The 46,902-nt window shown below is 72.1% G+C and carries 48 protein-coding genes and 4 pseudogenes; 27 read left to right on the forward strand and 25 right to left on the reverse strand.

Translation table 11 applies throughout. From position 1 onward, the window contains the following. Together SSNG_RS43285 and SSNG_RS00325 are read left to right on the forward strand one after the other, a co-directional pair. Positions 1–788: pseudogene (locus SSNG_RS43285) on the forward strand (hypothetical protein); the annotation flags it as partial. Then, a complete protein-coding gene (locus SSNG_RS00325; RefSeq protein ID WP_241695190.1) occupies positions 718–1,623 on the forward strand; it encodes a sigma-70 family RNA polymerase sigma factor in 906 nt (301 codons plus the stop codon). The pseudogene SSNG_RS43285 and the gene SSNG_RS00325, both read left to right, overlap by 71 nt. Before the next feature lie 134 nt (positions 1,624–1,757). Here SSNG_RS00325 and SSNG_RS00330 read toward each other — a convergent pair whose 3' ends face one another. Next, positions 1,758–2,426: a DUF998 domain-containing protein gene (locus SSNG_RS00330; protein WP_042800321.1), complete on the reverse strand. Its 669-nt coding sequence runs from the start codon at positions 2,424–2,426 to the stop codon at positions 1,758–1,760. A 546-nt stretch (positions 2,427–2,972) separates the two neighbouring features. Continuing rightward, positions 2,973–3,710: an SDR family oxidoreductase gene (locus SSNG_RS00335; RefSeq protein ID WP_007261775.1), complete on the reverse strand. Its 738-nt coding sequence runs from the start codon at positions 3,708–3,710 to the stop codon at positions 2,973–2,975. 143 nt (positions 3,711–3,853) lie between these two features. Here SSNG_RS00335 and SSNG_RS00340 point away from each other — a divergent pair, with 143 nt between their 5' ends. After that, complete coding sequence (locus SSNG_RS00340; RefSeq protein ID WP_128636808.1) at positions 3,854–4,426, forward strand: TetR/AcrR family transcriptional regulator; 573 nt, start codon at positions 3,854–3,856, stop codon at positions 4,424–4,426. 551 nt (positions 4,427–4,977) lie between these two features. On the opposite strand, the pseudogene SSNG_RS43290 reads toward SSNG_RS00340, so the two are convergent. Together SSNG_RS43290 and SSNG_RS00350 are read right to left on the reverse strand one after the other, a co-directional pair. Next, a pseudogene (locus SSNG_RS43290) lies at positions 4,978–5,247 on the reverse strand (hypothetical protein); the annotation flags it as partial. Between the two features lie 93 nt (positions 5,248–5,340). Further along, positions 5,341–6,165, reverse strand: a complete 825-nt coding sequence (locus tag SSNG_RS00350; RefSeq protein WP_007261778.1) for a dienelactone hydrolase family protein — start codon at positions 6,163–6,165, stop codon at positions 5,341–5,343. Between the two features lie 118 nt (positions 6,166–6,283). Here SSNG_RS00350 and SSNG_RS00355 point away from each other — a divergent pair, with 118 nt between their 5' ends. From SSNG_RS00355 to SSNG_RS00360, 3 genes are all read left to right on the forward strand, one after another. Beyond that, a complete protein-coding gene (locus tag SSNG_RS00355) occupies positions 6,284–7,297 on the forward strand; it encodes a helix-turn-helix domain-containing protein (RefSeq protein WP_165364951.1) in 1,014 nt (337 codons plus the stop codon). 51 nt (positions 7,298–7,348) lie between these two features. After that, positions 7,349–7,522 carry a hypothetical protein gene (locus SSNG_RS41590; RefSeq protein ID WP_165364946.1) on the forward strand — a complete coding sequence of 58 codons (174 nt, stop codon included), beginning with the start codon at positions 7,349–7,351 and terminating at the stop codon, positions 7,520–7,522. A 266-nt stretch (positions 7,523–7,788) separates the two neighbouring features. Then, positions 7,789–7,977, forward strand: a complete 189-nt coding sequence (locus SSNG_RS00360; RefSeq protein ID WP_007261780.1) for a hypothetical protein — start codon at positions 7,789–7,791, stop codon at positions 7,975–7,977. Positions 7,978–8,197: 220 nt separating this feature from the next. Here SSNG_RS00360 and SSNG_RS00365 read toward each other — a convergent pair whose 3' ends face one another. After that, the gene (locus SSNG_RS00365; RefSeq protein ID WP_042800322.1) at positions 8,198–8,728 is read right to left on the reverse strand and encodes a GNAT family protein; all 531 of its coding nucleotides are present in this window, start codon (positions 8,726–8,728) and stop codon (positions 8,198–8,200) included. 491 nt (positions 8,729–9,219) lie between these two features. On the opposite strand from SSNG_RS00365, the gene SSNG_RS00375 reads away from it, so the two are divergent. The 9 genes from SSNG_RS00375 to SSNG_RS00415 all read left to right on the forward strand — a co-directional run bounded on the left by SSNG_RS00375 (position 9,220) and on the right by SSNG_RS00415 (position 16,130). Beyond that, complete coding sequence (locus SSNG_RS00375; protein WP_007261783.1) at positions 9,220–10,038, forward strand: hypothetical protein; 819 nt, start codon at positions 9,220–9,222, stop codon at positions 10,036–10,038. Between the two features lie 166 nt (positions 10,039–10,204). After that, positions 10,205–10,744 (forward strand): winged helix-turn-helix domain-containing protein, encoded by a 540-nt coding sequence (locus tag SSNG_RS00380; protein ID WP_007261784.1) that lies wholly within the window; start codon positions 10,205–10,207, stop codon positions 10,742–10,744. Next, entirely contained in the window at positions 10,741–12,042 is a 1,302-nt protein-coding gene (locus tag SSNG_RS00385) for an MFS transporter (RefSeq protein ID WP_007261785.1), read from the forward strand. Before SSNG_RS00380 ends, SSNG_RS00385 begins: the two co-directional genes overlap by 4 nt. A gap of 138 nt (positions 12,043–12,180) precedes the next feature. Then, positions 12,181–13,212, forward strand: coding sequence for a YihY/virulence factor BrkB family protein (locus tag SSNG_RS00390; RefSeq protein WP_007261786.1), 1,032 nt, complete (start codon positions 12,181–12,183; stop codon positions 13,210–13,212). 9 nt (positions 13,213–13,221) lie between these two features. Further along, on the forward strand, positions 13,222–13,881 hold the full coding sequence (locus SSNG_RS00395) for a phosphatase PAP2 family protein (RefSeq protein WP_241694952.1): 660 nt from the start codon (positions 13,222–13,224) through the stop codon (positions 13,879–13,881). Positions 13,882–13,888: 7 nt separating this feature from the next. Next, a complete protein-coding gene (locus SSNG_RS00400) occupies positions 13,889–14,308 on the forward strand; it encodes a phage holin family protein (protein ID WP_007261788.1) in 420 nt (139 codons plus the stop codon). After that, a complete protein-coding gene (locus SSNG_RS00405; RefSeq protein WP_007261789.1) occupies positions 14,305–14,769 on the forward strand; it encodes a DUF3618 domain-containing protein in 465 nt (154 codons plus the stop codon). Before SSNG_RS00400 ends, SSNG_RS00405 begins: the two co-directional genes overlap by 4 nt. After that, positions 14,766–15,032 (forward strand): DUF4235 domain-containing protein, encoded by a 267-nt coding sequence (locus SSNG_RS00410; RefSeq protein ID WP_007261790.1) that lies wholly within the window; start codon positions 14,766–14,768, stop codon positions 15,030–15,032. The genes SSNG_RS00405 and SSNG_RS00410 overlap by 4 nt, the downstream gene beginning before the upstream one ends. A 456-nt stretch (positions 15,033–15,488) precedes the next feature. Continuing rightward, complete coding sequence (locus SSNG_RS00415) at positions 15,489–16,130, forward strand: carbonic anhydrase (protein WP_007261791.1); 642 nt, start codon at positions 15,489–15,491, stop codon at positions 16,128–16,130. Positions 16,131–16,824: 694 nt separating this feature from the next. On the opposite strand, the gene SSNG_RS00420 is transcribed toward SSNG_RS00415, so the two are convergent. The 7 genes and pseudogenes from SSNG_RS00420 to SSNG_RS43300 form a co-directional block, all read right to left on the reverse strand. Continuing rightward, positions 16,825–17,271: a hypothetical protein gene (locus SSNG_RS00420; RefSeq protein WP_007261792.1), complete on the reverse strand. Its 447-nt coding sequence runs from the start codon at positions 17,269–17,271 to the stop codon at positions 16,825–16,827. A 95-nt stretch (positions 17,272–17,366) separates the two neighbouring features. Next, a complete protein-coding gene (locus SSNG_RS00425) occupies positions 17,367–18,353 on the reverse strand; it encodes a helix-turn-helix domain-containing protein (protein WP_007261793.1) in 987 nt (328 codons plus the stop codon). A 337-nt stretch (positions 18,354–18,690) separates the two neighbouring features. Continuing rightward, complete coding sequence (locus SSNG_RS00430; protein ID WP_007261794.1) at positions 18,691–19,149, reverse strand: hypothetical protein; 459 nt, start codon at positions 19,147–19,149, stop codon at positions 18,691–18,693. Between the two features lie 12 nt (positions 19,150–19,161). Further along, entirely contained in the window at positions 19,162–19,761 is a 600-nt protein-coding gene (locus SSNG_RS00435) for a DUF6882 domain-containing protein (RefSeq protein WP_007261795.1), read from the reverse strand. Between the two features lie 13 nt (positions 19,762–19,774). Further along, a complete protein-coding gene (locus SSNG_RS44680; RefSeq protein ID WP_277752171.1) occupies positions 19,775–19,909 on the reverse strand; it encodes a hypothetical protein in 135 nt (44 codons plus the stop codon). Positions 19,910–20,098: 189 nt separating this feature from the next. Then, a pseudogene (locus SSNG_RS43295) lies at positions 20,099–20,251 on the reverse strand (MFS transporter); the annotation flags it as partial. After that, positions 20,212–20,937: a VOC family protein gene (locus SSNG_RS43300; RefSeq protein ID WP_347232435.1), complete on the reverse strand. Its 726-nt coding sequence runs from the start codon at positions 20,935–20,937 to the stop codon at positions 20,212–20,214. The pseudogene SSNG_RS43295 and the gene SSNG_RS43300, both read right to left, overlap by 40 nt. A 29-nt stretch (positions 20,938–20,966) precedes the next feature. Between SSNG_RS43300 and SSNG_RS00445 the strand changes: the two genes are divergently transcribed. After that, a complete protein-coding gene (locus SSNG_RS00445) occupies positions 20,967–21,854 on the forward strand; it encodes a sigma-70 family RNA polymerase sigma factor (protein ID WP_007261798.1) in 888 nt (295 codons plus the stop codon). Positions 21,855–22,149: 295 nt separating this feature from the next. On the opposite strand, the gene SSNG_RS43305 is transcribed toward SSNG_RS00445, so the two are convergent. Continuing rightward, entirely contained in the window at positions 22,150–22,404 is a 255-nt protein-coding gene (locus SSNG_RS43305) for a TetR family transcriptional regulator C-terminal domain-containing protein (RefSeq protein WP_050779492.1), read from the reverse strand. A 284-nt stretch (positions 22,405–22,688) separates the two neighbouring features. On the opposite strand from SSNG_RS43305, the gene SSNG_RS45160 reads away from it, so the two are divergent. Next, positions 22,689–22,874, forward strand: coding sequence for a carboxylesterase family protein (locus tag SSNG_RS45160; RefSeq protein WP_128637311.1), 186 nt, complete (start codon positions 22,689–22,691; stop codon positions 22,872–22,874). Positions 22,875–23,207: 333 nt separating this feature from the next. Here the strand turns inward: SSNG_RS45160 and SSNG_RS00455 are convergent, their stop codons facing one another. Next, positions 23,208–24,449, reverse strand: coding sequence for an aminotransferase class I/II-fold pyridoxal phosphate-dependent enzyme (locus tag SSNG_RS00455; protein ID WP_007261800.1), 1,242 nt, complete (start codon positions 24,447–24,449; stop codon positions 23,208–23,210). A gap of 63 nt (positions 24,450–24,512) precedes the next feature. Here SSNG_RS00455 and SSNG_RS00460 point away from each other — a divergent pair, with 63 nt between their 5' ends. Both SSNG_RS00460 and SSNG_RS00465 read left to right on the forward strand, forming a co-directional pair. Then, complete coding sequence (locus SSNG_RS00460) at positions 24,513–25,967, forward strand: PLP-dependent aminotransferase family protein (protein ID WP_042800324.1); 1,455 nt, start codon at positions 24,513–24,515, stop codon at positions 25,965–25,967. Positions 25,968–26,117: 150 nt separating this feature from the next. Then, positions 26,118–26,717 carry a hypothetical protein gene (locus tag SSNG_RS00465; RefSeq protein WP_042800325.1) on the forward strand — a complete coding sequence of 200 codons (600 nt, stop codon included), beginning with the start codon at positions 26,118–26,120 and terminating at the stop codon, positions 26,715–26,717. A gap of 88 nt (positions 26,718–26,805) precedes the next feature. Here the strand turns inward: SSNG_RS00465 and SSNG_RS00470 are convergent, their stop codons facing one another. The 4 genes from SSNG_RS00470 to SSNG_RS00485 form a co-directional block, all read right to left on the reverse strand. Further along, positions 26,806–27,450 (reverse strand): OmpA family protein, encoded by a 645-nt coding sequence (locus SSNG_RS00470; RefSeq protein WP_007261803.1) that lies wholly within the window; start codon positions 27,448–27,450, stop codon positions 26,806–26,808. Next, complete coding sequence (locus SSNG_RS00475; RefSeq protein WP_050779494.1) at positions 27,447–27,833, reverse strand: hypothetical protein; 387 nt, start codon at positions 27,831–27,833, stop codon at positions 27,447–27,449. The genes SSNG_RS00470 and SSNG_RS00475 overlap by 4 nt, the downstream gene beginning before the upstream one ends. 336 nt (positions 27,834–28,169) lie before the next feature. Beyond that, positions 28,170–29,018 (reverse strand): alpha/beta hydrolase, encoded by an 849-nt coding sequence (locus SSNG_RS00480; RefSeq protein ID WP_007261805.1) that lies wholly within the window; start codon positions 29,016–29,018, stop codon positions 28,170–28,172. Then, entirely contained in the window at positions 29,015–29,470 is a 456-nt protein-coding gene (locus SSNG_RS00485; RefSeq protein ID WP_241694953.1) for a MarR family transcriptional regulator, read from the reverse strand. The genes SSNG_RS00480 and SSNG_RS00485 overlap by 4 nt, the downstream gene beginning before the upstream one ends. A gap of 253 nt (positions 29,471–29,723) precedes the next feature. Between SSNG_RS00485 and SSNG_RS00490 the strand changes: the two genes are divergently transcribed. After that, complete coding sequence (locus SSNG_RS00490) at positions 29,724–31,364, forward strand: ABC transporter substrate-binding protein (RefSeq protein WP_007261807.1); 1,641 nt, start codon at positions 29,724–29,726, stop codon at positions 31,362–31,364. A 248-nt stretch (positions 31,365–31,612) separates the two neighbouring features. Next, positions 31,613–32,359 carry a hypothetical protein gene (locus SSNG_RS00495; RefSeq protein ID WP_007261808.1) on the forward strand — a complete coding sequence of 249 codons (747 nt, stop codon included), beginning with the start codon at positions 31,613–31,615 and terminating at the stop codon, positions 32,357–32,359. A gap of 159 nt (positions 32,360–32,518) precedes the next feature. Here the strand turns inward: SSNG_RS00495 and SSNG_RS00500 are convergent, their stop codons facing one another. Continuing rightward, complete coding sequence (locus SSNG_RS00500; protein ID WP_007261809.1) at positions 32,519–33,598, reverse strand: acetylhydrolase; 1,080 nt, start codon at positions 33,596–33,598, stop codon at positions 32,519–32,521. A gap of 84 nt (positions 33,599–33,682) precedes the next feature. Here SSNG_RS00500 and SSNG_RS00505 point away from each other — a divergent pair, with 84 nt between their 5' ends. Then, positions 33,683–34,681, forward strand: a complete 999-nt coding sequence (locus SSNG_RS00505; RefSeq protein WP_042800328.1) for a winged helix-turn-helix domain-containing protein — start codon at positions 33,683–33,685, stop codon at positions 34,679–34,681. 81 nt (positions 34,682–34,762) lie between these two features. Here SSNG_RS00505 and SSNG_RS00510 read toward each other — a convergent pair whose 3' ends face one another. The 4 genes from SSNG_RS00510 to SSNG_RS00525 all read right to left on the reverse strand — a co-directional run bounded on the left by SSNG_RS00510 (position 34,763) and on the right by SSNG_RS00525 (position 39,392). Beyond that, positions 34,763–35,194 carry a hypothetical protein gene (locus SSNG_RS00510; protein ID WP_050779814.1) on the reverse strand — a complete coding sequence of 144 codons (432 nt, stop codon included), beginning with the start codon at positions 35,192–35,194 and terminating at the stop codon, positions 34,763–34,765. A gap of 177 nt (positions 35,195–35,371) precedes the next feature. Continuing rightward, complete coding sequence (locus SSNG_RS00515; protein WP_042800330.1) at positions 35,372–35,935, reverse strand: dihydrofolate reductase family protein; 564 nt, start codon at positions 35,933–35,935, stop codon at positions 35,372–35,374. Between the two features lie 61 nt (positions 35,936–35,996). Beyond that, positions 35,997–38,057, reverse strand: a complete 2,061-nt coding sequence (locus SSNG_RS00520) for an AAA family ATPase (RefSeq protein WP_007261813.1) — start codon at positions 38,055–38,057, stop codon at positions 35,997–35,999. A 183-nt stretch (positions 38,058–38,240) separates the two neighbouring features. Continuing rightward, the gene (locus SSNG_RS00525; protein ID WP_007261814.1) at positions 38,241–39,392 is read right to left on the reverse strand and encodes an SMI1/KNR4 family protein; all 1,152 of its coding nucleotides are present in this window, start codon (positions 39,390–39,392) and stop codon (positions 38,241–38,243) included. Between the two features lie 292 nt (positions 39,393–39,684). On the opposite strand from SSNG_RS00525, the gene SSNG_RS41020 reads away from it, so the two are divergent. Both SSNG_RS41020 and SSNG_RS00535 read left to right on the forward strand, forming a co-directional pair. Continuing rightward, on the forward strand, positions 39,685–40,215 hold the full coding sequence (locus SSNG_RS41020; protein WP_007261815.1) for an AMP-binding protein: 531 nt from the start codon (positions 39,685–39,687) through the stop codon (positions 40,213–40,215). Between the two features lie 74 nt (positions 40,216–40,289). Then, positions 40,290–40,946: an RlpA-like double-psi beta-barrel domain-containing protein gene (locus SSNG_RS00535; protein WP_042800333.1), complete on the forward strand. Its 657-nt coding sequence runs from the start codon at positions 40,290–40,292 to the stop codon at positions 40,944–40,946. 62 nt (positions 40,947–41,008) lie between these two features. Here the strand turns inward: SSNG_RS00535 and SSNG_RS00540 are convergent, their stop codons facing one another. Next, entirely contained in the window at positions 41,009–42,730 is a 1,722-nt protein-coding gene (locus tag SSNG_RS00540; RefSeq protein ID WP_042802630.1) for a PP2C family protein-serine/threonine phosphatase, read from the reverse strand. A gap of 367 nt (positions 42,731–43,097) precedes the next feature. Between SSNG_RS00540 and SSNG_RS00545 the strand changes: the two genes are divergently transcribed. Next, positions 43,098–44,168 carry a hypothetical protein gene (locus SSNG_RS00545; RefSeq protein ID WP_007261818.1) on the forward strand — a complete coding sequence of 357 codons (1,071 nt, stop codon included), beginning with the start codon at positions 43,098–43,100 and terminating at the stop codon, positions 44,166–44,168. Between the two features lie 187 nt (positions 44,169–44,355). Beyond that, positions 44,356–45,246, forward strand: a complete 891-nt coding sequence (locus SSNG_RS43310; protein ID WP_241694954.1) for a hypothetical protein — start codon at positions 44,356–44,358, stop codon at positions 45,244–45,246. A gap of 200 nt (positions 45,247–45,446) precedes the next feature. On the opposite strand, the gene SSNG_RS00560 is transcribed toward SSNG_RS43310, so the two are convergent. Beyond that, entirely contained in the window at positions 45,447–45,950 is a 504-nt protein-coding gene (locus tag SSNG_RS00560; protein ID WP_042800335.1) for a hypothetical protein, read from the reverse strand. Between the two features lie 118 nt (positions 45,951–46,068). Here SSNG_RS00560 and SSNG_RS41595 point away from each other — a divergent pair. Then, positions 46,069–46,902, forward strand: a pseudogene (locus SSNG_RS41595) (pyroglutamyl peptidase); the annotation flags it as partial.

Raw genomic sequence — 46,902 nt, forward strand, 5'->3', positions numbered from 1 at the left:
CCCGGGGGACGCAAGGAACTGCGGTTGCCCCGGCGACCGACCACCACAACGACACCGCCGGGCTGGTCCACCTGCTGCGGCTGTGGGGCCCTCGCGCCGTCGAGGCCCTGCCCGAACTCTGCGCCGTCCTGCCCCAGTTCCACTACGCCGCCACCGCGATCACCGCCGTCGCCGTCGCAGGCACAGGGCCGGAGCAGCGCGAGCGGGCCGCCGATGCCCTTCGGTCCGGCGCCGGGGAGCTGCTCGTGGCGCAGGCTCTGCACGAGCTGACCGGCGAGACCGAGCCGCTGTTCGCCGCCGCCGAGGCGGCGCTCGCCGCCGACGTGGGTGGCTGCGTCGAGGGCGCCAACGCCCTGGCCGATCTCGGCGCGGCGGCCGCCCGCCTCGTCCCGGCTCTGCGGGCGGCGCTCGGTCGCACGATCGACCGCGACACCACGGCGGAGATCGACGCCGACCTCGCCTTGGCGCTCGCCCTGTGGCGGATCACCGGTGAGGCGTCCGAGGTCGTCCCGGTGCTGGCCTCGGTCTTCGACCGGAGCGAGGGCCAGCGGCCCTTGACCAGCACCGCGATCTGCTGCCGGTCGACGGGGAACGTATCCTTCCCGGTGCGCTGGGGGCTGAGGATGGGGGTATGGCGTGAGGGGCACGGGGGCGGGTTCGAGGGTGGCGGATGGACTGGAGGCGTACCGGGGAGAGTTGATCCGCTACTGCTACCGGATGCTGGGGTCGTACGCGGAGGCCGAGGACGCCGTACAGGAGGCGCTGGTCCGGGCGTGGCGGGGCGGTGACGGGTTCGAGGGGAGGTCGTCGGTCCGTTCGTGGGTGTACCGCATCGCCACCAACGTATGCCTGGACGCGCTCGCCGCGGGGAAGCGGCGGGCGTTGCCGGTGGACCTGTCCGGGCCGGCGGACGGTGCCACGCCGCCGGGTGTGCCGGAGGACGACGTGATGTGGGTCGGTCCCCTGCCCGGGACGGACCCGGGGTACGCGGCGGAGGCCGCCGAGTCGGTGCGGCTGGCGTTCGTCGCCGCGCTGCAGCACCTGCCGCCCAGGCAGCGGGCGACGTTGATCCTTCGGGAGGTTGTGGGGTTTTCGGCCCGCGAGGTCGCGGACCTGCACGGCTCCACCGTCGCCTCCGTCAACAGCGTCCTCCAGCGGGCCCGTGCCACCCTCGCCGACCGCAGGGCGGAAGTCGGCGGCCCGGCCGGGCCGGCGCCCGAGGGCGTCCGGCGGATCCTGGCCGAGCGGTACGCGGCGGCGTTCTCCCGGTACGACATGGAGGAGCTGAACCTCCTGCTACACGTCGACGCCACCTTGTCCCTGCCGCCGTACGCGAAGTGGATGCGCGGAGTGGGCGACATCGGTGCATGGCTGACCGGCCCGGCCGTCGGCTGTCGCGGATCCCGGCTCGTCCCCACCGTGGCGAACGGCTCTCCTGCCTTCGGGCAGTACCGCCCCCGTGCCGACGGAAGCGGCTACGAGCCCTGGGCGCTTCAGGTCGTCGAGTTCTCCGGGGACCGGATCGCGAGCATCACGGCTTACCGTGACACTGCGCGGCTCTTCCCTCTGTTCGGCCTGCCGGATCGGCTGAGCGTCGAGTCGGACCTCGGCGTCCCGGCCTGATCACTTGCCGGTGTCCTCGGTGAGGGGTGGGCGAGGGCCCTTTCGTTCAGCGATCGGACCCGGCAGGACGTTTCGCGGCGTCGGCCATGTGCGTCTCCGTTTCGTGTCGTGTTGGCGGTCGGAGCGGTGGTCGGTCAGCGGCCGGACGGGGCACTGGCCAGGCGTGCCGTCACCGCGCTCAGCCACAGCAGACCGAGGCCGGCCCCGACGGTGAACGCGAGGACCGAGGCGGCCGAGGCCGCGAATCCGGCGAGAACGGCCACGGGGGCGACGCGGGACGCCATGGCCCAGCCCCGCAGACCCCGGGCCGCGAGCGGACGGGCCAGAACGAGGAACGCGGCGCACAGGGCGAGGTAGCCGACCATTCCGCCGAACATGTGGACGGCGCCGTGGCCGCTCATCACCGTCGCCTCGGGTGCCCCTGCCGGGAAACCCGCCCCGGGGTCGGCCGGGAAAGCGGCCGCGAGCCAGAAGGAGACGCCGAAGACCCCGACCAGGGCGGCTCCCCACGTGCCGCCGGGGCCGCCGCGAAGGGTCTGCCGCAGGCCGGCCGCGCCGGCGATCAGCAGTGCGCCGGTGAGCACGAAGTTCGCCGTCTGGATCCAGCCGGCCTCGCCGAGGGCGAGCTGGCTGATCGCGTTCCGCGTGAAGTCGAAGCCGGCCCGCGCGAGGCCCTGGGCCAGCCCGGCCGCCAGGAACAGCGGCCCCGCCACCACAGCGCCGGCTGCGGTCCGCCGCACCGCCGATCGCCTCCCGGGCGCAGCGGAGACGAGCCGGCGGGGAGCGGTGAGCATGTCGGTCATGGCGAAGCCTTCCTCGTTTCGGTGGTGTCGCTGCATATGACCGACGGGAGGTGGCGAACTCATCGCTCCCAGCGATGTGGCCTGGATCACATGCGGGCCGGTATGGGAGGCGGGGGGAGGCGCGGGAGGCCAGGTCTTGGCGACCACCTCGGGTACTGACTGCGGCGGCTCTGCGACGAGGTCCACGACCGCTTCGAGGGACAACTCCCGGAGCACGGGGTGACCGTCGCCCAGTGGGCGGTCCTGATCACCGTCTCCCGCGGGGACGCCAGTACCACCCGCGAGGTGGCCCGCAACGGCGGCGTCGACGCCGGCGCGGTCTCGCGCCTGGTCGACCGTTTGATCGCCAAGGGCCTGATGTCCCGCGAATGCGTCCCCGGATCCCGCCTGGGCCGTCGCCCACGTCAAGGCCATCGGACCCACCGACGACCCCGCCCGGTTGCTGATGCCCCCCCACGGTCCCGCCCGGCTCCGCATCCGCGCCAACGCCGGATCCGGGCTCCTCGACCACGACTACCTCGAGGAGCAGAGCGGGGACCTGCGCTGTCAGGCCTGCACGGTGGGGCGCACGACGATCTCGCTGACGTCGACGCCGTCGGGTTGTTCGATGGCGTAGCCGATGGCGGAGGCAATGGCCGAGGGCGGCATGGCGATCTCGTCCCGCTGCCGGGTCATCGCGGCCGCGGCTTCAGGGCTGGCTCCCTTGCCGATGCCCTCGGTATGGGTGAAGCCGGGTGAGACGAGTGTGACGCGCAGGTCGGGTCCCGACTCCTGGCGTAGGCCCTCGGTAAGCACCTTCACCGCCGTTTTGGTGGCCGCATAGACCGCCTGGGGGGATTTGACGACATAGGCCGCGGTGGAGCCGACGTTGACGAACTGGCCGAAGCGCTGCCGGCGGAAGATGGGCAGAGCCGCCCCGATGCCGTTGAGCAGGCCGGTGATGTGGGTGGACACCATGGCGTCCCAGTCATCTTGGCGCAGGTCGTCGAACGGTGACACGGCCATCGTGCCTGCGTTGGAGACGAGGACGTCGAGTCGACCGTACTGGTTGAGGGCCGTGTCCGTCAGCCGCTGGAGGTCTTCGCGGCGCGTGACGTCGACGATGACGCCGGTGGCGGTGCCGCCCTTCGCCGTGATGCCGTCCACGACGGCGTTCAGTCGCTCCTCACGCCGGGCTCCGAGCACGACGTGGGCGCCTTTTGCGGCGAGGTAGGCCGCGGTTGTCTCACCAATGCCGCTGCTGGCGCCTGTGATCGCGATGACTTTGCCCTGGATGCCCGACATGACCGGCTTCCTCTCTCGGGGGTGCGCGCAGTTCAGCGCGATGACCTACAGTGAAACCGGAGGCGCCCCCAGTTAGCCCACTCTAAGTGGGGGCTCCTCCGGTTAGCAAGCTCGCAGGCTCGAAGAGGGGATGGCAAGCACTGATGACCGAGGGAACGCACCGGCCGCTCCGGGCTGACGCACGACGGAACAGGGAGAAGATCCTCACGGCCGCTGTGCGCGTCTTCACGACGGAAGGGCTGGACGCGCACCTGGAACGCATCGCCAGGGAGGCAGGCGTGGGCAGTGCGACCCTCTACCGCAATTTCCCCACCCGGGAGGCCCTGATCGAGGCGGTCTACCGCAACGAGGTGGCCCACCTGTGCGAAGCCGCCCCCGCTCTCCTTGAGGAGAAGCCGCCGGCAGAGGCCCTGCGGGCGTGGACGCGCCTGTTCCTCGACTACGTCACTGCCAAGTACGGCATGATCGACGCCCTGCGCGCCATCGCCGCGACGGGAAGCAATCCTTACGGGCACAGCCGGGAAATGATCCAGGCCGCCATCACCACACTCATGGACGCTTGCACGGCCGCCGGAGCGATCCGCACCGACATCCGGCCCACCGACATCGGCGCCGCCCTGGAAGGCATCGCCCTCACCTCGGCGGGTGCGGAACACCGACAGCGAGCGGAGCGCCTACTCGACCTCACCCTGGACGGCCTCACGGTCCGCCCGTGACGGCGGACCTGCCGGGCGGCGGTGCGGAGTACGTGTCGGCCGGGTGATCGCGCGGAGCCGCCGGGGTGGCACTCGCAGCAGGCGAATTACGATGCCTGCTGGGGATCTGGAAGAGGGGGGCGCGTGGACCGGTCGAACAGCCCGCAACTGGAGCCAGTCTGGTTGGTGGCTGCGAACGTCGTGGCGTGGCGCCGGTGCGGGGTCGGAGGCCAGGAGCTGCGCCCCGGGACGAAGTGCTTCAAGGGCGGAGCGAAGGTGTACGTCGCCGACGCGTACTGGGGTCCGGGGGGTGATCGGATCACGTCCGTGGGACGCGAGCGACACACCGGGCGGTGGATCGTCATCGACATGGCGACGCGCCACCTCCACAGCTTCCGGCCGAAGCTCGTCCACACGCCGCGGGTCTTGGAGCGACTGCAAGGGGCCCGACGTGCACGTGGGTTCGTCTCAGCGGCTTACGCGGCGGACGTCTCCGCGACGCTGGAGCAGTACGCATGCCAGTACCGAGCCGAGACGGCGCCGTACGGCCCTCACCCGGACCGATGCCTGTGTCACGCCTGCCTCACCGGTGAGTGCGGGTAACGCGTGATTCGCTCCGGCTGCGTTCCGTCTCCGTGGTCAGCGGCGTGCCAGATGTGGATGCTCGCGAGATGTAGTGCGGCTTGGCAGGTGATGGCCGGCATGTTGGGCTACTTGTATGCCTCAGCATGAAAAGCGGGCGGGCGGCCGCCGGAGCGGCCGCGCCGCAGACGATGGCGGATCAGGTCGGACGGCTGAGGAATGGTCACGCGGATCTCGCGCCGACGGAGATGGCTCCGGATCATCGAAAGGCGACGTATCCCCGGCAACGCGTGCCCTGCGGTGCCCAGTGGCGCTTGGATTGCCACGCCGGTGGTCAGGACCTGCCGGGCCGGTCAGGTGGCGTGCCGGGACGTGGGCGGGTGGAGGCGTTCGGTGAGGAAGGTGAGGATCGCGTCGCGGGCCCGGACCGTGGGGTGGCCCGCCTCGTCGACGAGGTGGGCGGTGACGACGCTGTGCGGCGTGCCGACCAGGTCTGCGAAGAAGGGCGGCGGCGCCGGGTTGGCTGCGGTGTCCGGGAGGACCCGGCCGTCGAAGGCGTCGCCCAGCAGGGCCCGGTAGGCGGCGAAGCGTTGCCCTGTGCACCAGCGGTCGCCCTCGAAGCGGTAGGCGAGGACGGTGAGTCCGTCGCGGTCGAGGCGGTCGCGTACCGCTCGGGCGTCCGCCGGGTCGAGTTCGATTCCGCCGGGGTCGTCGAGCGGCAGGGACGGGTGGTTGACCACCGGGGCGATCACGGTGGGCTCCAGGGCCATGGTGAGGGCGAAGTTCCCCGTGAAGCACAGGCCGATCGCCCCCACCCCCGGTCCGCCGCACTCCGCGTGGGCCTGGCGCGCCAGGCCGCGCAGCCAGAGCGTCACCGGGCTGGTTCCGCCCCCGGCGAAGGCGCGGAACTCCGCGCTGACGCATGCGCGGCGGACGACCTCCCGGCCGCCGTCGACCGTCGGGAAGGCGCCGTCCGTCCCGAAGAGGGAGGGCACGTAAACGGTGAAGCCCGCGTCCCGCACCCACCGCGCGAGCCGCAGGACGTCGGGGCTGATGCCCGGCATCTCGGGCAGCACCACGACCGCGGGGCCGGTCCCGGCCGCGTACACGGTCTTCTCCACCCCCTCCACGGCCACGGTCCGGCGGATGAAGTCGGTGAGGGGATCGTCTTGGGTCATGGGGCCAGCCTGACGCGGAACCGGCTGCCGGGTGAGGGGCGGGATCGCCAGGGCCGGAGGCGATCTCGCCATATCCTGGGCGAGGGCGGTACGGGGTGCGGGGCGGCAGGGGGTACGGGTGAGGGCGGAGCACGGGCAGCCGGCGGCGGGCGGCGACGGGCCGGGGGAACTGCGGGTCGGCGTCCTGGCGTACCCGGGCTGCTTCGCGTCCGAAGTGTTCGGCGTGCCGGACCTGTTGACGATGGCCGGGCACGTGGCCGGGCCGGACGCGCCCGGCTGCCGGGTGACGGTCGTCTCGCCCCGCCGCCGGGTCACGGCTTCGGGCGGCGCGAGCCTGGAAGTGCGGCCCCTGGGCGAGGTCGACGTTCTCGTGGTCCCCGGCTTCGAGCTGCGTCCGGGCACGGATCTCGACGCCCTGCTCGGCGGGCTCACCCCGGAGACCGCGGCGATCCGGGCGCAGGCCGCCGCCGGCACCGCCGTGGTCTCCCTGTGCGTCGGGGCGTTCCTACTCGCCGAGGCGGGCCTCCTCGACCGGCGCCGGGCCACCACCTCGTGGCTGCACGCCGGGGAACTGGCCCGGCGCTGTCCCGAAGCGGAAGTGCAGCCCCAGCACCTGGTCGTCACCGACAGGGGGGTGACGACCACGGCCGCCTTCAGCGCGATGTACGACTTCACGCTGGACCTGATCCGCCGGCACCACGGCGCCCGGGTGGCCCGGGCCACCGCCCGTGTCGCGCTCCTCGACGACGCGCGGGCCTCCCAGACCCCGTACGTCGATCCCCGGCTGCTGCCGCAGCCCGGCCGGGAGTTCTCCCAGCGGGTCATGCGGTGGCTCGACCAGAGCCTCGCCGAGCGGTACGACCTCGCCGCCCTCGCGGACGTCTTCCAGGTCAGCGCCCGTACGCTGCTGCGCCGCTTCGCCGAGGAGACCGGGCACAGCCCGCTGTTCCATCTCCAGGCCGCCCGGGTCCGCCGGGCCCGCCATCTGCTGGAGTCCACCGACCGCACGATCGCCGCGGTCGCGGCGGCCGTCGGATACCAGGACCCCGGCACCTTCGCCGCGCTCTTCGCCCGCCACACCGGCCGGCGGCCGAGCGCCTACCGGGCGGCGTTCCGCCGGGGTCCTGACTGAAGTCGCGGAGTCCGCTGACCCGGCAGATCTGCCCGTCCGGCGACCCTTCCGATGAGCGCCACGACCGGGAAGGGCTGGGAGAGGGTCCAGGCGAGCGCGGTGCCGGTGGCGGAGACCCGGTGCGCTCGGCGAGCAGGCCTGCTCGGCTACGGGGACGTGATCCTGCCGCCGGGCCGGCTCGTCGACGCGCTGCGGGCCGAGCAGGACAAGCTGTTCGCGGCCTGACCCCGCCGCCGGCGGTGGCTCTCCAGCTTCGTCACGAGACCCCGTTCAACCGAGAGGCTGCGCGGGATCTCGGCGTTCGCGGGGTGTGTTCGCGGTGGTGTCCGATGGCCCGGCCTGTCGCGATCACTGAGGAGGCAGGCGGCGCAGGGCCGCGATGTCAACGCTCCCCCACAGCAACGGATATGACCCACCGTGTTTACCGCCCCCCATTCCGGTAACAATGAGTAGCGACAGATATCCGAGCCCGACGAAAGGCAGGCAGGAACATGACCCTCGTCACCGCCCTCATTCTCGTCGCGGTCGCCGCCCTCATCGGCCTGCTGGCCCTGGCCCCGACCGCCCCCGCACGCCGCAACCCCGTGCCCGGCCGGCGAAACCGGGCCGCCCACCGCCGCACCGCCCCGCGGCTGGGCGGCATCCCCAGCCAGCGGGGAATCCACCACCACGCCCGCTGACAGGCCGCAGCGTACGGGCGGCGGGCGCCCGGGCCGGGGCGGCCGCCGCTGGAGAACGGGATCGCTGTGAGTGAGCGGCATGACCGGATCGACACCCGGGCACAGCTGTGCAGCGTGATCCACCCGGGCGGCGCGCCTCACCTTCGTCGGTGATCTGACGCCGAACGGCCGTCCACCGCCGCGGCAACCGTCCGAGCCGGTGACCGCACCAGCCCGAGCGTCAGGACCGCAGCAGTCCGCCCACCCACCAGTCGTGCGGCTTGCCATCGTTGGCGATGCTGCGATTGCGCAGGGTCCCTTCCACGGTGAAGCCGAGTTTCTCGGCGACGGCACGCGAGCCGGTGTTCCCGGTCATGGCCCACCACTCGATGCGGTGCACGTCGATCGTGGCCCAGCCCCAGTCGCACAGGGCCCGAGCGGCCTCGACCGAGTACCCGCATCGGCGCTGCTCCTTGACAGCCCAGTAACCGAGCTCCCAGACGCCGCGGCTGATCAGGGTCAGGCAGTACGAACCGACCAGGGCTCCGGTGTCCTTGCGGAACGCGCCGAGGGTGTAGTCCTTGTCCTCGGCCCACTGGGCGGGCAGCTTCTCGCCGATGAGCTCCTCCGCGTCAGCACGGCGGTACGGCGCCGGCACGGGGGTGTAGTACTGGATGTCTTCGTCCTGGCAGGCTTCGTACACCGCATCCACGTCGGCCGACGTGAAGGCACGCAGCAGCAGACGGTCGGTCTCGAGAGTCACTGGATCCATCGCGGCAGTATGACCACCATCGGCAAGCGGCGCCCAGCGAATTTTCCCCACCGAGCGCCGCCCACCACAACTCCCCGGCTGGTCAGCAGTCGTCGCAACACCGGAGCGTGCCTACCGGTGGCGGGGGGCTGCTCGGCCGGCACGCTGGTGGCACGTTCCCGCAGGGCGCGGAGTGCGGCGTGCGTGCTCCTCGGGAGCGAAGGCCTCGGGCCATGGTCTGCCGGGTGACACCGCGGGCCCGGGCGAGCTGGGCGCCGGAGCATGATGCCGTCCCTGTGCGCGCCACTCGATCAGCTGCGCGTCGTCCAGGTCGAGGACTGGCCGCTCAACAGGTTCGGCGTCATCTTCGGCGGCGGCCGACTCACCGCGGAGCAGATCGCGGCGCCGGTCAGGTCATCCGGCGCGGGCGAAGCGGCCTGTCCGAAGGGGTGCGTACCAGGTCAGGCCCTCGTTGTCGTCCCGCTGACTCGTCAACGCAATAGCCTCAGCCCGTGACCCACAGCCACAACCACAGCGGCAGCCAGAACGAGCAGCCCCGCCCCGCCGCCCTCCCTCCCCTTCGAACGCTGCTGGACGGCACGGACTGGGCGTCCCTCGCGACAGCCTGCGGGACGGGCGAGGCCCTGCCGGCGGCGCTGGCACTCCTCACCGACCCCGACCCGGTCGTCAGGGAGTCCGCTCTGCACGATGCGCTGGGGCCGGTGACCCACCAGAACAGCGTCTACGAGGCCACCGTCCCGGTGGCCCTCTGTGTCGCGGCGGTCCTCGGCCATCCGGCCTTCGCAGTGGGGCCCGACAGCCCCGACGCCGGGCCACGGATCCGCACGACCCTGGTACAGCTGCTGGACTGGCTCGGCGACACCGCCGACGACGCCGACGACGAGTGCGTCGCCTCCGGCGAACGGTTCTTCGCCGAGGGCTTCCTCGAAGAGAACGAGGAGATGCGTGCGTTCCGGGACGCACGCCCGGCGCTCTTCACCGCGGTGCATCCCTTTCTCGGTCATGCCGACGCCGACGTCCGCCACGCCGCCCTGGTCGCCGCCATTCCCCTCGTCGAGCACCCCCTCCTCACCCGCCACCGGGCAGATCTGGCCGACCACGCTCGCCGCCTACTGGCCACCAGCACCGACCGACGGCACCGAGACCGCGTGTTGGAGGCGCTGAAGGCGTGGGGCCACGACACCGGCGGGCTGGAGAACGCGTCCGACGTCGCGGCCCACGAGCACTACGCCCGTCTCAGAGCCGCCCGCGCTTCCTGGGACGGCGAATGGGCGGGCGGCGGCCGCTACAGCGACGATCCCCCGTTCTGAGTCGAGGGCGCCACCTGCACACCGCCGGCTTCCGGGCAGGGGGCCGGCTGAGGGCGTCGTCAGGGCGCGCCAGTGGTCCTCCCCCATCTGGGCTGCCGGGAACCCACCGGGTTTGGCCGGGAAGAAGGGGCTTGCGCAATGGTCAAGAAACGTTGACCATTGAGCCATGCCTACCGATGATCTTCCCGAGACGCTTCATGTCACCACGGACGAACAGCTGCGTGCCGTTTCCAATCTGACGCGCCACCGGATCATGGCCGTGCTCCGCTTCGAGCCCGCGACGATCACGCAGATCGCCGAGCGGGTGGGCCTCGCGAAGGGGAGTTCCAGCTACCACGTACGCCTGCTGGAGCGGGCCGGGCTGGTCAAGGTGGTCCGGACCCGGAAGGTACGGGGGGTGACCGAGCGGTACTACGCGATGGCCGCGCGGTCGATCGTGCTGCCGGATCCGGGCGAGGGAGGGCCGGACGTGCTGATGCGGCATGCGGTGGCGGACCTGGAGGCGGCGCCGGCGGACGGCGAGCGGCACGTGCGGATGGCGCACCTGCGGCTCACCGACGAGCAGTTCGCGGAGCTGGGGGCGCGGCTGGAGGCGCTGGCGGACGAGTACCGCGCGCTGTCCGACCCGTCGCTGCCGGACACGTCGCTCGTCGTCGCCCTGTTCCATCCGGCGTCGCGCGCCCAGGCCGCCAGGGAGGGCGAATGACCTCGGACGTCCGGAAGACGCCGGCCGGGTTCGGACGGCTGTGGACCGCCCAGACGGTGTCCTCGCTCGGCGACGGGGTGTCGCACGCCGCGCTGCCGCTGCTCGCGCTGGCGTTGACGCGGGACCCGATGGCGCTCGCCGTCGTCTCGGCCGCCGGCACGCTGCCGTGGCTGCTCTTCGGGGTCCTCGGCGGTGCGCTGGTGGACCGGTGGGACCGCCGGCGCACGATGTGGGTCACGGACGCGGCGCGTGCGGTGCTCCTCGCGGTGACGGCGGCAGCGGCCGCGCTCGACGTGCTCGGCATTCCGCTGCTCGCGGCCGTCGCCTTCCTCCTCGGCCTCGGCGGGCTCTTCTTCGACACGGCCGCCACCGCCTATCTGCCGGACCTGCTCGGCCGGGACCCCGCGCTCCTGGAGCGCGCCAACTCCCGCCTGCGGGGCACCCAGACCGCCGCGTCCGGCTTCGCCGGGCCGCCCGCGGGCAGTGCCCTGCTCGCGCTCGGCCGGGCGGTTCCGCTGCTCGCCGACGCGGTCTCGTTCGCGGTCTGCGCAGTGCTCGTACGGTCGCTGCCGGCCACGCCCCGGCCCGTAACGCAGGCCCGGGAGTCGCTGCTGCGGCAGGCGCGGGCCGGCGCCACGTACGTGTTCCGGAGCAGGTTGCTGCTCGGGCTCGCGCTGCGTCCGGCGGTCGGGAACATCGCCTTCGTCGGGGTGGAGACCGTACTGGCCCTCTTCGCGCACGACCGTCTCGGCATCGGCTCCCTCGGCTTCGGGCTGCTCCTCACGGCGGAGGCCACCGGCGGTCTGCTCGGCGCGGGCATCGCCTCCTTCCTCGGCCGGCGCCTCGGCACCGGAACCGCGTTGACCTGTACGGCCGCGGTCGAGGGGCTCGCCGTCCTGGCTCTCGCCGCCGCCCCGAACGCGTACGTCGCCGGCCTCGCGCTCGCCGTCTGCGGCGCGGGCATGGGCGCCACGATGGTGCTCGGCCCTTCCCTGAGGCAGGCGATCGTCCCCTCCCACCTGATGGGCCGGGTCGCCTCCACCTCCCGCATGCTCTCCATGTGCGCCGCCCCGTTCGGCGCGTTCCTCGCGGGCTGGCTGGCCACCGCCTACGACGTGCGCACCGCGCTCTACGCCGCCGCGGGCCTCCTGCTCGCCATGACCGCCGTCACAGCGACCATGACCGGCAACCGCCGGGTCGAGGCGGCACTGGCCACCGCCACCCTCGAGTCCGAAGAGGTGCACCGGACGCCGGCGCGGGGTGAGGGGGCGGGAGCCGCCGCTGTTTCCTCGCCATGACGACCCTCCTGCCTCGCGTCGGCATGCCGACGGCGCGGGCTCCGAAGCACGGCGGTACGAGCGACGAGCGCCAGTCGCCCGCCGATCCTTCCGCGACGTGGGCGGCATGGGCAGGGCGGAAGTGGAAATGCGCCGACTATGAGACCCGAGAACACACCCAGGCCCGAGCATGAACGTCGGCCCGCCGGCGAGGCTGCGGGTCCGGACCGGCAGGTTGAGGAGCGGGCGCCGGACCGGCTCTCCGAGCTGCCCAAGCGCTCGTGGAAGGCGGTGCTGCGCGGCACGCTGAAGGAGTTCAAAGACGACGAGCTGGCCGACCGGGCGGCGGCGCTGACCTACTACGGGGTCCTGGCCCTCTTCCCGGCCCTGCTGGTCCTGGTGTCGCTGCTGGGCGTCGTGGGCGAGTCGACGACCAAGCAGGTCCTGGACAACCTGCAGAAGCTCACCCCCGGCGCCGCGCGGGACGTGATCAGCAACGCGGTGCAGCAGCTGCAGGGCAACGCCGGAGTCGGCTCGCTGCTGGCCATCGTGGGTCTTCTCGTCGCGATCTGGTCGGCCTCCGGTTACGTGGCCGCGTTCATCCGCGCTTCGAACGCCGTCTACGACATGCCCGAGGGCCGGCCGGTGTGGAAGGTTCTGCCGCTGCGTGTGGGACTGACCGTCGTGCTCATGGTCCTCGCCGTGGCCAGCGCACTGATCGTGGTCTTCACCGGCGGTCTGGCCCGGCAGGCGGGCTCGGCGCTGGGGGTGGGCGACACCGCGATGACGGTGTGGTCGATCGCGAAGTGGCCCGTCCTGCTGGTCCTGGTCACAGGCATGATCGCCCTGTTGTACTGGGCCGCGCCGAACGCCAAGGGCCGCGGCTTCAGATGGGTGACCCCGGGTAGCTTGCTGGCGTTGGTGATCTGGATGGTCGCCTCGGCCGGGTTCGCGTTCTACGTCGCGAACTTCGGCTCGTACAACAAGACGTACGGCACCCTCGCGGGCGTGATCATCTTCCTGGTGTGGTTGTGGATCACCAACCTGGCCGTCCTGCTGGGCTTGGAGTTCGATGCCGAGCTGGTCCGCCAGCGCGCGATCGCCGGCGGACAGCCCGCGGACGAGGAGCCCTACGTCGAGCCCCGCGACACCCGGGCGTGGAGTGAGGAAGAGCGGCGCCAGGTGGAGTGAGCGCCGGTCGTGGTCGAGAGGGGAGACGAGACGGAGATGAGGGTGCCGGCGGGGCTGCAAGGCCACGATCATCAGCTGACCCGGCGCGTGGCCGCCTGGGACTCGCCGGCGGCGCGCCGGCTGCTGCCCGCCGTGGAGGAGGCGGCCGAGCACACGAAGCTGTGGTGGGCCGCGGCTCTGGTGATGGCGGCCAAAGGGGGGTGGCGGGGCCGCAGGGCCGCTGCCGCCGGGGTCTTGGCCATGGCGGTCGCGGTACTGCTGTCGAACGGGGTGGCCAAGCAGCTCGTCGAGCGGCGCCGGCCGCCCGCCGAGTGGATTCCGCACGGTGATGTCGCGGACCGGCCGGAAAGCTCGTCGTTCCCCTCCGGGCACAGGGCCGCAGCCGTCGCCTTTACCGCCGCCGTGGCGCCGTCGTGGCCGTGGGCCGGGGCCGCGTGCGCCGTTCCGACGGTGCTGGTGGCCCTCCAGCGGGTCCACAGCGGAGCCCACTACCCCTCCGACGTGGCGGCCGGCGTCGTGATCGGCGGGGCGGCTGCGGCCCTGGTCCGCCTGCCGCCCCGGCTCCCGGCCCCTGGCCGGCTGCCGGCGCTGACGAGGCGTGCCCGAGGGGTGACGGGCGGGCGGCGGGGTATGCGCGCCTGGGGAACCCTGGTGAGCGGAGGAAGGTGAAGAGGCAATGAGCGCCATTGGCAGCCGTCCGAGCCACGGCACCGACGAGTCGTCGGTAGGTGAGCTCGTGACGCGGGCGTCGCAGCAGATCTCGGAGCTGGTCCGGGAGGAGATGAAGCTGGCCCGCGCGGAGATGACCCAGAAGGGCAAGAGGTACGGGGTGGGCGGCGGCCTGTTCGGCGGGGCCGGCCTCCTCGGCGTCCTGGCCGCCCAAGCCCTGGTCGCTGCCGCGATAGCGGCCCTGGCGCTGGTCCTGCCGGTGTGGGCATCAGCCCTGATCATCGGCGCCGCGCTGGCGGCCGTGACCGCCGTCCTGGCCGTGGCCGGGAAGAAGCAGGTCGCCCGGGCCGGCAGTCCCGCCCCTGAGAAGACCATCGACAGCATCAAGGCCGACGTGGCCGAGATCAGGGAGAAGGCACACCGATGAGCCACCAGTCCCATGGCGACGGGTCCGCACCGACGCCGGAAGAGCTGCGCGAGCAGGTCGAGCACACCCGCGACCAGCTCGGCCAGACCATCGAGGCGCTGGCCGGCAAGGCCGACGTCAAGGCCCAGGCCAAAGCGAAAGCAGCCGAGGTCAAGGAGCAGGCCGCGGAGCAGGCCGCGCTCCTGGCAGGGCAGGTTCGGGACAAGGCGTCCCAGGCCGCCGGTCTGATCAAGGACAAGACTCCTGACCCTGTCCTCGACAAAGCAGCCCACGCCGCGGCCCAGGTCCGTGACGGCGCGGCCCACGCCGGGCACCTGGTCGCCGGGAAGGCGCCGGAACCCGTGCTCGAGAAGGCGGCAACAGTCGTCAGCCTGGCCCGGGTCAATCGCACCCCGTTGCTGGCCGCCGCCGCAGCGCTGGCGGTATTCCTGCTCCTGCGCCGCAGCCGGAGGCACCAGTGAAAGCATCCAAGATCGCCTACAAGCCTGTCGGGCTCGCCCTCGGCGCCCTCAGCGGTATGGCCGCGGGCATGGCCTTCAAGCAGGCGTGGAAGATGATCGGCCACGAAGACGACGCGCCGGACGCCACCGACGAGGACCGCACGTGGAAGGAGGTCCTGCTCGCCGCCGCCCTGCAGGGCGCGATCTTCGCCGTCGTCAAGGCCGCCGTCGACCGGGCAGGTGCCGCTACCACGCGCCGTCTGACGGGAACCTGGCCCGGCTGAAGCGGCCCTCACGGCGCCGCCCGCCTCGGACAGGCGACATCCGGCTCACCTCGGCTTGACGGGAGGACGGGAGAACCTCGTGGCCCCGCATCCCGGGCTCCACGCCCTCGGCGCGGCTGCTGTCACCGCTGCGGTCCTGATCGCCCGCCGGGTGGCGGCCCGGCCACCGCGCGACCATCACGGTGCCAGCGCCGCCCGGCCTCCTTGGCGGAGAGCCGGCCCCTCGGGCCGGCTCTCACCTATCGGCGGCCCCCCGCCAAGGCGCTTCGATCACCGCATGGCCGCGCAGGCCCTGCCAGCCAAATGCCCCACGCCGCCACCCCCAGGCGGGTCACGCCGGGTCACCGCTGGTGCTGCGTACGCCGTGCTGCAGCGACAGCAGCGGAGGCGCTTGGCGGAAGGCGCGCAAGGGAGGCCCGGTCGAGCGATTGTACGAGCCCGCCGTAGTCTGCAGTCATGACCGAGATTCTTTCGCCGACGCCCCTCGACGCCTTCGAACTGCTCATGGCCGGCAACCAGCGCTTTGTCTCCGGCACCCCCGAGCACCCCAATCAGGACGCCACGCGCCGCACCGAGACCGCACCGTCCCAGCAGCCCTTCGCCGTGCTGTTCGGCTGCTCCGACTCCCGGCTGGCCGCCGAGATCATCTTCGACCGCGGCCTGGGCGACCTGTTCGTGGTCCGCACCGCCGGCCACGTCGCCGGGACGGAAGTACTGGGTTCCATCGAATTCGGGGCGGCTGTCCTCAACGCCCCGCTGGTCGTCGTCCTGGGCCACGACTCGTGTGGCGCCGTCGCCGCCGCCTGTTCCGCCCTGCAGGACGGGCAGACGCCGGGCGGCTTCGTCCGCGACGTGGTCGAACGGGTGACCCCCAGCGTGCTGGCGGCCCGCGCCGCCGGACGCGAGAGCGCCGAGGAGATCCTGGCCGAGCACATCGAGCACACCGTGGACCTGCTGCTGGACCGCTCCCGCATCCTGGCCGACCGGGTCGCCGACGGCCGCCTCGCCGTGGTGGGCCTCTCCTACCGCCTGGCCGACGGCAGCGCCCGGCTCGTCGCCGCACGGGGCCTTGAGTCGGCGGTTCCCTCCGCCGGCTGACGTCCCGCCCGGGCGGTGATCCGGGCCGGGGATGCCGCCCGGTCCCGCTGAGGCCTGGTTCGTTCGTTGCGGGGCCGCGTCGGCGGCGGGCCCGTACCCGGTGATCGCCGTGAGGCCCCCCGCGCTCGTGGCCGTGACGTGATGTGAGCAGGCCGGCAAGGTTGAGGGGGGACATGAGGGACGCGGATCACACGGGTATGCCCGAGGTGGTGGACAGCCCTGCCCTTCGGCCCCAGCCGTCGGGCGGGCTCGGGCGGTGGGTGCTGCGGCACCAGGTGCAGCCGGTGGGGCCGGCGGCCGTCGAGGGGACCTGCTGGGCCCGGCGCTGCTCGCCTGCCCGCTGCTGGTGCTCGGGCCTTCGAGACCGGTGTGACGACATCAGCACCATCTTGATCCCGTGGTTCGCCGGAGCCTCCGCGATGGCGGGACCGTCAACATCGTCCCCCGCTACCTGCCGGACTACGGCATGGCGCCCGCGTGGGGACGCGCCGTCCGGCCGGTCGGGATCGTCTACGCGCTCCGTCGGAGACGCCGTTGCGCCAGTCGGGCCGGCTACGCGTACCGTGCGGCAGTCCGCCCCGCGAGGAAGACCCTGTGGTCCGCCGAGAAGGCTGAGCCGAACCCTGCCTCCACCGCGTCGAGTTCCCGCGCACGCCGCGGGGTCCGGAGGGGGCCGGACCCCGCGGGGTGGGGGTTACCAGGCGGCCTTGCAGTTGAGGAGCCTGGTGGTGTTGACGGCGCGGTCGCAGGCGTACGCCTTCACGTTGGCCTTCTTGGCGAACGTCCAGGTCCGGGTCCCGTTGACGACCGCGACGACGTTGGTCTTGTGGCTCCAGACGCCGTTCTTGTACTCGTCGTACGCCAGCGCCAGCACCGCCTCGACTTCGTCGCCGCCGACCCGGTCCGTGGCCGAGGCGTTCGTGAACTTGCCGTCGTAGAGGCTCTTGCCGCCGCCCCGCGGGTTGTCCGTGTCGGCCTGGCCCGCGTACTTGTACTCGTAGTTCCCGCCGATCTCGCTCTTGCCGGACGTGGAGACCGCGTGGAAGCCGACGGCCGCGCTCGCCGTGCCGGCGATCCCGATGACGAGAGCAGAGGACAGGGCAGCAGCACCGAGGGCGATCCGCTTGCCGGAAACCCGCATGTCAGACTCCTTGAGGTCATTGGCCTGGCTTGACGGGAGCAGCCTCGCAGGGGCGGGTCCGTACGGATTGAGCTGCTGTGCACGGGCCTTGACGGTCAGTGCACGACCCGCTCCGGCAGGGCGTGGCGGCGGTATTCGCTGGGGGTGACCCCGTAGGCGGAGCGGAAGGCGCGGCTGAAGTGGGCCGGTTCCGGGAATCCCCAGCGGGCGGCGATCGCGCTGACGCAGCGTGCGCCCAGTCGCGGGTCGCTCAGATCGCGGCGGATGCGTTCCAGGCGGGTGTGCCGGATCAGGGCGGAGACGGTCATGCGGTCGTCCTGGTAGAGCTTGTGGAGGTAGCGCACGGAGATCCGGTGGGCGGCGGCGATCGACGCGGGCGTGAGGTCGGGCTCGGCCAGCCGCTGCTGGATGAAGTGACCGATGCGCGCCCGCAGGGCGGTGTGCCGCGCTTCGAGGGTGAGGCACCGCCCGTCGCGGGCCGTCCGGGCCAGCAGGACGGTGAGCAGGTCGAGGGTGGCCGAACCCAGTCTCGGGGCGTCGGCCTTGCCGTAGGACGGGGCGTGGGCCATGAGGTCGGTCAGGTACGTGCGTAAGAGCGTTCCGATTGCGGTGTTCCCCGGGATGCGGGTGATGGTCAGGGCGTCCAGGGTGTTGGGGTGGAGGGGCAGCAGGGCGCGCGGCACCTGCACGATGACTCCGGCGATGTCCTGGCCGTCGGGGGCCTTGGCGAAGCCGCGGCAGGGCCGCGAGGAGTCGTAGAGGACGAAGTCGCCTTCGCCGGCCATGACGTCGCGGCCGGACTGGCTGAGGCCGAGCAGACCCCGGCGGGTCAGCCAGAGGTGGACGACCTCGGGGTCGGCCTGCCGGATGAGGGCGGGGGGCCGGTTGGCTTCCAGGGGCGGCAGGCTCTGCGCGAACGTCTGGAGGTTCCCGAGGTCCAGGGCGCTGGATCTGGCGAGGAAGTCGTGCAGGTGGGGACCGGTGAACCGGGAGCGGAACAGGGACTGGGAGGCCATCGACTCCCAGCTCTCGTATCGCTGTGCCCCCTGGAGATGGGCGGTCGTGAACTGGGTCCACACCACGGGTTGGTTCCCCCTCTTGGCTGGTCGCTGACCCGGGGTTCCCGCCCGTCCCGTCCGTCGCTCCCGTCCGTCGAAAGATACGGAGCGTGAGATTCAGGGGACCGGAAGCCCCCGGCTACGGGGACCGCACCGCTGTCCCGGCGTCGGAACGCCGTGCGGCCGTGAGGCCGTGCCGAACGCACTCGTACAGGTGGAGCGGTCCGCCGGTGATCCTAGGGTGGCGTTCCGAGCGCCCGCCATAGGCACAAGCGCGGCCCTTGGGAAGGGGGCGCCCATCTCCACAGAAAACAACGGTGAGTGAGGGAAGCCGTTCCGCATCGAGGACCTCCGGGCGTGGTCAGGGCTCCTCCCCCAGGGCGTCCACGCTGGTGCCGTCGGGGTTGCGGCCGAAGGCCGCGTCCAGGACGGCGGGGAGGTCCGCTTCGGGGATTGCGGCGCGCATCTCGGCCAGGACGTGCGGGAAGTCCTCGTCGGCGATGAGGCCCAGGTACTCCTGGCGCAGTCGGTGGATGACCTCGACCAGCTCGGGCCTCAGCCCCATCCAGCCGCGGAACAGGCGGATCCGCTCGTCGACATGGTCCATGAACCAGCGCATCACCTCGTACGGGACGTCTGTGCGCCCACCGCCAGGGTGGAAGTGCACGGTCGGCTCCCGCGCGGGGTCTTCGTCGGGGACGATCGCGGTCGCCAGGTGCTCCTGCCCGGCGGCGCGCTGCAGTTCCAGGTACCAGGCGTCGTCGGCTACGGAGTACATCGCGGAGACCGCGTGGTCACCGTCGGGGTGCAGGGGTGGCATGGCCGCATGCTGTCATGTCCGTGCCCGCCGCTGGTCGTCGGTGTGGGTGTCGGCGTCTGCGTTGGTGCCGGTACCGGTCTCGGCGGTGAAGGTGGAGACGCCGCCGTCCGCGCGGGTCAGGGTGACCGGGCCGAACGTGATGATCACGGAGGAACCGCCTCCCGGCCCCTTGTAGTAGCCGGTCGCACCGGTGACGCGGACGGCCAGCGCCACGAGCGCCGCAGCGGCCCGCTCGTCGGCGTCGATCTCGGGCTGGGAAAGGTCGTCGTGCCCGTGGGCTTCGGCCCAGGCCCGGAAGCGTCGGGCGTCGCGGCTCATGCCGGGGAGGATGCTCTTGTTGGCCCATGCCCAGAGCCATGAACCCGAGCCGGGGCTGAAGCTGCCGAGGATCTGTGCGGGCGCCGTCGCCGTCTTGTCGGGGAAGGTCCAGGTGATGACGCCGGTGGTCTGGTCCAGCCCCCAGCGGTCCGCCGATCCGAGCCCCCAGGACGTGTGGGCACGACCCGACCGCTCGATCATCTCCTCGCCCTGGAGCACCAGCAGCGTCAGGTCGTCTCGCTCCCCGCCCTGACCAGCACTCTCCGCCTTCTCGGCCCTCTTGTGGATTCCCATGCCGCGGAGTCTGTCAGACGCTCGCCGAGCGGCCGTTGTCGGTGGCCGCCGTACGGGCTGCCGGAGCGGGTTCAGCAGTCGTAGCGGTGGTGTCCGCGCAGCTGCGGCAGACGAAGAAGTACACCCCGCCGAGGTCAGCCAGGTCCATGTCGTGCCCGAACGCGTCGACGGCGTCCGGGCGGCCTCGGCCTGCCAGGACGGGGCGGCGGCCCGGTCGGGGTGGGGGTCGCGGTCGTCCAGGGGGAGGGGGGAGCCAGCGGCCCGAGGTCGGTTCGGTCGCGTGACGCTGAGGAGGTGTTCCATCCGGGTGCCGGAGCCGGCGCAGTCGGCCAGTCGGCGGCACCCGCTCGACGAGGACGGCCGCCGGCACGGGGTTGACGAAGCCGGCGCCGAACCCACCGACCGCGAAGACGGCCGGTACCGCTCCCAGCGGGGCATCGGAAGCGAGGATCAGGAACCTCGGTGTCCCGGCCAGGGGGAACCCGGTGAGGGCCCGTGCCGGGCGACCCAGGCGTGGCCTCGCCCTGGCCGGCCGAACTGCGCGGACCGCGCGGGGGCAGCACAGGCCGCCGCCGCGTTCGACTGCGGTGACCTCGATCGCCCGCGTGGCAACCGGGACGAGCGCCGCAGGGCCCCGGCCGGTGTGGCAGGGCCTGCCAGGGTGCCCTGCCACACCGGTCCGGTCCATGGCCGGTCAGGTGTCGTCACGGCCTGCGCGGGGGCGCTGGCGCAGGGAGATACGGTTCCCGTCCGGGTCCGCCGTCTCGATGCGGACGCCGAATCCATAGTCACGGGCTCCGGCTCGTCGAACGTCACACCGCGGTCGCGGAGCAACGTGAAGTCCGCGCGCAGGTCGTCCGACTCGAGGATGACCGGGCCGGGCGTCGCACCCGGCTCGGCCGGCTGGCCGGCCGCCGGGGCGTGCGCCCACAGCAGGAGCTCGACGGGGCTGCCGGGGACGCCCACGGTGAGGAAACGTCCTCCCGGGTTCGGGAAGTCGATGCGCTTTTGCAGGCCGAGCTGCTCGGTGTAGAACCGCAGCGCACGGTCCTGGTCGGTGACGTACAGCGTCACGTACATGACATTGGTCAGCATGGGGTGGCCCCTGTGTCTGTCGGGCTGCGTTGCCGCAGAGAAATCGGTTACCCGAGCCCGTTCGGGCCCGTCATCCCCCATGACGGAACGGATCCGAGGAAGGTAACAACATGCCCGACACCAGCGTCCCGGCCCCGGTGACCGAGGTCTTCGAGTCCCAGCGCGACCGGCTGCGCGCAGTCGCCCACCGCATGCTGGGCTCGCACGCTGACGCCGAGGACGTCGTCCAGGAGGCGTGGCTGCGGCTCTCCCGCCAGGACACGGCAGCCATCGACAACCTCGCCGGCTGGCTGACCACGGTCGTCTGCCGGATAGGTCTCGATCTCCTGCGATCCCGCCAGGCCCGTCCCATGGCGTCCGTCGCGTCCCATCAGGACCGTCTGCCCGAGCTCGTGGTCCGGCTCCACGACAGCCCCGCGCCGGAGGAGGACGCCGTGCTCGCCGACTCGGTCGGGCTCGCGCTCCTCGTCGTCCTCGATTCGCTGAGGCCCACCGAGCGGCTGGCGTTCGTCCTGCACGACCTGTTTTCCGTCCCCTTCGACGAGATCGGCACGATCCTCGGCAAGTCCACCGCCGCCGCCAAGATGCTGGCCAGCCGTGCCCGCCGGAAGGTACGGGCGTCCGAGCGGCCGACGGGGCCCGAGAGGGAGCGGCGAGAGGTGGTGCAGGCCTTCCTGAGGGCGGCCCGCGACGGCGAATTCGAGGCATTGCTTCGGGTACTGGACCCGGAGGTGAAACTGACCGTGGACAGCCCCGAGGGGCAGGTCGTCGTCCTCGGCGCCACCCAAGTCGCCGCCGGCGCGAAGCTGGCCGCCGGCGCGGCCACGCCGGCACGGGCGGTGCTCGTCAACGGCTCCCCCGGCGTCATCTCCTGGAACGAGGACGGCTCCCCGCGCTCACTCCTCGCCTTCACCGTCACCAACGGCCAGATCACACACATCACAGCCGTCACCGACCCGGCCAAGCTCGCGCTCGTGAACCTTCCGGACCCCGCGTGAGCCAGGGAGGACGTCGGGGCGTGCCGGGTGCGGCGGGTGGGTGACCCAGCACCGGTACGGCGGGCTCTGCGGACCGAACCCGGCCCTACGTTGAGCCTGTGCCCCTCTGCCACCGCCCACTTCCTGGACAGGGCAGGCCCCCGGACCACATCCACGTCAGTCGACGGTGATCACGGCGACGAAGCCGCGGCACTGATGGCCAGAGCGCCGCCCGGGGACAGAAGCGGACACCACCGTCACACGGCTCGTCCTGCCCGGGGAAGACCGATCTCAGCGGCCCCGCCCTCGGCCGCACTCACGCTCCGGCAGCTTCGAAGAGCCGGTCCAGGTAGCTCTCCACGGCTTCGAGTGCGGCGGAGGGGGTGACCGCATCGAGTTCCAGCAGTGTGGTGAAGCCGGTGAGGGCGAGGAGGAGGTTCGTCTCCAGCACCGGGTCGCGGTCCGGCCCGATGTGCCCGTCGGTGATCGCCTGCCGCACCACCTGCTCGACCATCCCGCGGCCCTGGAGGAGTCCGTCGCGGGCCCGGGCATGGAGTTCCTCGTCGTGCACAGCGCTTCCAGTACGTAGGCGGCGCTCATCCGGCTCTGGGCACGCGCCTCGGCATGCAGGGGCAGTAGTTCGGCCAGCATCACCCGAAGCACCTGTCGCGGGTGGGGGGGCTGAGGCAGTTCTGCCAGCGCCTGGCCGACCCGGAGCGCGGTCTGTTCGCCGGCGAAGTCCATGGCGAAGGACAGCATGGCCGCCCGGGAGCGGAAGTAGTGCTGGAGCCGGCCGAGCGAGATGCCGGCTTCCCGGGCCACGTCACGCCCACCGAAGGGACCGTCCGCGGATTCGTGGACCGCACGACCTCGGTCTTCCGCGGCATTCCCTACGCCCGGCCGCCAGTCGGGGCACTCCGCTTCGCCGCTCCCGTTACGCCCGAGCGCTGGGAGGGCGTACGCGCGGCATGCGAGTTCGGCCCCGCCGTCCCGCAGTCCGGTCCCCGGCCCGCCGACCCCTCGTCCCGGGGGACCGACTGACTCACGCTGAACGTCTGCACCCCGGATCCCGGCCGGGCCGGCCTGCCGGTGACTGCTCTGGCTCCACGGCGGCGGGTACATCTCCGGGACCTCCGGCGACCCGCTGTACGACCCGGTCGCTCTGGCCCAGGCAGGGCTGGTCGTCGTGAGCGGCGCGCCGCGCGCTGAGCCGCGTCCTCTCAGGGCAGAGCACGACGCGGTCGGGGGCGGACATCCGGAAGGATGGGTGCCGCTGCGCATCCAGCGGATTCGAGCACCCCCAACTCGTCGCCCCCGGCTGGCCGGCCGGGCACGGGCGCTGCGGCGCTTACGCGCCGGACGCGGCGTCGGGGCCTACAGGGCCTTGGTCAGGGCCTGGTCGAGGTCCGTCCACAGGTCCTCGACGTGCTCGATTCCGACCGAGACCCGGACCGTGCCCGGTCCGATGCCGGCTGCCGCGAGGGCGTCGGTGCCGAGCTGGCGGTGGGAGGTGGAGGCCGGGTGCATGACGAGGGTCTTCACATCGCCGAGCGAGGCACTCAGCGAGGCCAGTCGGACCGCTTCGACGAAGGTCCGGCCGGCTTCGCGGCCGCCTGCGAGGTCGAAGGAGACGACCCCGCCACCGCCCCGCGGCAGCAACCGCGCCGCCACTTCGTGGTCGGGGTGCCCCGCGAGGGCGGGGTGCCGGACGGCGGCGACGGCGGGGTGCGCGGCGAGCCTGGCGGCGAGCTCGGCGGCGTTGGAACACTGCCGCTCGATGCGCAGCGGCAGCGTCTGCAGACCGCGCAGGGTGAGCCAGGCGGCGAACGGGTCGGTGGTGGCGCCCTGTTCGACCGCGTGGTGGCGGACGGCGCGGTAGGTCTGCTCGTCCCTGAAGACGGCGATGCCGCCGAGAACGTCGGCGTGACCGGCGAGGTACTTGGTCGCCGAGTGCACGACGATGTCGGCGCCGTACTCGATCGGACGGCACAGCAGTGGCGAGGCGAAGGTGTTGTCGACGGCCGTCGGGACTCCGGCCTCGCGGGCGACGCCGATCAGGGCGGGCAGGTCGGCAACCCGCGTGGTGGGGTTGGCGATGGTCTCGAGGTAGAGCAGCCGGGTCTCCGGGCGCAGCGCGGCCCGCACCTCGTCGGGGTCGGTGCCGGAGACGTACGTGACCGTCACGCCCCAGCGGGCGGTGAGGTCCGCGAGGAGGGCGTACGTGCCGCCGTAGAGGCACCGCTGGGCGACCACGTGGGCGCCTCCGGCGAGCAGGGCGAGCAGGACGCCGCTGATGGCGCCCATCCCGGAGGCGTAGGAGAGCGCGGCGGCCCCTCCCTCCAGGCGGGCGACGGCGGTCTCCAGGGTGCGGACGGTGGGGTTGCCCAGTCGGCTGTAGACGAAGGTGTCGGTCGAGTCGAATGCCTCGGCCATGGCGTCGGCGGTGTCGAAGGCGAAGACGTGCCCCTGGTGGAGGGGGACACCGAGCGGCCTGCTGCCGCGGATCTCGGTCTGCGGGGAGTGGACGGCGAGGGTCTCCGGGTGCGGTGTCGCGGCGGACGGGCGCGGCTCGGCGGAGGGGTGGAGGGCGGCGGAGGGGTGCGTGTCGGTGCTCATGACTCCACTCTGAGTACCGGGGACTTGCGGTGACAGGACCAATCCCGGCAGATTGGTCTTCCGATGGAGCCAATTGCGCTGGACGACCTCGTCGCCCGGCTCGGCCGCTGGTCGGCCGGCCGGGGACCCTTGTACCTCCTCCTGGCCACGCGGATACGGCAGTTGGCGGACGACGGGCTGCTGCCGCCGGGTACGCCGCTGCCGCCGGACCGTCGGCTCACCGTCGCGCTCGCGGTCGGGCGTACGACCGTCGTGTCGGCGTACGAGACGCTGCGGCAGGAAGGGCGTCTGATACGCCGCCAGGGCAGCGGAACCCGGGTGGCACCGGCGGTCCTTGCGCCGGCGGAGCCGCGGGTGACGGTGACGTCCAACCCGCTGTTCCTGCATCTCCTCGATCCCGCGGGTCGGGACGGGGTGATCCTCCTGAGCTGTGCCGCGCCCGTCGGTCCGCCGCCCGCTGTCGCCGAGGCGTACGGAAGGCTCGTCCTCCCCGCCGACGACCTGGGCTACCACCCGGCAGGCCTGCCCCTGCTGCGCGAGGCGGTCGCGCGGCGCTACGGGCGGCGGGGCGTGCCGACGTCCGCTGCGCAGGTCCTGGTCACCACCGGCGCCCAGCAGGCCATCGCGCTGCTCACCCGGCTGCTGCTCGCGCCCGGCGACGGGGTGCTCGTGGAAGCGCCGACCTATCCCGGTGCGCTGGACCTGTTCCGTGAGGCGGCGGCAGTGCCGTACCCGGTGCGGATGGGGCCGGACGGCCTCGACGTGGCGGAGGCGGTCAAGGTGATGGAGCGTCACCGTCCCGCCATGGCCTATGTGATGCAGCGCTTCCAGAACCCGACCGGCGCGGTGCTGCCGCCTCTGCAGGGGCGGCGCCTGGTGGAGGCGGCGCAGGCGTACGGGGTGCCGCTGGTGGACGACGAAGTCCTCAGCGACCTGGGCTTCGGCGACGTCCCGGAGCAGCCGCCGCTGTCCTCCTGCGGTTCCGAGGTGATCGCCGTGGGCTCGCTCAGCAAGGCGGTGTGGGGCGGCCTGCGGATCGGCTGGGTCCGCGGGCCGGCCCCGCTGGTGGCCCGGCTCGCCCGACTGAAGGCGATCCACGACCTGGGCAGCGACGTTCCGGCGCAGCTGGCCGCGGTCCGGCTGCTGGAGGACTTCACGCCGCTGCTGCAGCGCCGGGTGCGGGAGCTGCGGGCCGGCCACGACCGGCTGCGGGCCGAGCTCGCCCGCCGGCTGCCCTCCTGGAGCTGTCCGCCGGCCGAGGGAGGCCAGACGCTGTGGGTGCGGCTCCCGTACGGCGACGGGGTCGCCTTCGCGCAGGTCGCGTTGCGCCACGGGGTGGCGGTGCTGCCCGGCTCGACGATGGATGCCCTCGGCGGCAGCACCCGCATGCTGCGCCTGCACTTCCTGCTCCCGCCGGACATGCTCTCGGAGGCGGTGCGCAGACTCGCGGGGGCGTGGGCCGAGTACGCTCCGCGGCCCGAGGCCCGGACCGCGGCCCTGAACGCGATCACCGTCTAGAGCGGATCGGGGCCGCTCCGCAGGCGCGCAGACATGGGCGCGGGCGGTTTCCGGAGTGGTGCCGTACTTCTTGGTCCAGGTGTACGGAGGGCGGCACCGCGCGTTTCATGGGGTGCCGCTCGACGAACCGATGCCCCTAGACTTGCGCGAATGGGGGCTGACATCGATGGCGTGATCGAGACTCGCGAAACCGGCGGTGTCTGGGAGACCGAGATCGATCTCCTGACCTTCGGCTTGACACGGGAGCGTTACGCCTGGGAGTGCCTCTTCGGGAACGGTGGAGGGCTGGGCGTGCAGCGGCCGCTGTTCGATGGCCGGGGCCTGCCGGACGACCTCTCGGAGGTGGCGAGGGAGTCGATCGGGGACTGGGAGCACAGCCATACGTATGCCACGTGGGCCGAGATCTCGGCGGTCGACTGGGACGCGCCGCTGTGCGATGTTCCCGCCTACTCCGTTGTGGGCGAGTGGAGACCCGGCCCGGCCGGCGGTCTCGTGTTTCATGACTGGCTCTGGCTCCCGGCCGCGGTGCTCGACGCGGCGGAGGAACTCTTCGGCGAAGACCTGATGCCGCCCGAGTGGCCGCCGGGCGGCGAGGTGGCGCTGCACGGTGCGGTGTACCGTCCCGTGGTCTTCACCGCCCGGATGCTGGCTCCTCCGGACGGGAACTGGGCGCCCGTCTGGGCGGCCATGGCGGAACAGGCAGCCGTTTACGGTGACGACAACGTACGACTGGTCGTCTGGTTCGGCTGATCACCCGAGCAGCGGCGCACAGCACGTACCCGTCCGCAGCGCTACGCCGAGGGCCGGACGCACCCCTCTACTCGTACACCACCGGACCCTACCTCTGAGGCCCGCGCCCGAACGAGATCTCCACCCGTCGGTTCTTCTTCCGTCCCTCCTCCGTGGAGTTGTCCGCGATGGGGTCGTCCTCGCTCTTGCCGACCACCTCGTAGGCGATCCCCGATGCACTCAGCTGCGCGGCGAGCGCCTTGTGTACGGCTTCGGCGCGCTGCGTGGAGAGGGTCTTGCCGTGGGCGTAGGTCCCCAGGTTGTCGGTGAAGCCGCAGACCATGACCTTCCGCGGGCTGTTCTGCCTGATCTCCTGGGCGACCTCGGCGATGCGGGCGCCGGCGGCGCCGCTCAGTTCCGCGCTGTCCTTGGCGAAGAGGACCTCGGACTGGAGGGTCAGCTTGACGTCGTCGCTCGATTCCTCGCGTCCCGAGTCGCCGGACAGGTCTCCGGAGACCGAAAGGATGTCGACCACCACGGGAGGGGCCAGCTGTGCGCCCTTTTCCAGCTCCAGGACCTTGGCGCGCGGATCGACCGGCACCGGCGGCGGCTCGGGCGGGGAGCTGGGCGAGGGCTCGGCACGAGCCGCGGGGGCGTCGTACAGACCGAGGGCGGTCGTCAGGCATACGGCGGCGGTCAGCGCGCAGGCCGCGAGCCGGGCGGCAGCGGTGCGTGCCGTCGTCCCCGGCCTCACCGCGCGACCGCGATCTTGACAGGCACCGTGTCGAAGGTCGGCATGGCGAAATCGACCTCCGTGGTGCCCTCCGGCGGCGCCGGGAACTGGACGAAGACCGGGGCCCTGTCACCGGGCTGGAAGACCGGGTGGAACTGGGTGCACAGGCAGTGGCCCTGAGTGTCCCGCAGCGGGTAGTAGCGCTTCTTGCCCTTGAGGTCCGCAAGGGAGGCACCCGACGAGGAGTAGCCGTTCTTCAGTGACAGATCGTTGCCGCCGGTCCAGTGGTCGGTGTTCAGCGCCTGCTTGCCGTCGTTGCGCATCTCGCCGCGGACGGTCACCACACCGCCCTCGTACCGCTGCACGGAGTGGATGGTGAGCACCGCGCCGTTCGCGCCCTTCATCTCCAGAGCCTCGCCCTTGGGGTCCGCGGCGGCGGTCTTTTCGGTGGTCGGCTTTTCGGCGGCCGGCTTCTTTCCGCCTGGCGCGGCACCCGCGTCGCCGCCCCCGCACCCGCTGAGCGTAAGCGTTACGACCGCAACGAGGCCTGTGGCAGCCACCTTCGCCCCGACGTGCGAAACGCTACGCCAACGTCGGAACCACAGACCGGTACGACCTTGTATCTCGTGCATCGTTCTTCCCCCTCGCTGATCGTCGACCGCAATCATTGCACAGTCGCGTATGCACATTCCGTGGACCGCTGACATGAAACGTAGATGTGAACCTCCGTACGAGCCAGCTCAGTTCCGGCCAGTCGTGGACACGAGGAAGGATTCGACCGCGAGGTTGAAGAGCCGCGTGCTCTCGAGGTTGACCATGTGGGCCGTGGAGGCGAACCGTCGACTCCTGGCACCGGGAACGGTTCGGGCGATGGCCTGAGCGTTTGACGAGATGTCACTGCTGTCGAGTTCTCCGTCGAGAACCAGGGTGGGTACCGCGATGGAGGCCAGCCGGTCCGCTGCGCCGATTTCTCTCGGTAGCCCCGCCCCGAGCCCGCCGGCGTGCCGCCCGACGTTGGCGGACGCCGACCCGCGCAACCTCTCGCGCAGTGCGCGGCTGACCTGGGACGGTTCGCGGTACGGGCCGTCCACCCACATCCGCAGGAAGTGCTCCACGAACCGCTGCGCTCCGTCCGGGTCGCCCATCGCGGCCAACTGCTGTGCGGTGTGGTGGGCGACGTACGGGTCGGCGAAGGGCCGTCCGCTCACCCCGGGCGATGCGAGGACCAGTCCCGACACGACCTCCGGATGCGCTATTGCCGTATCGATGGCGGTCCGCGCCCCCAGGGAGAGCCCCACGAGCGTGGCGCACGGGACGTCGATGCGGGTGAGCAGAGCATGTAAGTCGTCATGGTGGGCGTAGTCCCCGGCCACGGTGGAGGAACGCCCGTGGCCGCGGGCGTCATAGCGGATGACGCGGTAGCCCAGGCCCGCGAGCCAGGAGAACTGCTCGTCCCACATGTTCAGGTCGAGCATGCCTCCGTGGAGCAGTACGACGGGGGGTCCTTCGCCGGCCGACTCACAAAAGAGCTCGCCGGCCTCGACGGGTACGGTGGCGGCCGTGACCACGTGTGTCCGCGCCTGCGTCATCGTGGGTCATCTCCTCGGTCCGTGGCGTGCGGTGGGAAATCCTGTGCAAGGTCCTGGAACTCCTCGCCGAGGCGGCGGAGCACCCGCAGAGCCGTCGTGACGTCACCGGTGGTGAGGTCGGACAGCCTGCGTCGCAGCTCGGTTTCCTCGGCTTCCTGAATGCCCCTGATGGTGGCTTCCCCTTCCGAGGTGAGCTGGATCAGGCGCGAGCGCCGGTGCTCCGGGTTCGGGGCGCTCTCAGCCAGCCCGAGGGCCATGGCATCGTTCACCAGACGCTGGACGGGCTGCCGGTCCAGGCCCAGCAGGCGTGCCAGTTGAGGAACCGTTCGGGGGCCACCCCTGCGCAGTTCGTCCATCACCGCATGCTGACCGGCGGTCATCCCCGTGCCCATCAGCTCCCGCTCCACGGCACGCACGACTGTGCGGTGCAGCGGCCACAGGCTGCGGATCACTTCGTACAGCAGAGGCCCCAACGGGGGCTCACCCTTCGCGGGCCCATCGACACTCATGATGTCATCATGACACCTTAGGTGTCTACATGGCCAGGTTGGGCGGCAGAGCGTGCGCCGGGCCCAGCCGGTGCCGCAGCCCGCTGTCCGATGCCTCAGCTCCCGCGAGGGAGCCGCAAACAGCCCAGCCGAGGTGTGGAATCTTTCGCCGGGTGACATCGATGCCTGGACAGTGTCGGGGAGCAGGAGGTGTTCCATGTCCGGAGCCGGCCGGGCCAAGTGTGCCGCAGGGGTCGTAGCCGTCGCACTCGCCGCGACCGCGTGCGGAGGCGGGAGCGGCGGGAGCGGCGGGAGCGGCGACAGCGGTGGCTCCGAGATCGTGCGTGCGTCGTGGGGGGACGCGCAGAGTCCCCTGGAGCCGGGCAACACCAATGAGGCCGAGGGCGGGAAGGTACTGGGCATGATCTTCCGGGGCCTGAAGCAGTACGACGCGAAGACCGGTGCGGCCGAGAACCTGCTTGCCGAGAAGATCGAGACGGCGGACAGCCGCAACTTCACCATCACCGTGAAGGACGGCTGGAAGTTCAGCAATGGTGAGCCCGTGACCTCGCGCTCTTTTGTCGACGCCTGGAACTACGCGGCCGATGTCCGCAACCACCAGAAGAACGGGGCCTACTTCTCGGACGTCGTCGGGTACGACGATGTCCACCCTGCCACCGGCGAGCCCAGGGCCAAGACCATGTCCGGCCTCGTCGTCAAGGACGACAGGACCTTCACGGTCGCCCTCAAGGAGAAGTACGGAACCTGGCCGCAGACCCTCGGCTACCAGACCTTCCTCCCCCTGCCCAGGGCGTTCTTCACCGACCATGCCGCCTGGCTCGCCAAGCCCGTCGGCAACGGCCCGTACACGGTGGACTCGTACACCAAGGGCACCGGCATGAAGCTGCGCACGTGGCGGGGCTACCCCGGCGAGGACAAGGCACGAAACGGCGGTGTGGACCTCAAGGTCTACACCGACAGCAACACCGCCTACACGGACCTGATCTCCGGCAACCTCGACCTCGTCGACGACATTCCGGGGCAGCAGCTGAAGAACGTGCGAAGCGACCTCGGCGACCGCTACATCAACCAGCCGGCACTGCGCAACCAGGCACTCGCGTTCCCCCTGTACGACCCCCAATGGGGCAAGGAGGGCATGGAGAAGGTCCGCCGGGGCATCTCCATGGCCATCAACCGCGACGAGATCACCCAGCAGATCTTCCACGGGACCCGCACCCCCGCCAAGGACTGGACCTCTCCGGCCCTCGGCGCACAAGGGGGCTTCTCCAAGGATGTGTGCGGGCAAGCGTGCACGTACGCACCGGCCGAGGCCAAACGCCTCATCGAGGAAGGGGGTGGCCTGCCCGGGGGCAGGATGACGCTGACCTCGAACGTGGACGCCGGCTCGCACCGGGAATGGATGGACGCCGTCTGCAACAGCATCAACAGCGCACTCGGCCAAGGCACCGTCTGCACCGTCAACCCGGTCGGCACCTTCGCCGACTTCCGGGACCAGATCACCGAGCGCCGGCTCCACGGCCCCTTCCGCTCTGGCTGGCAGGGCGATTACCCGTACATCCAGGACTTCCTTCAGCCCCTCTACGCCACCGGTGCCCCCGCCAACGACACCGCGTTCGGCGACCCGCGCTTCGACAGCCTCGTCGACCAGGCCCACGCGGAGGCCGACATCACCCGGGCGACCCGCCTGTTCATGGACGCCGAGAAGGTCCTCGCCGAGCAGATGCCGGCCATCCCGCTCTGGTACCAGAACGGCAGCGCGGGCTTCTCCGCGCGCCTGTCAAACGTGGCCCTCAACCAGTTCGGTGCACCCGTATACGACCAGATCGAGATCGGCTGACGAAGACCGGACGGGACAGGGGCCAGTTGCCGGGCGCCGGCCGCGCCGCCCGATGGAGCGTGTGCTGATCGGTCGGGCGGCCCTCGGGAAAGGCCTTCAGCCGGTTGGGAGGCGACTGGAGCTGCGAGTGCCCGGGTACCGCTGTACGGTCGAAAGGGGAGTCCGTCCGGCGGGTTCGGCACTCCATCTTCGCTCCGGTTCCGACCGGCCGCCGCAGTCCGCTCTGACTGGCACTGGAGGAAGACACGATGACCCGGCACCCCCGCTTCGCACTGGTCGTACCTTTCGCGGCCGCCGCATGCGTCCTGGCACCGGCCATGGCCGCACCGCAGGCCGCCGCTTTCGGAAGATTCGGCTCCGAGGCTTTGGCCGCTGTACCCACCGCAGCCTGCGCCCTGGTCAAGGGGGAGGCCGGTCCGGACCAGAAGCCCACGTACGACCTCAAGCTCTCCGGGTTCGACAGGGGAGCACGCGTAACGATCTCCGGGAGCGGCACGAGCCAGGACGTCAGGGTGGCCTCCAACGGCAAGTACGTCGACGAGAACGTCAAGTACGGCACCTACACGGTCAAGGTGCGGAACAGCAACTCGCCGCCGCTCACGTGCAGCAAGGTCGCCGAGGAACCTGCGGTGCCGGCCAAGACCGTGGACGTGACGTCCGCGACCGCGAAGTACGAGGCGCCAAAGCAGGGTGACGTCGGCTGCGTCATCGTCAGCCCGGGCATCGTGCCGGCGTTCATCGGGACGATCACCACGGCAGGGCCCGGCACCGTCAAGTACCGGTGGGTCCGCAGTGACGGCTTCGTCTCGGGCGTCATGACGCTCACTTTCGCCCAGGCCGGCACACAGAACGTTCCCCGGATGAGCTGGGACGGCGTCCTCCTCAGCCACTCGCCGGACAAGTTCACCGGCTGGGCGCAGATCACGATCGTCGGCGACGACACGAAGTCGAACCGCGCCGAAGTCAGCCTCACCTGCGTGGAGCCGAAGAACTAGCCAGTGGACCTTCCGGCTCCGTCCCGGTCGGCCGCCCAGGCCGACGCGGAGGGCGACCTGGACCGGTTGGCAGCGAGCGCGCCCACGTCTCCCGGCGCGACAGGCGACCGGCGTCCTGAGGGCTGGAGCAGGGCGCCCGTCGCCGCCTCGTCAGTCCCGTCACCCCAGATGACGGGCGAAGAAGGCTCCCACCCGGCGCCGTACCGCTGTGAGCGTCACCACAGGGTCGCCGGGGCCGACGAGCGCGGTCCGTGCGGTGGCCGTCACGAGACCGGAGCTCTGGAGCCGGGGAACGAGCGAGCCGTAGTCGGTGAAAGCCCAGTGGTTCGCATCGGGAAGCAGCACGCGACGGCCGGGAAGCCCCGCCCAGGACGAATCGATCCGGGCGGCGCCGTCGAATCCGTCGGTGCGGAACAGCAGCAGCGGCTGATCAAGCCCGCCGGCCGGCGTCGGGTACAGGTCGAGATAGCCCTCCATGTTCGCCACCGCGCCGACCCGGCGGTCGTCACGGGCCCCGTACACCGCCGCCGTGCCGCCTGCGGAGTGCCCGTACAACCCGATCCGGCGGGAGTCCGTGAACCGGGCGAGCGGGAGGTCGCCGAGCTTGTCCAGGACCAGCAGGAGGTCCGCGATCCGGGTGTCCACCATCGTGCGGAAGGTTGCCGGGTCCGGCGGCCCGGACAGGACGGTCTTCCGCAGCCCGGTCGGCAGCTCCACCTGGGAGGCATCACCGGGGTGGTCGACGAGGACGACCACTCGACCGTGGCTCGCCAGGTCCTCCGCGAGGGTTGTGCCGAGCGTGCGGGAGTCGCCACCCCCGGGTGAGTACACCAGCACCGGCCGTCGCCCGGGCAGCGGTGGCGCGCCCACGTGCCCGTGGGTGAGGACCGCGCCCCAGTCCACCGTTCCCGGCTGTGGCAGTCCGGGATGGACGTGGGGCGCGAGGTCGGCGAACTCCCCGGCTTCGACCGGGGTGAGCTGGAGGGCCCGGCCGAAGCCGTGTACCGATCGGGCCGGGTACAGGACGGTCAGCATCAACTCCCGTACACCGCCGATCCAGGGATCGGTCCGGGACGGGTCCGTCAGATGGACCGTCTGCACGCCCACGGGGTACGGCCCGGCGGGTGGGGGCAGCCGGGGGACGGAGCCGCCATCGGACGCGGACGCGGCGGCCCTGGGCAGCAGAGCGGCGGCACTTCCGAATAGGGTGCCCTTCAGAAGGGTGCGTCGAGAAGTCATACGAGCATCCTTGAGGCGGGGCCCGGACGACGCGAAGGTTCAGGCCCTGGCCGAAAGGCCGGCCCAGGACGAGGAGCTGTGCGGGTGCTGCGAGTCCACTTCACCGCGGAGGACTTCGCCCGTATCCGCTTCGCGCCCCGCCCGGCGCCGCTCCAGGAGCTGCACGCCGCCTTGACGACAGCCGTGATCCGGCGTGGCGGGCCGCCGCTGTTCGCGCCGTGGCGCGGCCGCGTCCTGCGCTCCCTCCCAGCCGCCGCTGGTCCGCTCGCCGATCTGGTCCCGGCAGGCCGCCCGCCCTCCTTCCTCGACGTCGTCGGCGACACCGTGGCCGACGGCTTTGAACGGATCCGGGCCACCAACCCGAGTCTCGTCCGCGTCGAGCTGGAGCGGGTCCACGGGGCGGTGTCCGCCCCTCGCTGGATCCGCGGCCTGTACGCAGGCGACGAGACCGCCTGGCACACCCTGCGCCGAGCCCAGCAGGCCGCGTTCGAGACGGTCCTGGCCCCGGTCTGGTCCGTCGTGCAGGATCTGCACCGTCAGGAGTTCACCCGCTACGCCCTGACGGTCGCCGAGCACGGCGTGGCCGCCGCCTTGACCGGCCTGGCTCCGGGCAGCCTGCTCCACGGGGGCCTGTGGAAATGGCCTGGCGCCGCGCCGGACCGCGACGTCTGCCTCGACGGGCGCGGCCTGGTCCTGGTGCCCACCTTCCACCACCCGCAGGGCCCGCTTCTCCACGACACCCCGGGCCGTCCCGCGGTCCTCACGTACCCGGCCGGTGCCGGCCCCCCGCCCAGCGCGGAGGGTCCGGTCGTCTCTGCCGAGGCCCTGGGCGCCCTCCTGGGCCGCACCCGGCTGGAAGCCCTGGTCCTCCTCGCCACACCTCACACCACCACGTCCCTGGCGCGCGCCCTCCACGTCAGCAATGCGACGGCTTCGTCCCATGCGGCCGCGCTGAGATCGGCGGGCATGGCGACGACGACCCGCACAGGCCGCTCGGTCACCCACCAGCGCACGGCCCTCGGCACGCTGGTTGCGGGCGATCGCCCCGCTGTCCGGCCGCTGCCTGATCGCCGCGCTGATTAGCCTGCACGCCGTCACCCGCACCACTCCGGACGGCAGCGGAGCGGGTCCACCCCGCGATCGGCTCATCCGTCGGAGCACGGATCAGCCGGCTCCCGGACTGACGCGGTTGATCTGGGCGAGGACGTCTTGAAGTCGGCGGACGGCATCTTCCGCCTGCGTGTATTGCTCCGGGCTCGCGAGAACGGTGCCGAAGGTGCCGCCACGGTCAGCGGGCAGGGCACGCCAGTGCAGGACCGGTTCGAGCGCATTCAGAGCACCGGAGAGGAACCAGGCCATGCGGCCATGCGTGCGGGCGAGGGCCACCGCCATGACGGCGAGCGTTTCCCGCAGGTGTTCGAGCCGTTTGATCTGCGGCAACGCCTCTTGGACGTCCGGCGGACCGACGACGTCTCGCAGGCCGGCCTCGGCCTCGCGAGCGAGCGCGCAGTCGCCCGACGAGACTTCCCACACCTGGCCCTGGATTTGGTGTTCGGCTTCCTCGGCCAGCACTGCGATGCTCCTCCGCATGTCCATGCGGAGCACTCTAATGAACGGTCACACCGCTCTCCGACACCGCCCCGTTCGACGCCCTGGATGTGGAGAACAGCGGGTCTGTGCGGGTCTGTGCACGGAAGTTCTTCGTGGCCGAACACAACGAACAGCTCTACGAACGGGAATTCGCCCTCTGCGGGCACTGGTCCCCGTGAGCGCTCAGCGCCTGGTCTCGTACCTGGTCAGGATCACGCCGCAGGGAAGCGTCCGGGTCTGCACCAGGGTCAGGTTCACCCAGTTGTCCAGCGCGGTGAAGAACGGTGTGCCGCCGCCCACCAGGACCGGCGCCGTGGCCAGCACGTACTCGTCGATCAGCCCGGCGCGCATGGCCGTCCCGGCGAGTGTCGCGCCGGCGATGTCCATCGGGCCGCCGTCCTCGCCCTTGAGCCGGGCGATTTCGGTGACCGCGTCGCCGGTGACCAGGCGGGTGTTCCAGTCGACTTCGTCGACCGTCGAGGAGAACACCACCTTGGGCATGTCCTGCCATCGGCGCGCGAACTCGATCTCCGCCGGGGTCGCGCTGGGCTGCTGGTCGGCGGTCGGCCAGTACGAGCTCATCGTCTCCCACAGCTTGCGGCCGTACAGCGACAGGTCGGTCGCCAGCAACTGGTCGGACCAGAACTGGAACAGCTCGTCGCTCGGCACGCTCCAGCCGATGTCGTCGCCGGGCGCGGCGATGTAGCCGTCCAGGGTCACGTTCATGCCGTAGATCAGTTTCCGCATGGTGCCAGCCTTCCGTGTGCCGGGCTCACTGGTGCGGACCGACGCGGCGTGGCTCAGGTGGTCACCGGGCAGCGGCAGTGGGCCTCGGGTCCCCGGGCTGCTGGGCGGTGACGGTGCAGAGGCGCTTGGTGGCCCGGGTCAGGGCCACGTACAGGTCCCTCTCCCCGCCCGGGCGGGCCCCGGTGATCTCCTCCGGGTGCATGACGACGACCCCGTCGAATTCCAGGCCGCGTGCTTCGGACGCCGGCACGATGCGGGCGTGGTCGCCGATGCCCCGGGCCGCCAGCTCGCCCACCCTCGTGTCCGCGCAGACCACTCCGAGGAGCTCTCCCGGGTGGGCGGTGCTCTGGGCGCGGATTTCCTGGAGGACGGTGGTGACCAGCCTGTCGGGAGGCGCGGCCAGGGTGCGGGGGCTCTCGCCGGTGCGCAGCGACCGTGTGGGCTGCTGGTCCGGGGCGATCCGGGTGAGCAGGTCCCGGACGCTTGCCAGGATCTCCTGGGTGGTGCGGTAGCTGACGGTCAGGTGGTGCAGCCGGAACCGCTGTCCGACGTGGGGGCCGAGTGCTTCCTTCCAGTCGCGTGCCGTCGCGACCGGGCCCGCCTGGGCGAAGTCGCCCACCAGCGTCATCGCCCGTGCCGGGCAGCGGCGGACGATCATCCGCCATTGCATGGCTGTGAGCTCCTGTGCCTCGTCGACGACGACGTGCCCGTACGTCCGCTCGGGTGGGCCTTCGACCAGGCCGGCCGCTTCGTCCAGTAGCGGCACATCGGCATCGGTCCACGGGTCGTCCGGGCGGCGCAGCAGGAGGGACCGCTCGTGGGCGGTGAGGCGGGGCAGGTGCTCGGCGAGGGCTTCTGGGTCCGTCAGGAGCGCCTTCACGAGGTCGCCGGGCACCAGTCTCGGCCACAGCGCCTCCACCGCCCGGTCGAGGCCGGCGTCGTCGAGGAGGTCGGCTCGGACGGCGTCCAGGTCCAGTTCGTGGGCCGGGGCCGGGTCGGCGGCGCCTTCGGCGCGGCGCTGGTGGGCTCCCGTGAAGCGGTCGAGGTCCATGCCCGTCATCAGGGCGGCGTCGGCGTCGATCCGCTCCAGGATGTCGCCCATGTCCCGTCGCATCGCGTCGGCGACGGCGTCGACCAGGAACTCCGTGAACACCTGGCGTGCGGGATTGTGCCCCGGTACGGCCGCCAGGGCGGCGTCGCGTGCCGCGGCGACCTCCTCGCCGGACAGGTGGACCAGTTGCCGTCCGACCCGGACGGTGAAGTCGCCGGCGGGGGCCTGGTGAACGCGCAGCAGGCCGGCCAGGGCGTCGGCGAGGTCGGAGCCGCCCTTGACGCGCGCCGTCTCGAACGGGTCCGCCACCGTGTCCGCGGGTACTCCGGCCAATTCCCGGCAGGTCGCCAGGACGACGTCGTTCTCGCCGAGGGAGGGGAGGACCTGGGAGATGTAGTCGAGGAACCGGGAGTTCGGGCCCACCACCAGGACCCCCTCCTCGGCGGCGCGCGGGAACGCGTACAGGACGTACGCCGCCCGGTGCAGGGCGACCACCGTCTTGCCCGTGCCGGGGCCGCCCTGCACCACGGTCACCCCGCGGTGGGCGGAGCGGACGATCTCGTCCTGCTCGGCCTGCAGCGTCGCGACGGCGGCGTGCATCCTGCCCGTACGCCGTGCCGACAGGGCCTCGGTCAACGGGCCGTCGCCCACGACGTCCTCGCCGGTGGGGGTGGTCCCGTCGAGCAGTTCGTCGCTCACGGAGACGACCGTGCGCTCCTCAAGGCGCAGGTGCCGGCGACGGCGCAGGGCCATCGGGTGGACGGGCGTGGCCTCGTAGAAGGGCCGCGCGGCGTTCGCGCGCCAGTCGACGAGCAGCGGCAGGTCGTCCTCCTCCGTGTGGAGTCCGATCCGCCCGATGTGCAGGGCCGTGCCGTCGGTGCGGTCGATCCGGCCGAAGACCAGGCCCTTTTCGGCGCTCTCCAGCCGGCCGATTTCCTTGGCCAGGCGCTCGGCGGCGTTTTCCCGCTCGTATGCCTCCCCGGCGTTGTCCGCCGGGGTCTTCAGGACACTCGCCCGGTTTGCGCGGGCCTCGGAAAGCCGCTCGGTGAGCACCTTGTACAAGGAGGACACGTATTCCCGCTCCGATGCAACTTCCCGTGCGGCGGCGTCATTTGTGTGCAACAACAGGTGGGCTCCTTCGATTCGGGCCACACCTTACGATCAATGCATCCTGAAGGTAAGTCTTGACTTACTTCGCGAAATCATGCCCTCACGGCTGAATGCCGCACCATGGCATTTCGGCCGGCGCCGGGGTCAGCCTTGGTCTTGGGCGTATTGAGCCGCGTGCCAGCTGGAGTCGATGGCGGGGTTGCGCAGGGTCCCCCAGAAGCGGTCGTCGGGGATCGGTGGCAGTGGCGGATTGCCCAGGTCCGCGTGCAGATCCGTACGCCAGTCGACGGTGAGGTGGCCGCGGATGCTCGTGCTCTCGCACACGGACCTGTAGGGCGAGCCCCAGATCCCGTGCACCATCTTCTCCGCGGCCCACCTGCGGTGATCGTCCCGGCGGGTGTTCGCCCGCACGATGACCGAGCGCAGGCGCAGGGCCAGCGGGTCGGCCTGGTCCGGGCGGGGCGGGGCTTCGCCCCGGTCGAGTGCGTCCAGGACCGTCCTGACCTCCGGGTACTTGTTCAGGCCCGTTTCCACGGCCACTCTGCGCAGCTGCTTCCGCGCGGCCTGGGCCACCTGCTCACGCGGCAGGACCGCGAGCAGCGCACCGAGTTCGTCAAGCCCGTCGAGGAAGCCGACGTGGAGGACGTCGGTGGGGCTGCAGGACAGGTCCAGTTCCGGCAGCTCCTCGTCCGGTCGGGGAAGGCGGTCGTCGGCGCTGCCCCAGTCCGGTTCGAGAGACCTTGCCCACTCCCAGTACAGCCGGCCGTTGAAGGTGACGGCACCGCCGTCCCGGCCGTGTTCGAGCCGGTCGGCCAGCTCTGCCAGATACGCGCCCAGCGAGGCGGCCCGGCCGAAGTCGGTGCCGGTCTCGTCGAAGAAGCGTCCGATCGCACCGTAGGAGTCCTGCCCGCGGCGGCAGTCGATCGTGAGGCCGTCGCTCGTCACCCCGTAGGAACCGAACTTCAGGTAGGCGTCGATCCAGTAGTACTCGGCCTCCTCCTCGTCCAGGTCCGCGGCGATGTCGCGCATCCACCGGGTGTCCCTGACGATCTCGCTCACCGAGAGCAGCCGGTCGTCCGTGCTGAACCGGAAGGCCTCCGCGCCGTCCATCGCCCCGTTGTGCCGGAGCAGTGACGCGACCAGATCGGCAGGGAAGGTGACGCCCAGTTCCTCCTCCGCGGCGGCTATCTCCTCCTGTCCCGCGGGCGGGCCGAGCGTGGCGAAGGTGCGGGGCGCGTTGTGGCGCAGCCACTCGTCGATGCGGTCCCACGAATCCAGGACCAGGTTCTCTGTCATGAGGTGAGCCTAGGGGCGGGCACCGACAGTTTGACCGCCGGCCGCGCGGCCCAGGCGGTCGCGCCCCACAGCAGGCCCCAGACCAGGCCCGTCTCAGGGGTACCGAGTCCGGGTGACGTGCCGGCCGCCATCGCCGGGCGGCGTGTACCGCTGCCATCGCGTTCATGCGCCCGGCACCTGGCTCGGGTCAGGAGAACTCGTCATGGATTCACGATCTCGCTTCCAACCGTGTCGGGTCTTCGTGCCTGAGAGCGATCGGCCTCCCCCGCCCGGGAGAGTCCGACCGGCTGGGATGACGAGCAGTACCCTGGCCGCGCTGGCCCACCAGGACGTGCCTTTCGAGGCTGTGGTCGAGGCAGTCGACCCGGTGCGTTCCGCCGCCTGGCACCCGCTGTTCCAGACCGTGCTCGTCTTCGCGGACGTGGGCGGTGAACTCCCGCCCGGTCCGGCGGATCTCGACGGTCGGCCTGATCAGCGACCGGGAACTGCAGCGGCTGGGCGAGGGGAACGACGCGGCGGTGCCGCTGCCCACGGTCTCGCTCGCCGCCCAGATCGAGCAGCGCGCGGCCGAGGCCCCCGACAGTCTGGCCCTCACCGACGGCCGTACGCGGCTGACGTACGCCCGGACGACGAGCGCGCCAGCCGGCTCGCCCGGCTGCTGGTGGACCGGGGCGCCGGGCCCGAGGTCCGGGTCGCGGTGTCGCTGCCGCGCCCGGTGGACCTCGTGCTCGCCTATGTGGCCATCCTCAAGGCGGGTGCGTCGGGTCGGCCGCCGGACGTTAGCGGCGTGTTAGCGGCATTCGTGATCCTGGGTCAGCCGTGACCGCCGGCCGAATCCGGTGGTCCGGCTTCCCGCGGACCCGCCCCGGAACGCGCAATTCAGAGATAGAGAGAGCGATGAAAGCAAGAATCGCCACGGCTGCCGTCGCAGTTGCCGTCCTCGCCGCCGGTTCCGGCGCCCTGATCACCGTCGCCACCGCCTCCGCTTCGGAGACCGCCGACGCCACCGTCTCCGCCCAGGGCGCCACGATCGCCGCCAAGCCGGACGCCACCATCGCCGCCGAGCCTGCCGTCACGGTGGCGGCCCAGCCGGCCGCCACCGTCCTCGCTCCGCAGGCGGGCGGGACGACGGCGCCGCCTCCCAAGCCCGGCAAGACGACCGCTCCGTCGGGCACCCCTCAGCCGGGCAGGACCACCACGCCCCCGAAGCCGGGCAAGTCGACGACGGCGTCTCCGCAGCCGGGCAAGCCGGGCGCGGCCTACAAGGGTTCGGCGACCTTCTACTCGCCCGGCCTGGGGGCGTGCGGCAAGGTGATCAAGGACAGCGACCACGCCGTCGCGCTCGATTCCGCCACGTTCGGGGCCGGTTTTCCGTCGAGCAACTGCGGACGGAAGGTCGTCATCACGTACAAGGGGAAGTCCATCACGGCGACGGTCCTCGACGAGGCGCGGGGCGCGGGCAGGTACGGTCTCGACCTGACCCCCGGCGCGTTCAGGGTCCTCGCCCCGCTCGACAAGGGCAAGATCGACGTCACCTGGCGCTTCGCCGACTGACGTCCGCTCCCCGCCCTGAAGGGCGGGCGTTCCTGCCTGGTGGCCTCGGTGCCGGGCGCGGGTCAGAGCGCTTCGACCACCACCAGGCAGGTGTCGTCCTCCAGCCGGTCGCCCGCGTACCGGGCGACCACGGCGTCGAGGGTCTGGCGGGCGTCGCCGCCGGCGCAGTCCGCGAGGTGTCGGCGCAGGGAGTCGATGCCCGTCTCGATGTCCTCGCCGCGCCGCTCGACCAGGCCGTCGGTGTAGAGCAGCAGGAGGTCGCCCGGTTCCAGTGGTACCTCGGCCGTCGCGTACGCCTCGCCCGCCAGCAGTCCCAGGAGCGGCCCCCGGTGCCGGGTGTCCAGTGCGGTGGCCGTGCCGTCGTGCAGGAGGAGCGGCGCCGGGTGTCCGGCGCAGGCCCACACCAGTCGGCGGTCGGCGCCGAGGTGGCCGATGACCGTGGTGGCCGTCTCGGCCGAGGCGTCGGCGCACACGAGTTCGTTGAGCCAGGTGGTCAGCTGCCCGGCGTCGCTGCCCGGGGTGTGGGCCAGGCCGGCCAGGGCGTGCCGCTGCTGCGCCATGCGCGCGACCGCGTCGAGCCCGTGGCCGCAGGCGTCCCCGATGGCCAGGAGGATGCGTCCGTCGGGCAGTGCGCGGCACTTGTACCAGTCACCGCCGACCGCGGCGTCCTCCTCTACCGGCAGGTACGCGGCCGCCACGGCGAATCCGAGCCGGGCGATCTCCGAGGAGTGCGTCGGGAGCAGCGCCTCGCGCAGCGCGGCGGCGACCCGGTGTTCGGCGGCGGCCTCTTCGCGGAGCCGCTCGGTCTGCCGGCGGGTGGCCGCGAGCCGTTGTCTGCCACGGATGACGGGGGTGAGGTCGCGTGCGATGAGGTGCAGGGCCCACGCCAGGCCGTCCGTGGAGATGACGGGCCGGCCGATGACGTGGAGCGTCCGGACGTCGCCGTACACGCTGAACCGGATCTCGGAGCCCGGGGGCTCTTCGCCGTCGAACAGGGCCCGCAGCAGCCGCCCCCAGCGCGGTACGTCCTCCAGCAGCACCGCGTCGCACAGGTCCAGCAGGCCCATGGGCCGGCCGGGAGTCGTCCTGAAGATCGTGCTCAGGCCTTCGGACCAGGTGGTCTCGCCGGAGAGGAGGTCGAAGTGGGCCCAGCCCATGGAGGCGATGTACTGGGCCTCCAGCGACATCAGTTCGGCCGGGTTGTGGGCGGGGCGCCAGGTCGCGACCACCTGGCCGGCGCAGGAGGCGGCGTCGTAGAGGAGTTTGGTGCGGTGCAGGCCGTCCGGCCGGCGCTCGGTGTAGTCCACGGGGAAGTTCCGCAGCGCACGGCCGGTGTGCAGGACCTCCTTGAGGGCGTCCAGGAGCCCGCTGCCGTCCGCACCGGGCCGCACCTCGCGGAGCCGCTTGCCGACGTGCCGGTCGGGGGCGTCGAGCCATTCGACGGACCGGATGTGGTTGCCGGCCCGGATGACGAAGTCCTCGGTCGTCCCGTCGTCGTCGGTGACCGGTGCCAGGAGCGCCGCCGAGACGGGGATGGCGGGGAGGGTGGCGCAGACGCAGGCCCAGGGGTCGTGGTCCCGGCCACCCTCCGCGCACGAGTGGCTGTGCTGGGCGACGGCCCCGCAGGAGCAGGCGAGGAGGGATTCGGACTCCGCGATCTCGGCCGGGGTGGCGGGACTCGGCCGCGCGCCCGCCGAACGGCCGGCGGCGGCACGCAGGAGGGTCACCTCGCGGGTGATGAGCTGCTTGAGGGTCTCGGGATCCCGGGGAACGGCCGGGCTCATGGTCATCTCCCTCCGCCGTGGGGACGGCACGCATGATCGGCGCCTGCCCCCCGCGCGCCGGTTCACTCTTGACGGGGCGGAGCCGGCAGCTCACCGTATGCGCGCGATGCGCGCGCACCTGCCGTGGTCGCCCCGTACGTCCGGCTCGCGACGGCTCCGGCGCGGCCCCGTGGGGACCGGCGGTCTCACAGCCCGGAGAACCTGGGCACGGGCCGGCCCTCCCGTGAACCCGCGAGGGCAACCCCCGTACGGGGTCCGGTGCCGGGCGACGTGGGTCCGGGGGCGGGGTGAACCGAGACCGAAACGAGTCCGGTACTTTGCCTCAGCGTTCGCTTGTCGTGATCCTGACCAGGCATGATGACGCTTCGTGCTCACGAACATCATCACCGCCGTCGGTCTGGCCGTCCTGCTCTGGGCGATCGTCAACACCACCCGCCTCGCCGTGCGCAACAGGAAAGCCCGGAACTTCGACGCCGCCGCCTACGGTCTGGTCCCCCGCGAGCGGCTGGACTGCCGGCGCTCCGGGCCGCCCGTAGACGAGCCCGCGCTGCGCTTCGCCGTCGAGGCCGCCCTCCGCGGCGAGTGGGAGCCCGCCGCCGGACTGCTCGCGGACACCGCGGAACGCCAGGACTGGGCGGAGCGCTGGCGGGTCGTCGAGGTGTTCGCGGACCTGGCCGTCGAGGACGAGCACTGGCTGCGGATCTGGCGCGCCAAGCGGCCGCAGGACGCGGACCCCGTCGTGGTCCACGCCCACGCCCTGCTGCTCCGCGCCTGGGCGGCGCGCGGCGAGAAGACCATCGACCAGACCTCCGCCCAGCAGGTGGCGCTGTTCAGGGAGCTGCTGCCGACCGCCGTGTACGCGGCCCGGGAGGCGGCCAGGCTGGCACCCCGGGATCCGTCCCCGTGGGTCACGATGGTCGCCGCCGCGCGCGGACTCGGGCTGTCCCACGACGAGTTCCGCGGCCTGTGGAGCGAGGTCACGCGCCGTGCGCCGCTGCACTACGACGCGCACTGGCACGCCCTCCAGTACTGGTGCGCGAAGTGGCACGGCTCCCACCGGCTGATGTTCGACTTCGCCAAGCAGACGGCGGCCTCCGCTCCGGCCGGGAGCCTGCTCTCGGCCGTCTACCTGCACGCCGTGTACGAAGCCACCCTCCAGGACGGCGACGCGGCCTACCGCACCTGGGTCACGAAGGCCGAGCTCGCCCGCGTGGGGGCCGACCTGGAGCGGGCCGGTGCGGAAGACCGCCGGCTGCCCGCGATACGGCACCTGTACGCCGCCGTCCTCGTGAAGACGGGGCGGTACGCGGAGGCCCTGGCACAGTTCCGGCTCATCGGCGGATGGTGCGGGGCCGCGCCCTGGACCGACGCACAGGATGCCGCAGCGGCGTTCGACCACGCACGCGGCCTGGCGGCCCTCCACTCGGGCCGCCCCTGAGGGTGTCCGCGGGCTGCGGCGGTCGTGGGCGCATCCGGCCCCTCAGGCGAGCCGATGGCCGCCCGAGGGCGAGGGGGGTCCCGGCCCTGGGGCCTTGGTGGAGGACGTTGTGGTTTCGGAAGACCAGGTTGCGGACGATGACCGCCGGAGCAGGTGGCCGGAGGCGTGGGCGGGCACGGACTGTGACGTGCGCTCGGTTCTGGCCGCGATCCCGCGGGAGGCGAAGGAGGAGTTCCGGTACGACGAGATCCCTTGGGAGCGGTTCCCCCACTTCTACGGTACGGGCGCCGAAGTGCCCGGTCTCCTCAGGATGCTCGCCTCCGACGACGCCGAGGCCGCCGGGCAGGCGCTGTGGCGGTTGTGGACAACGGTGCACCACCAGGGCAGCACCGTCGAACCGGCGGCACTGGCAGTGCCTTTCCTGCTCAGGATCGCCGCGACGGGACACCCCGGCCTCCGGGCGGACACACTGACCCTGGTCGCGGTGAGCGGACGCTGCCAGCACCTCGGCGACGGTACCCGTGAGGGTCTCCTCCAGGTCGCCGAGGACCCGCTCTTGATCGGCCCTGTGGAGTGCCCGGTGGACTGGACGGTCCAGGCCGCCCGCGATGCCGTCACGAGCGACCTGCACCTGCCGCTCTCGCTGCTCCCCGATCCCGACCCGAAGGTCCGCTCCGCGGCCGCCTTCGTCCTGGCACTGGCGACCGGTGAGGTGCCCCGCGTCCTCTCCGCGCTGCACGGGCGGTTGGTCGTGGAGGACGAGCCGGCGGTCCAGGTCAGTCTGGTCCTCGCGGTCGCCCAGCTTGCCCGCGAGCAGCGGGACGGACCTACGCGCGACTGGGTGCGGGGGCTGTGGTCGGATCCTGGGCGACCACCCCACGTCCGCATCGGCGCCGGCCTCGCCTGGCTGTGCCTGGTCGACTCCCCCGCCCCCGACGAGCTCCGTGCCCTCCTCACCGACCCTCACATCCGCCGGCACGGCGACCTGTTCCAGCAGGTGCCCTGGATCTCGCCGGTCGACTCCGGCGACGGGCTGCGCCGCTGCGTCCAGGACATGCTCATGCCGAGCGTCCCCTGATACCGGGAAGAACGGCCGGGCCGGCGCGGCTACGGCCCAGAGCCCGACGGCGCGCCGGCGGCGCACAGGCGACGGCTGGACCCGCGGGGAGCGGCTCATCGGCGTGGCGGAGGAGGCCGGCGGGGTGGTGGCCAGGCTCCTCGACCGGGAGCGCGGTACGGACGCCGACTCGCCCGAGGCGCCGCCCACTACACCCCGACCTAGGCATCACCGGGCGCCACGCGGGCGTTGTCGACGTACAGGCACAGTGCGCCGTCCTCGGGGCACCGCAGGGCGACCGAGATGCCCCGGACCGCCCCGTCCCGCGCGAAGGCGAGTGCGAGCGCGATCTGGAACACGTCGTGCCCTGCGGGGCAGCGGGGCAGGTCGGACGGTTCGAAGCCCGGGCCCGGTGAGGCGGGCGGCAGCGGGGCCTCGGAGGGGTGGAGGGTCCAGGGGTACGCGGGCGGGTGGACGTCCCCGTCCGTGATGCCTACCGGTATGCAGCAACCCACGCAGAAGCACTCGCCCTTGGCGACCTCGAACTCGTCCGCTCCGGCACCGCAGAGCGCGCACTCGGCGACCCGGGCCTCGACGCGTCCGCCCGGCTCCGCGAGGGCGGCGCCGCGCACCATCCGCAGCATGTCCTCGGGCCCCGTGGAGTCCTGCCCCGCTGTCCCGTCCGTCCCGTCCGTTCCGTACGTCCACACCGCCTCGTGTTCCATGGGGTGGATCCTCGCACGCGACCCGGGGGTAGACCGTCCGTCCGCCGGGGCGAGCGCCCCAGCGGCTGGCGCAGGAGTGCCTGGTGGGGGTGACGACCCCTATGTAATGTCACATCGCATGATGCTCCTACGTCGTGCGGCGTCGGCCGCCGCCCTCCTCGTCACCGTCCTCCCCGTGACCCTTGCCTCGCCCGCGCACGCGGACGGCTCCGCCCCCTCCTGCCGCGCCCCGGCGTCCGTACCGCTCGACGCCGAACAGGCACGCCTCACGGACCCCCGCACCACCGCCCTGGTCGAGCGGGCCGGGTTCGGCGACTTCGTACGACGCTTCCCCGCCGCCCTGTGCACGACACGCACCGCCGCCGAAGCCGAACGGCTCCTCGACTCCTGGGGCCAGGCCCTGTGGCAGGCCTCCGTCCGGCGCGCCCAGGGACAGCGGCCCGGCGGCGACCTCGCCCCCGGCGACGACCGCCCCCTGTACTGGGCGCGGCTCTCCATGACCGCGGCGCTCGCCCGCTGGCAGCCGGCCTTCGCCGTCGACCGGGCCGCGCTCCGCGTCCGCTTCGAGGACGCCTCCCGCGGCCTCCTCGACAACGCCTTCCGGGCCACGCCCGGCGTACGGCGCGTCTTCGTCAGCGGCTTCGACCCCTTCGGGCTCGACGCGGAGATCCGCCGCGCCAACCCGTCCGGGTCGGCCGCCCTCCAGTTCAACGGACGGCACGTGACCCTTGCCGACGGCAGCCGTGCCGAGATCCGCGCCGTCGTCCTGCCCGTGCGGTACGCCGACTTCGATGCCGGCATCGTCGAGCGGGCGTTCACCCCCCGCCTGGCCGCCGGACCCGCCCCGGCCGACATCATCACCACCGTCAGCCAGGGCTACCCCGGTATCTTCACCCTGGAGGACTGGGCGGGGCGGGCACGGTCCGCCGACCCGTACCCCGACAACGCGCGC

The sequence above is a fragment of the Streptomyces sp. C genome, assembly GCF_000158895.1.
Classification (GTDB): Bacteria; Actinomycetota; Actinomycetes; order Streptomycetales; family Streptomycetaceae; genus Streptomyces; species Streptomyces racemochromogenes.

Excerpts from the sequence above, each read along its gene's own strand:
- SSNG_RS00515 (WP_042800330.1), bottom strand. The coding sequence starts at position 35,935 with ATGCGGAAACTGATCTACGGCATGAACGTGACCCTGGACGGCTACATC.
- SSNG_RS00405 (WP_007261789.1), top strand. The coding sequence starts at position 14,305 with ATGAGCCACCAGTCCCATGGCGACGGGTCCGCACCGACGCCGGAAGAG.
- SSNG_RS00480 (WP_007261805.1), bottom strand. The coding sequence starts at position 29,018 with ATGACGCAGGCGCGGACACACGTGGTCACGGCCGCCACCGTACCCGTC.
- SSNG_RS00490 (WP_007261807.1), top strand. The coding sequence starts at position 29,724 with ATGTCCGGAGCCGGCCGGGCCAAGTGTGCCGCAGGGGTCGTAGCCGTC.
- SSNG_RS00465 (WP_042800325.1), top strand. The coding sequence starts at position 26,118 with ATGGGGGCTGACATCGATGGCGTGATCGAGACTCGCGAAACCGGCGGT.
- SSNG_RS00380 (WP_007261784.1), top strand. The coding sequence starts at position 10,205 with ATGCCTACCGATGATCTTCCCGAGACGCTTCATGTCACCACGGACGAA.
- SSNG_RS41590 (WP_165364946.1), top strand. The coding sequence starts at position 7,349 with ATGAGCGCCACGACCGGGAAGGGCTGGGAGAGGGTCCAGGCGAGCGCG.
- SSNG_RS00540 (WP_042802630.1), bottom strand. The coding sequence starts at position 42,730 with ATGAGCCCGGCCGTTCCCCGGGATCCCGAGACCCTCAAGCAGCTCATC.
- SSNG_RS00495 (WP_007261808.1), top strand. The coding sequence starts at position 31,613 with ATGACCCGGCACCCCCGCTTCGCACTGGTCGTACCTTTCGCGGCCGCC.
- SSNG_RS00365 (WP_042800322.1), bottom strand. The coding sequence starts at position 8,728 with ATGGATCCAGTGACTCTCGAGACCGACCGTCTGCTGCTGCGTGCCTTC.
- SSNG_RS44680 (WP_277752171.1), bottom strand. The coding sequence starts at position 19,909 with ATGGACCTGGCTGACCTCGGCGGGGTGTACTTCTTCGTCTGCCGCAGC.
- SSNG_RS00535 (WP_042800333.1), top strand. The coding sequence starts at position 40,290 with ATGAAAGCAAGAATCGCCACGGCTGCCGTCGCAGTTGCCGTCCTCGCC.
- SSNG_RS00360 (WP_007261780.1), top strand. The coding sequence starts at position 7,789 with ATGACCCTCGTCACCGCCCTCATTCTCGTCGCGGTCGCCGCCCTCATC.
- SSNG_RS00340 (WP_128636808.1), top strand. The coding sequence starts at position 3,854 with ATGACCGAGGGAACGCACCGGCCGCTCCGGGCTGACGCACGACGGAAC.
- SSNG_RS41020 (WP_007261815.1), top strand. The coding sequence starts at position 39,685 with ATGACGAGCAGTACCCTGGCCGCGCTGGCCCACCAGGACGTGCCTTTC.
- SSNG_RS00415 (WP_007261791.1), top strand. The coding sequence starts at position 15,489 with ATGACCGAGATTCTTTCGCCGACGCCCCTCGACGCCTTCGAACTGCTC.
- SSNG_RS43300 (WP_347232435.1), bottom strand. The coding sequence starts at position 20,937 with ATGGGGGATGACGGGCCCGAACGGGCTCGGGTAACCGATTTCTCTGCG.
- SSNG_RS00335 (WP_007261775.1), bottom strand. The coding sequence starts at position 3,710 with ATGTCGGGCATCCAGGGCAAAGTCATCGCGATCACAGGCGCCAGCAGC.
- SSNG_RS00350 (WP_007261778.1), bottom strand. The coding sequence starts at position 6,165 with ATGACCCAAGACGATCCCCTCACCGACTTCATCCGCCGGACCGTGGCC.
- SSNG_RS00500 (WP_007261809.1), bottom strand. The coding sequence starts at position 33,598 with ATGACTTCTCGACGCACCCTTCTGAAGGGCACCCTATTCGGAAGTGCC.
- SSNG_RS00510 (WP_050779814.1), bottom strand. The coding sequence starts at position 35,194 with ATGGACATGCGGAGGAGCATCGCAGTGCTGGCCGAGGAAGCCGAACAC.
- SSNG_RS00420 (WP_007261792.1), bottom strand. The coding sequence starts at position 17,271 with ATGCGGGTTTCCGGCAAGCGGATCGCCCTCGGTGCTGCTGCCCTGTCC.
- SSNG_RS00400 (WP_007261788.1), top strand. The coding sequence starts at position 13,889 with ATGAGCGCCATTGGCAGCCGTCCGAGCCACGGCACCGACGAGTCGTCG.
- SSNG_RS00385 (WP_007261785.1), top strand. The coding sequence starts at position 10,741 with ATGACCTCGGACGTCCGGAAGACGCCGGCCGGGTTCGGACGGCTGTGG.
- SSNG_RS00435 (WP_007261795.1), bottom strand. The coding sequence starts at position 19,761 with ATGGGAATCCACAAGAGGGCCGAGAAGGCGGAGAGTGCTGGTCAGGGC.
- SSNG_RS00475 (WP_050779494.1), bottom strand. The coding sequence starts at position 27,833 with ATGAAGGGCGCGAACGGCGCGGTGCTCACCATCCACTCCGTGCAGCGG.
- SSNG_RS00525 (WP_007261814.1), bottom strand. The coding sequence starts at position 39,392 with ATGACAGAGAACCTGGTCCTGGATTCGTGGGACCGCATCGACGAGTGG.
- SSNG_RS00445 (WP_007261798.1), top strand. The coding sequence starts at position 20,967 with ATGCCCGACACCAGCGTCCCGGCCCCGGTGACCGAGGTCTTCGAGTCC.
- SSNG_RS00455 (WP_007261800.1), bottom strand. The coding sequence starts at position 24,449 with ATGAGCACCGACACGCACCCCTCCGCCGCCCTCCACCCCTCCGCCGAG.
- SSNG_RS00560 (WP_042800335.1), bottom strand. The coding sequence starts at position 45,950 with ATGGAACACGAGGCGGTGTGGACGTACGGAACGGACGGGACGGACGGG.
- SSNG_RS00460 (WP_042800324.1), top strand. The coding sequence starts at position 24,513 with ATGGAGCCAATTGCGCTGGACGACCTCGTCGCCCGGCTCGGCCGCTGG.
- SSNG_RS00390 (WP_007261786.1), top strand. The coding sequence starts at position 12,181 with ATGAGACCCGAGAACACACCCAGGCCCGAGCATGAACGTCGGCCCGCC.
- SSNG_RS00430 (WP_007261794.1), bottom strand. The coding sequence starts at position 19,149 with ATGCCACCCCTGCACCCCGACGGTGACCACGCGGTCTCCGCGATGTAC.
- SSNG_RS00325 (WP_241695190.1), top strand. The coding sequence starts at position 718 with ATGCTGGGGTCGTACGCGGAGGCCGAGGACGCCGTACAGGAGGCGCTG.
- SSNG_RS00330 (WP_042800321.1), bottom strand. The coding sequence starts at position 2,426 with ATGACCGACATGCTCACCGCTCCCCGCCGGCTCGTCTCCGCTGCGCCC.